Annotated in this window: 54 protein-coding genes and 1 pseudogene (1 of these 55 only partly in view); 17 read left to right on the top strand and 38 right to left on the bottom strand. The window is 43.7% G+C overall.

Features of this window, described 5'->3' with window-relative positions:
• Window positions 1-56: 56 nt before the first annotated feature.
• The 3 genes from F4V51_RS07215 (at window position 57) to F4V51_RS07205 (ending at window position 3,060) form a co-directional block, all read left to right on the top strand.
• Window positions 57-398 (top strand): antibiotic biosynthesis monooxygenase, encoded by a 342-nt coding sequence (locus tag F4V51_RS07215; RefSeq protein ID WP_153977442.1) that lies wholly within the window; start codon window positions 57-59, stop codon window positions 396-398.
• Between the two features lie 247 nt (window positions 399-645).
• Window positions 646-1,518, top strand: coding sequence for an SDR family oxidoreductase (locus tag F4V51_RS07210; RefSeq protein WP_153977441.1), 873 nt, complete (start codon window positions 646-648; stop codon window positions 1,516-1,518).
• A 345-nt stretch (window positions 1,519-1,863) separates the two neighbouring features.
• A complete protein-coding gene (locus F4V51_RS07205; protein ID WP_153977440.1) occupies window positions 1,864-3,060 on the top strand; it encodes an MFS transporter in 1,197 nt (398 codons plus the stop codon).
• Window positions 3,061-3,252: 192 nt separating this feature from the next.
• Here the strand turns inward: F4V51_RS07205 and F4V51_RS07200 are convergent.
• The 4 genes and pseudogenes from F4V51_RS07200 to F4V51_RS07185 form a co-directional block, all read right to left on the bottom strand.
• Window positions 3,253-3,988: pseudogene (locus tag F4V51_RS07200) on the bottom strand (zinc-binding dehydrogenase).
• Between the two features lie 104 nt (window positions 3,989-4,092).
• Window positions 4,093-4,830, bottom strand: a complete 738-nt coding sequence (gene pyrH, locus F4V51_RS07195; protein WP_153977439.1) for a UMP kinase — start codon at window positions 4,828-4,830, stop codon at window positions 4,093-4,095.
• A 346-nt stretch (window positions 4,831-5,176) separates the two neighbouring features.
• Window positions 5,177-5,845, bottom strand: a complete 669-nt coding sequence (locus F4V51_RS07190; protein ID WP_153977438.1) for a Type 1 glutamine amidotransferase-like domain-containing protein — start codon at window positions 5,843-5,845, stop codon at window positions 5,177-5,179.
• Window positions 5,846-5,960: 115 nt separating this feature from the next.
• Entirely contained in the window at window positions 5,961-6,878 is a 918-nt protein-coding gene (locus F4V51_RS07185) for a ketopantoate reductase family protein (protein WP_153977437.1), read from the bottom strand.
• Window positions 6,879-7,027: 149 nt separating this feature from the next.
• On the opposite strand from F4V51_RS07185, the gene F4V51_RS07180 reads away from it, so the two are divergent.
• Window positions 7,028-7,579: a TetR/AcrR family transcriptional regulator gene (locus F4V51_RS07180; RefSeq protein WP_153977436.1), complete on the top strand. Its 552-nt coding sequence runs from the start codon at window positions 7,028-7,030 to the stop codon at window positions 7,577-7,579.
• A gap of 215 nt (window positions 7,580-7,794) precedes the next feature.
• On the opposite strand, the gene F4V51_RS07175 is transcribed toward F4V51_RS07180, so the two are convergent.
• The 7 genes from F4V51_RS07175 to F4V51_RS07145 form a co-directional block, all read right to left on the bottom strand.
• Entirely contained in the window at window positions 7,795-9,258 is a 1,464-nt protein-coding gene (locus F4V51_RS07175; RefSeq protein WP_153977435.1) for an MDR family MFS transporter, read from the bottom strand.
• Between the two features lie 105 nt (window positions 9,259-9,363).
• Window positions 9,364-9,936 carry a TetR/AcrR family transcriptional regulator gene (locus F4V51_RS07170; RefSeq protein WP_153977434.1) on the bottom strand — a complete coding sequence of 191 codons (573 nt, stop codon included), beginning with the start codon at window positions 9,934-9,936 and terminating at the stop codon, window positions 9,364-9,366.
• Between the two features lie 335 nt (window positions 9,937-10,271).
• Complete coding sequence (locus F4V51_RS07165; RefSeq protein ID WP_153977433.1) at window positions 10,272-11,051, bottom strand: alpha/beta hydrolase; 780 nt, start codon at window positions 11,049-11,051, stop codon at window positions 10,272-10,274.
• Between the two features lie 344 nt (window positions 11,052-11,395).
• Window positions 11,396-12,286 carry an AraC family transcriptional regulator gene (locus tag F4V51_RS07160; protein WP_153977432.1) on the bottom strand — a complete coding sequence of 297 codons (891 nt, stop codon included), beginning with the start codon at window positions 12,284-12,286 and terminating at the stop codon, window positions 11,396-11,398.
• 277 nt (window positions 12,287-12,563) lie between these two features.
• Window positions 12,564-13,556, bottom strand: coding sequence for a phosphotransferase enzyme family protein (locus tag F4V51_RS07155; RefSeq protein ID WP_153977431.1), 993 nt, complete (start codon window positions 13,554-13,556; stop codon window positions 12,564-12,566).
• A 214-nt stretch (window positions 13,557-13,770) separates the two neighbouring features.
• Complete coding sequence (locus F4V51_RS07150) at window positions 13,771-14,244, bottom strand: hypothetical protein (protein WP_153977430.1); 474 nt, start codon at window positions 14,242-14,244, stop codon at window positions 13,771-13,773.
• Window positions 14,245-14,712: 468 nt separating this feature from the next.
• Window positions 14,713-15,414, bottom strand: coding sequence for a CPBP family intramembrane glutamic endopeptidase (locus tag F4V51_RS07145; RefSeq protein WP_153977429.1), 702 nt, complete (start codon window positions 15,412-15,414; stop codon window positions 14,713-14,715).
• A 92-nt stretch (window positions 15,415-15,506) separates the two neighbouring features.
• Here F4V51_RS07145 and F4V51_RS07140 point away from each other — a divergent pair, with 92 nt between their 5' ends.
• Window positions 15,507-16,250, top strand: coding sequence for a MerR family transcriptional regulator (locus F4V51_RS07140; protein WP_153977428.1), 744 nt, complete (start codon window positions 15,507-15,509; stop codon window positions 16,248-16,250).
• Window positions 16,251-16,460: 210 nt separating this feature from the next.
• Here the strand turns inward: F4V51_RS07140 and F4V51_RS07135 are convergent, their stop codons facing one another.
• From F4V51_RS07135 to F4V51_RS07115, 5 genes are all read right to left on the bottom strand, one after another.
• Window positions 16,461-16,934, bottom strand: a complete 474-nt coding sequence (locus tag F4V51_RS07135; protein WP_153977427.1) for a DinB family protein — start codon at window positions 16,932-16,934, stop codon at window positions 16,461-16,463.
• Window positions 16,935-17,198: 264 nt separating this feature from the next.
• On the bottom strand, window positions 17,199-17,786 hold the full coding sequence (locus F4V51_RS07130) for a GNAT family N-acetyltransferase (RefSeq protein WP_153977426.1): 588 nt from the start codon (window positions 17,784-17,786) through the stop codon (window positions 17,199-17,201).
• A 416-nt stretch (window positions 17,787-18,202) separates the two neighbouring features.
• Window positions 18,203-18,742 carry a hypothetical protein gene (locus tag F4V51_RS07125; RefSeq protein ID WP_153977425.1) on the bottom strand — a complete coding sequence of 180 codons (540 nt, stop codon included), beginning with the start codon at window positions 18,740-18,742 and terminating at the stop codon, window positions 18,203-18,205.
• Window positions 18,743-19,026: 284 nt separating this feature from the next.
• Window positions 19,027-20,109, bottom strand: a complete 1,083-nt coding sequence (locus tag F4V51_RS07120) for a nucleotidyltransferase domain-containing protein (protein ID WP_153977424.1) — start codon at window positions 20,107-20,109, stop codon at window positions 19,027-19,029.
• A gap of 157 nt (window positions 20,110-20,266) precedes the next feature.
• Window positions 20,267-20,533, bottom strand: coding sequence for a CD3324 family protein (locus F4V51_RS07115; protein ID WP_153977423.1), 267 nt, complete (start codon window positions 20,531-20,533; stop codon window positions 20,267-20,269).
• A gap of 960 nt (window positions 20,534-21,493) precedes the next feature.
• Between F4V51_RS07115 and F4V51_RS07110 the strand changes: the two genes are divergently transcribed.
• Entirely contained in the window at window positions 21,494-21,877 is a 384-nt protein-coding gene (locus F4V51_RS07110) for a RidA family protein (RefSeq protein ID WP_153977422.1), read from the top strand.
• A gap of 259 nt (window positions 21,878-22,136) precedes the next feature.
• Here the strand turns inward: F4V51_RS07110 and F4V51_RS07105 are convergent, their stop codons facing one another.
• The 11 genes from F4V51_RS07105 to F4V51_RS07060 form a co-directional block, all read right to left on the bottom strand.
• Window positions 22,137-22,358 (bottom strand): hypothetical protein, encoded by a 222-nt coding sequence (locus tag F4V51_RS07105; RefSeq protein WP_153977421.1) that lies wholly within the window; start codon window positions 22,356-22,358, stop codon window positions 22,137-22,139.
• Between the two features lie 245 nt (window positions 22,359-22,603).
• Complete coding sequence (locus tag F4V51_RS07100) at window positions 22,604-22,966, bottom strand: hypothetical protein (protein WP_153977420.1); 363 nt, start codon at window positions 22,964-22,966, stop codon at window positions 22,604-22,606.
• A gap of 194 nt (window positions 22,967-23,160) precedes the next feature.
• Window positions 23,161-23,289 (bottom strand): hypothetical protein, encoded by a 129-nt coding sequence (locus F4V51_RS29015; protein WP_227779572.1) that lies wholly within the window; start codon window positions 23,287-23,289, stop codon window positions 23,161-23,163.
• A gap of 50 nt (window positions 23,290-23,339) precedes the next feature.
• Window positions 23,340-23,624 (bottom strand): GNAT family N-acetyltransferase, encoded by a 285-nt coding sequence (locus F4V51_RS29010; protein ID WP_236146710.1) that lies wholly within the window; start codon window positions 23,622-23,624, stop codon window positions 23,340-23,342.
• 97 nt (window positions 23,625-23,721) lie between these two features.
• Window positions 23,722-24,426: a DUF1361 domain-containing protein gene (locus F4V51_RS07090; protein WP_162009910.1), complete on the bottom strand. Its 705-nt coding sequence runs from the start codon at window positions 24,424-24,426 to the stop codon at window positions 23,722-23,724.
• A 342-nt stretch (window positions 24,427-24,768) separates the two neighbouring features.
• Window positions 24,769-28,437 carry a GH32 C-terminal domain-containing protein gene (locus tag F4V51_RS07085; protein WP_153977418.1) on the bottom strand — a complete coding sequence of 1,223 codons (3,669 nt, stop codon included), beginning with the start codon at window positions 28,435-28,437 and terminating at the stop codon, window positions 24,769-24,771.
• Between the two features lie 294 nt (window positions 28,438-28,731).
• A complete protein-coding gene (locus F4V51_RS07080; protein ID WP_153977417.1) occupies window positions 28,732-29,634 on the bottom strand; it encodes an ROK family protein in 903 nt (300 codons plus the stop codon).
• 19 nt (window positions 29,635-29,653) lie between these two features.
• A complete protein-coding gene (locus tag F4V51_RS07075; RefSeq protein WP_153977416.1) occupies window positions 29,654-31,129 on the bottom strand; it encodes a glycoside hydrolase family 32 protein in 1,476 nt (491 codons plus the stop codon).
• Between the two features lie 33 nt (window positions 31,130-31,162).
• A complete protein-coding gene (locus F4V51_RS07070; protein WP_095360564.1) occupies window positions 31,163-32,770 on the bottom strand; it encodes an ABC transporter substrate-binding protein in 1,608 nt (535 codons plus the stop codon).
• A gap of 56 nt (window positions 32,771-32,826) precedes the next feature.
• On the bottom strand, window positions 32,827-33,708 hold the full coding sequence (locus tag F4V51_RS07065) for a carbohydrate ABC transporter permease (RefSeq protein WP_095289251.1): 882 nt from the start codon (window positions 33,706-33,708) through the stop codon (window positions 32,827-32,829).
• Between the two features lie 15 nt (window positions 33,709-33,723).
• Window positions 33,724-34,659, bottom strand: a complete 936-nt coding sequence (locus tag F4V51_RS07060; protein ID WP_170948148.1) for an ABC transporter permease — start codon at window positions 34,657-34,659, stop codon at window positions 33,724-33,726.
• A gap of 467 nt (window positions 34,660-35,126) precedes the next feature.
• Here F4V51_RS07060 and F4V51_RS07055 point away from each other — a divergent pair, with 467 nt between their 5' ends.
• Window positions 35,127-36,194, top strand: coding sequence for a LacI family DNA-binding transcriptional regulator (locus F4V51_RS07055; RefSeq protein ID WP_153977415.1), 1,068 nt, complete (start codon window positions 35,127-35,129; stop codon window positions 36,192-36,194).
• A gap of 217 nt (window positions 36,195-36,411) precedes the next feature.
• Here F4V51_RS07055 and F4V51_RS07050 read toward each other — a convergent pair whose 3' ends face one another.
• A complete protein-coding gene (locus F4V51_RS07050) occupies window positions 36,412-36,858 on the bottom strand; it encodes a DUF1569 domain-containing protein (RefSeq protein WP_153977414.1) in 447 nt (148 codons plus the stop codon).
• Between the two features lie 760 nt (window positions 36,859-37,618).
• On the bottom strand, window positions 37,619-38,335 hold the full coding sequence (locus F4V51_RS07045; protein ID WP_153977413.1) for a class I SAM-dependent methyltransferase: 717 nt from the start codon (window positions 38,333-38,335) through the stop codon (window positions 37,619-37,621).
• Between the two features lie 317 nt (window positions 38,336-38,652).
• Between F4V51_RS07045 and F4V51_RS07040 the strand changes: the two genes are divergently transcribed.
• Window positions 38,653-38,895 carry a (4Fe-4S)-binding protein gene (locus tag F4V51_RS07040; protein WP_095289244.1) on the top strand — a complete coding sequence of 81 codons (243 nt, stop codon included), beginning with the start codon at window positions 38,653-38,655 and terminating at the stop codon, window positions 38,893-38,895.
• Window positions 38,896-38,897: 2 nt separating this feature from the next.
• Complete coding sequence (locus F4V51_RS07035) at window positions 38,898-39,176, top strand: GNAT family N-acetyltransferase (protein ID WP_153977412.1); 279 nt, start codon at window positions 38,898-38,900, stop codon at window positions 39,174-39,176.
• Window positions 39,177-39,501: 325 nt separating this feature from the next.
• On the opposite strand, the gene F4V51_RS07030 is transcribed toward F4V51_RS07035, so the two are convergent.
• The gene (locus F4V51_RS07030; protein WP_153977411.1) at window positions 39,502-40,131 is read right to left on the bottom strand and encodes a sugar O-acetyltransferase; all 630 of its coding nucleotides are present in this window, start codon (window positions 40,129-40,131) and stop codon (window positions 39,502-39,504) included.
• Window positions 40,132-40,202: 71 nt separating this feature from the next.
• Window positions 40,203-41,579 (bottom strand): MATE family efflux transporter, encoded by a 1,377-nt coding sequence (locus F4V51_RS07025; protein ID WP_236146708.1) that lies wholly within the window; start codon window positions 41,577-41,579, stop codon window positions 40,203-40,205.
• A gap of 120 nt (window positions 41,580-41,699) precedes the next feature.
• On the opposite strand from F4V51_RS07025, the gene F4V51_RS07020 reads away from it, so the two are divergent.
• Window positions 41,700-42,578: an AraC family transcriptional regulator gene (locus F4V51_RS07020; RefSeq protein WP_153977410.1), complete on the top strand. Its 879-nt coding sequence runs from the start codon at window positions 41,700-41,702 to the stop codon at window positions 42,576-42,578.
• A 143-nt stretch (window positions 42,579-42,721) separates the two neighbouring features.
• Here the strand turns inward: F4V51_RS07020 and F4V51_RS07015 are convergent, their stop codons facing one another.
• The gene (locus F4V51_RS07015; RefSeq protein ID WP_153977409.1) at window positions 42,722-43,195 is read right to left on the bottom strand and encodes an HIT family protein; all 474 of its coding nucleotides are present in this window, start codon (window positions 43,193-43,195) and stop codon (window positions 42,722-42,724) included.
• A gap of 322 nt (window positions 43,196-43,517) precedes the next feature.
• Here F4V51_RS07015 and F4V51_RS07010 point away from each other — a divergent pair, with 322 nt between their 5' ends.
• A complete protein-coding gene (locus F4V51_RS07010) occupies window positions 43,518-43,775 on the top strand; it encodes a hypothetical protein (protein ID WP_153977408.1) in 258 nt (85 codons plus the stop codon).
• 360 nt (window positions 43,776-44,135) lie between these two features.
• On the opposite strand, the gene F4V51_RS07005 is transcribed toward F4V51_RS07010, so the two are convergent.
• Together F4V51_RS07005 and F4V51_RS07000 are read right to left on the bottom strand one after the other, a co-directional pair.
• A complete protein-coding gene (locus tag F4V51_RS07005; protein ID WP_153977407.1) occupies window positions 44,136-44,384 on the bottom strand; it encodes a hypothetical protein in 249 nt (82 codons plus the stop codon).
• 229 nt (window positions 44,385-44,613) lie between these two features.
• Window positions 44,614-45,756, bottom strand: a complete 1,143-nt coding sequence (locus F4V51_RS07000) for a M23 family metallopeptidase (RefSeq protein ID WP_153977406.1) — start codon at window positions 45,754-45,756, stop codon at window positions 44,614-44,616.
• A gap of 251 nt (window positions 45,757-46,007) precedes the next feature.
• On the opposite strand from F4V51_RS07000, the gene F4V51_RS06995 reads away from it, so the two are divergent.
• From F4V51_RS06995 to thrS, 3 genes are all read left to right on the top strand, one after another.
• Window positions 46,008-46,769, top strand: a complete 762-nt coding sequence (locus F4V51_RS06995; protein ID WP_153977405.1) for a response regulator transcription factor — start codon at window positions 46,008-46,010, stop codon at window positions 46,767-46,769.
• Window positions 46,766-48,532, top strand: coding sequence for a sensor histidine kinase (locus F4V51_RS06990; protein WP_153977404.1), 1,767 nt, complete (start codon window positions 46,766-46,768; stop codon window positions 48,530-48,532). Before F4V51_RS06995 ends, F4V51_RS06990 begins: the two co-directional genes overlap by 4 nt.
• A 473-nt stretch (window positions 48,533-49,005) precedes the next feature.
• Window positions 49,006-50,937 carry a threonine--tRNA ligase gene (thrS, locus tag F4V51_RS06985; RefSeq protein WP_153977403.1) on the top strand — a complete coding sequence of 644 codons (1,932 nt, stop codon included), beginning with the start codon at window positions 49,006-49,008 and terminating at the stop codon, window positions 50,935-50,937.
• Between the two features lie 112 nt (window positions 50,938-51,049).
• On the opposite strand, the gene F4V51_RS06980 is transcribed toward thrS, so the two are convergent.
• Window positions 51,050-51,913 (bottom strand): SDR family oxidoreductase, encoded by an 864-nt coding sequence (locus tag F4V51_RS06980; protein WP_153977402.1) that lies wholly within the window; start codon window positions 51,911-51,913, stop codon window positions 51,050-51,052.
• Window positions 51,914-52,050: 137 nt separating this feature from the next.
• On the opposite strand from F4V51_RS06980, the gene F4V51_RS06975 reads away from it, so the two are divergent.
• Entirely contained in the window at window positions 52,051-52,548 is a 498-nt protein-coding gene (locus F4V51_RS06975) for a hypothetical protein (RefSeq protein WP_153977401.1), read from the top strand.
• 54 nt (window positions 52,549-52,602) lie between these two features.
• Complete coding sequence (locus F4V51_RS06970; RefSeq protein ID WP_153977400.1) at window positions 52,603-53,334, top strand: MBL fold metallo-hydrolase; 732 nt, start codon at window positions 52,603-52,605, stop codon at window positions 53,332-53,334.
• Window positions 53,335-53,504: 170 nt separating this feature from the next.
• On the opposite strand, the gene F4V51_RS06965 is transcribed toward F4V51_RS06970, so the two are convergent.
• Window positions 53,505-54,713 carry a PQQ-dependent sugar dehydrogenase gene (locus F4V51_RS06965; RefSeq protein WP_323131802.1) on the bottom strand — a complete coding sequence of 403 codons (1,209 nt, stop codon included), beginning with the start codon at window positions 54,711-54,713 and terminating at the stop codon, window positions 53,505-53,507.
• A 326-nt stretch (window positions 54,714-55,039) separates the two neighbouring features.
• On the opposite strand from F4V51_RS06965, the gene F4V51_RS06960 reads away from it, so the two are divergent.
• The gene (locus F4V51_RS06960; protein WP_153977399.1) at window positions 55,040-56,128 is read left to right on the top strand and encodes a M24 family metallopeptidase; all 1,089 of its coding nucleotides are present in this window, start codon (window positions 55,040-55,042) and stop codon (window positions 56,126-56,128) included.
• A gap of 129 nt (window positions 56,129-56,257) precedes the next feature.
• Here F4V51_RS06960 and F4V51_RS06955 read toward each other — a convergent pair whose 3' ends face one another.
• A complete protein-coding gene (locus tag F4V51_RS06955; protein WP_127538252.1) occupies window positions 56,258-56,941 on the bottom strand; it encodes a queuosine precursor transporter in 684 nt (227 codons plus the stop codon).
• A gap of 225 nt (window positions 56,942-57,166) precedes the next feature.
• Window positions 57,167-57,671 carry the end of an L-cystine transporter gene (locus tag F4V51_RS06950; RefSeq protein ID WP_153977398.1) on the bottom strand. The gene runs 893 nt beyond the window's last position, so the window shows 505 of its 1,398 coding nt (coding positions 894-1,398); its start codon lies off the right edge, out of view; it ends in the stop codon at window positions 57,167-57,169.

Raw genomic sequence — 57,671 nt, 5'->3', positions numbered from 1 at the left:
AATGAGACTTGTGGCCATGAAGAAAATTAAAGAGTTAATAAAAGGAGTGTGTAGCGATGTCAACAAACAACAATCAAATCATTCTCAATATACGTTTTAAAATTAAGCCTGGTCAGAAAGAAGCTTTCCGTGAAAGTCTATTTGCAATGATTAGCAACTTCAAAAGTGAACCTGCCTTTGTAAACGCGATCGTCTCCGATGATCTTGATCATTCTGATGATCTTGTCATCTATGAGATTTGGCAGGGCACCAGAGAAAGTTGGATTCAACACGAACTTACTAAACCTTATCGTGCTGAGTATGAAGGTGCACTTACCAACCTTATTGATGATAGAATTGTAAGCTGGCTTGAACCAGTCGGTGAATGGGGAAGTACACTGACGAATGTTAGACAGTAATTTTTTTTTTAAGGTAAGTATTATTACTTGCACAGTAAGTTAATAACCTTTTTTTGATTATAATGTAACTGTGATTGTTACATTTAATGATGTCATATCTCATTTACCTTTATTGGAAAACAAGAATGTGAAACATAGGCTTTCAGTCAAGCCTATGATCTTAAAACTGGTGAACGATTCGGAAAGTTGTAATTGTTTTCTAGTTATACGATTAAAGCATTAATAAAAGTGCAAAGGGGTTATTCATATGGGTAAAATACTTATTACTGGAGCAACAGGTAATCTCGGCAGCAGGACACTAGAGCTTCTTCTTAAAAAAGTTCCGTCCAATCAGGTCGCTGTATTGGTACGTAATCCGGAATCCGAGAAAATCAAAAAGTTTGTTCAAGAAGGTATAGAAGCTCACCAGGGGGACTATTTTGATTATGACTCACTTCTGCGAGCTTTTAATGGGGTTGAAAAAGTTATGCTTATTTCCGCGCAAGCATTTACCGACCGCAATACGCAACATTTCAACGTCATCGCAGCTGCAAAACAGGCCGGTGTCAAACACGTGATTTTCACGTCGATCATACGAAAAGAAAATTCAAATCTTATTATTCCCGAAGTATCGATTTCAGACTTATTTGCTGAACAAACACTTAAAGCATCCGGATTAGCCTATACTATTCTTCGGAATCCACCGTATCTTGAAGTCATGCATTCGTATTTCGGAGATGAGCTTAAAGTCGGCGTACGAGTACCAGCGGGTTCCGGTAAAGTAGCCGCTGCATCTCTGGACGATTTGGCGGCAGCCAACGCAGCCGTTCTTACTCAAAACGGACACGAAGATAAGTCATATACTTTAAGTGGCAGCGAGGGAAGCTCTTTTGCAGACATCGCTGAAGCCCTCTCGGAGATTAATGAGATAAATATCCCTTATGAGGCAATTAGCGAAGAAGAATATATAGACACTATGGTAGCAAATGGCTTGCCTGTTTTTATGACTGATTTCTTATTAGGTTGGGTGAGAGGAATCAACACTGGAGAATTCTCGGAGACGTCTGGGGATCTTGAACATCTGATTGGTCGAAAACCAATGACATATAAGGAATTCTTTAAAATCAAATCTCCAAATTGAAGATTGAAAGCTGGAATGTTACTAACTTAATTCTATGAAAAGTTTAAATTCCTAGACTGCGCTTTTTATTGAGTAAAATTTCCCGTTAGCTCAATATGATATACGAAGAAATAGCCAACCATATAAATGATTGGCTATTTTCTATTCAGCGTTATTGCAACATACTTCTTCAATTCAGCAGTACTCTGATCAGCTGATCACTTGGTAATATTGTTAGACGCTCAACTAGTCATTGAATCGTTGAGATATTTTGATATAAAATGCGATTTACAAATCCTCCACCTGCATATTAAGATATTTACATCGTGTAAAGGTTGACACAATGTAAATAAAGGAGCTCATTTTATGTTACCAAAGTCTGTTCGCTTCCCACTCTTCATTCTCATGTTAAATCTATTTATAGCTTTATTGGGCCAAGGAATGCTTATTCCAATATTGCCTGATTATTTGAAGCTATTCCATGCAGGCGGAACTGTCGCAGGTTTTCTGGTCGCTGCATTTGGTGCAGCTCAATTCTTATTTTCACCTCTGGGAGGACAATTATCTGATCGATTTGGACGCAAAAAGTTAATCATGGCCGGCATGTTCCTTTCAGTCATTTCTGATGTCATATTTGCGCTTTCGACTTCATTGCCTCTGCTTTATGTCGCTCGCTTTATTGGCGGAATCAGCTTGGGTTTAATGATCCCATCGAACTTGGCCTATGTGGCCGATATTACGACCCACGAAACGCGAGCTAAGGGTATGGGGTATTTTGGAGCAGCCATGAATTTGGGCATGGTACTTGGACCCGGTCTTGGTGGCCTCATTGCCGAAATGGGCATACGTGTGCCTTATTTCTGTGCTGCTGGTCTTGGATTGCTCGCTACGCTGCTGACCCTCCTATTGCCTGAGACACTTGCACCTGAAAAAAGAACGCGCTCTTTACGCAATCCGGATGGAAATCACCTTGGAAAAAAAGTTTTGAGTTCCTTTAAAGTTCCCTATTTCAAGTACTTACTTCTACTTCTCGTTATGACCTTCGGTCTCATGAGTTATGAGACGGTATTTGCCCTTTTCGTAGAGAAAAAATACGGTTTTAATGCTGCAACCATCTCTATCATTATTACGCTGGGGGCCATAATCGGTATTGTTATTCAAGTTTGGCTGCTGGATTGGTTTGTGAAAAGGATGGGTGAGATCAGGTTAATTCGACTATCCTTAATTATCGCGCCTATCGCTTTAATGTTAATGCTGATCAAAGTTAACCTTGCTTTTCTTTTATTCGCTTCCGCGTTATTCTTTGCATTTAATTCTTTTTTGCGGCCTTCCGTCAGCACGCTAATATCCAAAAACGCAGGAGATCGACAAGGGTATGCATCTGGTCTGAATACCACATATTCCAGTCTTGGAACCATATTTGGTCCGCTTATTGCAGGTTCGTTATTTGACACAAACCTTAACCTTCCTTATATTTTTGGGGCAGTCATGCTTCTGGCTTCTCTGCCGCTTACCATGAATGTATTCCGCTCCAAGAAAGGAAAGTTATCTACAAGTGAATGAAAATTGGCATCAGCAATTAAAAAATAAACATCGTGATGAGCTGATTTCAGCAGGAACTGGAATATGAGCGGATGTTGCAACAGTGTCATGCAGTCGCAGCCCCCTTCACCGACAAGGTGGAGGGGCATTTTTCTTTGACCAGATACAAAAGAATAATCTGCCCTACTTGAGTCTTGGTAGATTCATCGATTTTTATGGTCTTAATAAAATTTTCCCCGTGCTTTTGCGGCTTTCTAGAAATTGATGTGCTTTGCTTCCATCTCGTAGTGCAAATACCGTAGGCTCGGATACCTTTATTCTCCCCTCTTCGATCCAGCGGAACAACTCGGCTGAACGGGTTGCCCGTTCCTCGCGGGAAGTAAGGAAATTCCAAAGATCGCCACCAGTCAACGTTTTTGACGTATCCATGAGCATCCTTGGGTCAACAGGAGCAGGGTCTCCCCCTGCCATTCCATAAAATACAACCGTCCCCCCAATGCGAGTGACTGCAAAACTATCCTCGAGCGTGGAGCCTACGGAGTCATAGACTATCTTTTGTTAAATAGTGGGCAGTCAACCCTTGCAGTAAAACAGAAGCCGCCTTATCCAATGAAATGGTATCTGGAAGAGGAATTACCTTTTCTATGGGAACAGCCACTTTTTCTGCGTTAGCATGGGGGACATCTGCAAATGCAACAGTGTCGCCAACGCTGATTCCTTGGACATTAGCTCCTGTTTTTTCAACGACTCCTGCCCCTTCATAACCTAAAATAAACGGGGAGTTCCCAGTAAGATGATAATTCCCTTTCCTTCTATAAATATCTGCAAAATTCAATCCGATGGCTTTCATCCTTACTAATATTTCGTCAGGCCCGATAACTGGATCCGAAATTTCAAGATATTCTAGGACTTCCGGTCCTCCGAATTTATTAAATACAAGTGCTTTCAATTGAGTGGCCTCCTCTTATCTATTTTTCAAGAGCTCTGAAAAGAAACGGGCTTGCTTTACGAAATCTAGAGAGCACAAAAGTGCTCCCTCGGACAGAAGTTCTGTTATTCCAATTCCAAAATTGATTCACCGCTAATAATAGTACCATTATTATGCCCTTCACAAATTTCTTTCATCGAGCCTGGTTTATCGAAATTAAACACATGCATGGGCAGATTGTAGTCTCTTGCTAAAATGAAAGCGGACTGGTCCATTACCTTTAAGTTGTGTTTTAAAACATCGTTGTAATGAAGTGAACGAAATTTCCTTGCATCTTTATCCAATTTAGGATCTGCATTAAGAACACCATCAACACCTTGCTTTGCAACGAATAAAGCGTCACAATGAACCTCGACGGCTCTTTGTACAGAAGGATAGTCTGTTGTCACGTAAGGTTGACCGTTCCCCCCTGCAAAAATTACGATATATCCTTTTTCTAGATGGTGGATTGCTCTTAGACGGAAGTATGGTTCTGCAACTGAAGTAATAGGTATTGCCGTCATTACTCGTACTTCCTTTTTGGTCTTGGCTTTAAGAACTCCACGAAGCATTAAACTATTTACTACAGTCGCAAGCGTCCCAATGTTATCTGCTTCTGCCCTTTCTATCCCCCAGCTTTCGGCCATATTACCTCTGAAAATGTTACCCCCACCTATAACTAACGATACTTCAACGCCTAAGTTTATTACTGACATAATTTCATCAGCAATATAGTCTAACCTTTCTGGCTCAAAACCAAATTCAGAGTTTCCTGCTACTGCTCCACCACTTAGCTTAATGAGAACCCTTTTGTACCTTGACAATGATTACACCCCCATAAAATAAAAAACACTAAAGCAATAATTGCTTTAGTGTCTAATGGAATGGAAATATGAAATTATGCAAGTAGACTGAATGTAAGTCCGTCGTGTACACCTCATACTCCCACCCCTTCATGTTTTTTCCATCAAGTGATTTTACATCACGTGAAGGTAAATTGCAATGGTGAGAATTGTCATGTTTTTGGAAGTGATCTTTTGACCCACCTGTTTAAATTCTATTACCCCAATTTTCTAATACACAGAAGGCTATGGAGTAAGTACTAGCTTCTGTTACCCTAGCTCAGATTGTAGGCAACACCGTATCCCGTTCCCTCAGCGGTGAGGAAACTTAGACCGTAAAATGCCTCCAATTCCCTTCGGAAACCACTTCTACTGCTCCATCAACTACCTTGATGGCGGTCTGATCATCAATTGCATAGGCCGGCCCTTGAATCTCTGCGGCCCATCTCTCAGCGGCAGCCATAGTGTTATTGGGCAGCATGACGTGATCAAGATGCGGAAAAATTGAAAAATCAACCAGTCCCAACGTTTCATCGCCACCGGTAGGTGAAGTCCACCCCACAAAGTATTCCCCGATCTTAGGTGCCATCACCATACTGTCTGCGCTCATTCCCACATAAACGGCCCTTAGTGAAGGCAAGAGTTCTGCGAGTCCGGATTGCCGCATCCAATGGTTTAGGAAGAGAGCATCGCCACCCGACACCAGTAAGACATCTGTCTCCCGGACCAAGGGCTCCCAGTGGTCTCTACTGATGCTTGGCAGTGCAGTGAGCTCCAGCACGCCTACAGACTTCCACCCGAGGTCTACCATGGGGTTCTCGGATTTCCCGCTGATAAACTCCCAGGTTTTCACGCCAGGGCCAACCCAGGGATGTCCGTACATCGCCGTGGGAATGCACAGGGCATTGGAGTCAGCGATCGGCTTGTCCAACATGCCAACTAATGCGTTGTGTATGCTTTGGTTATTAACGCCTGCAGATGTCAGTAATAATTTCATACCCTCACTCCCAGTCATTTGACCTTCATAATTTCCCTTATTATCTAGTGTTCGATAAAATGACTATCCTATCCTGTCCTGCCTGTAAGCGAAAAAGTTGTACTCTGATTTGTCGTTAAGCCATTTCCGATTTGATACCATTTTGACTTAAAAATTTTATTAAATCATTACGCAGCTGCACAATCTCATTGTTAGCATGATTCGCATAATCCGGCAACATCATATCTCTAACCATTTTAGTTCGTAGCCATGTCATAAAGAAAAGATCCAAAAATAAGTTTGGCAATTTTAGCACCATTTTTAGCATTGGTGGATCAATGGAAACGCCAGCCTTTTGTATTGCCTTTAGATGCGCTTTTAAAATAACTGTGATTTGGCGAGCCGCATTTCTGGTTTTGGCTGTTTCTTGGTCCATTATCTTATTCTCGGATTGCAAAACGCTCAACATGGCAATGTCTGATACGGCGTGTGTGATAAGATACGCTTGCATATCCTTTTTAATATCGTAGGGCAGCTTTGCTGTTTTAAATATTGTTGCGAGCTTTTCTATGCGTTCTGTCACTAGACCATTAATTTCTCCGAATGCAGTTGCCGCTATAATCTTTGGTAGAAATCGAGTATGCAATATTCCATCTTTAATCTGTCCACCGAAGCCCGGAAACGCGGGTAAAAGTCTATCACCTACGATATCCAGCCACGAAGAAAATCCCTTTGAATTACTAATCATCGTAACTATATTTTTGCTTTGATTATCTTTTAGCGTTAACAACGCTGATTCGGACCGATCATAACGAACGGTAACGAAAATATAATCGTATATATCGTCGTTTTCGAGTGTATCAATGACATTCACTCTTATCGATTTAACTTTACCTTTTTCCTTATACCGCAGGCCATGTTCTCTTAATGATATATATCTATTAGAACGTGCAAATAGGGTAACATCAAACCCTGCTTCTATAAGCTTCATTGCGTACATGCTCCCGATAACACCTGCACCAAATATTAAAATTCGGTCTTGTTTAATTGACATTAAAACCACTCCTACCGTTTACCATTTCTTATTCAATCATCCGACAACATGTTGTATGATGTGATTATAATTTTTCAATATTCATTGATCAACCATCAGTTTTTTATGATTTGTCGGATGATATTCTTAAACGCTAGTAGGAGGAAAACATGAAAAAACAGCCCCAAATAACAGAGAAAACAAGACAAACCTTTGTTGGCGTTTTTTGTGAGCTATATAGCCAAAAACCAATCGAGAAAATTTCAGTTCAGGAAATCACGAATAAATCAGGATATAACCGCAGCACCTTTTATCAATACTTTACTGATATTTACGAATTGTTAGATGCTCTTGAAAATGACTTATTGAACGACATAAAAGAAGAATTGTCGAAAAAAGAGCTATCGATGCATAGCGTTCAAGATGCGCTCCATTGTCTAGACAAAAAAGAACATCTCTTGGTTCTCAATGCCCTTTTAGGTGATTATGGAAGTCCCCGATTTCTAAAACGCTTAAAAAAAGAAATCACTCTCAGTCAGTTGGAGTTAAATGTTCCACAAGATCCTTCCTTAACGCCATACTTGATTGAGTTTTACCTGTCAACCTCCCTTTCCTTATTTCGTCTTTGGCTCCAGCGACAAAAGGATTTATCGTCAGAAGAGTTTTTCAAGTTAGTGGACAACCTCTATTCAAAGGGGGTTACGTCCTATTCTAAAGAATAGATCAAATCATCTAGATTAGATTAGATAACACTTTATCAGGTCATCTCCCATCATCTGTAATTTCATCCTTGTCTGTACAGAATGTTTATGATCATTTTTCCCGCTTTCTTTCCTGATCATATTAATAACAGAATTACAGAAATTTACTGGGGTACAGGCAGCCAATCAGATTGATTGGCTGCCTGATAAAAAAGATGAGTTCATTGATCAATGAACTAGTGTTGACGATTAATCGTTACTCTCTTGAGAAAGAAGGACAGGACCAGCCCGATAAGCGCAATAATCATTCCAAAAATGAAAGCATTATGCACGCCGGCAGTCATGGCAGCTGGTATAAGCGAGATGTCACTTGGATTTTCGGCATTTTTTATAAACTTCTCAGACCCATTGCTCATCACACTGACCGCGACAGCCGTACCGATCGCTCCGAACACTTGTTGGAATGTATTCATAATCGCCGTACCATGTGGGTACAGCTGTGGTGGAAGCTGATTGAGTCCATTCGTCTGTGATGGCATCATAATCATCGAAACACCGATCATCATTAGGATATGAACAGCGATGATGAAGGTAACCGTCGAACTCAGACTTACCGTGGAAAACATCCATAGTGCAATTGATACCAGAACAAGACCAGGTAAGACGATCCATTTCGGTCCGTATTTGTCAAACAATTTCCCCATAAACGGAGCTAGAATTCCGTTTAATGCGCTCGCTGGTAGCAGAATCAAACCTGCGCTAAGCGTAGAGAAAGCTAATGCGGTTTGCAAGTACATTGGAAGTACAAGCATGGAGGATAGAATGACCATGAAGCATAGGCCAACCAATAGTGACCCAATGGCAAACATCGGGTATTTAAAAGCACGCAAATCAAGTAGAGGTGTTGTCATTTTCAACTGACGGATCGTGAATATAATCAGCGCGACAAGACCGATGGCCAACGAAACGAGTACGGTTGGGCTTGTCCAACCACCTTCCCCTTCACCAGCACTACTAAAACCAAAAACAATTCCTCCGAATCCAACCGTCGATAACAACATAGAGAGCAAATCAATTCGGGGCTTACTTGTCGTGGAAACATTTTTCATTTTAAAGATCCCAATAAGAAGTGCCACGGCAAGGAAGACGAGCGAAATCCAGAAGATATAATGCCAGCTCAATGCTTCTACAAGCAAGCCAGCAATGGTAGGTCCAATCGCAGGAGCAAACATGATAACTAGACCAACAAGACCCATTGCAGCCCCACGTTTTTCAATGGGGAAAATAATTAAGATCGTGTTAAACATAAGTGGCAGCATTAAGGCCGTACCGACTGCCTGAACAATACGTGAAACCATTAAGACTCCAAAGCTTGGAGCTAAGGCTCCAATAAAGGCCCCAGTCATTGAAAAAATAAGTGAGGTAATGAAAAGCTGTCTAGTCGTGAAGCGCTGATTCAATAAGCCTGATAAAGGAACGAGAACCCCCATGGTTAACAAATACCCTGTAGTCAACCATTGAATTGTAGATGATCCCACATTAAATATTTGCATTAAGTCAGTCATCGCAACATTTAAGGCTGTTTCCCCAAATAAACCAATAAAACCACTAATTAAAAAGGCGAGTACCATGGGAAATATTTTATAATCCTTTTTTGTTGCTTCAAAATCCGTACCTGCTGTTGCTGCTGAAGCTTGCATCGTTCCACTCCTCTATTTCTCTTTATTATATATTATATAGACCGCCCTATATAATATGGACAGACAATGGTTACGAATCATTGTCTTGGATCTATCCACTCTCGACTATTCCCGGAAAATTGCTGGAACATGACCGGCTGCTCGGCGCATTGGTCTTGAACTGCGCTCGACTACCGACATAATAATAGCACCCTCAATTAAACATACAGAAACCTCTGCCATTTCAATTGCCCGATCCTCGGAAATCCCCGTTTCCACGAGTTTGTTGGATAAGGTATCCTTCCACTCCGCAAATGCAGCCTGACAAGCATCACGGAGCGAATCACTCACCGATGAAGTCTCCGCAGCAGCCAGGAATCCGAATGGAACGAATTTATCGGTTCCAAACTGATCTATAACATCAGCCATGTTAAGTACAAAAGCCTGCATAAAATCTTCTGGCTTGGGAAATTTCATTACTTGTTCCTGAAGTTTGCTTTGTAATCTAAATTGAGTTAATTTCACACATGCAATGGCTAACGCTTCTTTACTTGGAAAGTAATAATATAATGATCCCTTCGGTGATCCACTAGCTTCAATAATTTGATTTAAGGTGGTACCATGATAACCTTGCTTAGCAAATAATTGAGCGGCTACCTCCAAAATAACATCCCTCGTATTAGACTTCTTGGCATCCATTTATTTTACTCACTCCAATACATCAACTGGTTTAAGTATTTAATATATTCGAAGAGGTTTCCAATAATCAATACCACAAATCTCATGTTAATGTCTTAAACAATAAACCGACCGGCCGGTCTATTTATGATATCACCTGATTTTTAAATACACAACTTTTTATTTTTTCGCTTCATAACTCTTTCTTTCCCAGTAAAATTAAACAATCCTGCCCCGTTAGGTGAACAAAAAGCAGCCGATCACAATGAATCGACTGCTTTCTTAATGGTATAGAGCTAACGTTTCCCGTTAGTTCAATGATGATCATTTCTACTTTGGATAGGTCACAGTACATGTCATGCACGATCTAAAGGAAGCCATTTCAACACGTCTTGAATTGTTTTATCCCAGAAGGCCCAATCGTGTACACCTGGCTCTTCAGCGTAAGTATAATCCAGTGAAGAACGCTCAAACGCTTCCTTCAGATCAATATTTAGATCGTACAGGAAATCATTCGTACCGCAAGCTTGGTAAAACGCGGGTTTTGGTCCAGACGTGCGATCATTGGACTGAATCAGATGATAAAGATCGTTATCCGTTCCTGCATGTGGTCCGTCTCCGAATGCGAGACGCAGAAACGGAGGGAACTCGCCGTCCGGCCCCGGGCTCCAAAACGGGAAATTACCCGTCGAAAGTCCAGCCGCCGCAGCGAACATATCAGGCTTGCTTAGCGCCCATTTGAATGCGCCGTAACCACCCATCGATAACCCAGCGACGAAATTTTCCTCGCGAGCGTCTGATAGCGGAAACAAGGACCGGGCAATCTGAGGCAGTTCTTCCATCAGGAAGGTACCGTACTTTCCTCCATACGCCATATCCGTGTAGAAGCTTAATTGGACTTGAGGCATCACGACAGCAAGGCCCAGCTCGGAAACATAACGTTCAATCGATGTCCGTCTCATCCAAATCGTATCGTCATCAGAGCCGCCATGCAGCAGCCAGAGAACGGGATGCCGTTCCCGGGTAGCAACGCCTTTCATCCCGATTTGCCCCCTGGTTGCCTGAGGTACAATAACGGTCATTGACGTGCTGAGTCCTAACGTTTCTGAGAAAAAATTGCATCGAATCATGGCCATTGTACATTCTCCTCACATTCAAATTATTTAAACAACCACACACCTTTTCCGTTCGGTTAATGCAGTCTGTTATCGTTGCCATCTCGGCCCGATATATATGTTTGATTTCATTGTAAAGGAAACGCTTTCATATTTATATACAACAAATCCGACATATTTTCATTTCATAATTCGAGTTTTAAAGTATGTTTGAGGAAATACATAGGTACACTTCCCATTAATCTGCTGCTTTTTTTATATGAGTGAACTAAACGTTTCCCGCTAGCAGAATAGAGCAGTTGCGAAGTGCAAACTACTCTATCTGTTTTAACAAGTATATTCAAAGAAGAAGCTCTCTGAAACAATCACAACTCATTTATTTTTCTTACGGCAAACCATAGTTCAACGAAATTAAGCCCGTCTTTAGCTCCTGTAATTTCAAATTCCAACCCATCGACCTGTTCGTATCCAGCAGTAGGAAGCCATTCGGAGAAGAACCGTTTATATAATGTCTCAATGGTTTCATCAAATTTGTCCCAAGTGAACGGATCAGAGGAAAAAATTGCCCAGGTTTGAGCTGGTATGGTTACACTTGTGTACCCCTCAGTTTTACTTGAATCCCCTTTGAATGCGGACACCATATAAGGAAAATGATCCTCATCTGTTTTTTTATAGCTACAAACAGCATGTATTTTATGATAGTTCTGATTTAAACAGGTTGGTAGGTCTCCAGCATTGTCCGCCAGCCTTTCAACCTCGCCGTTAGCATGGCATTGCTTCCATAATTCTGCTGGAGTATCTGCTCCGTTTAATTGAAATACTTTTTCAATACCGAATACTTGAAAGGATTCTTTTGTCTCAATACGATAGTTCATCGCCTTTTCCCCTTTAATTGAAATAAGGAAGGAAAGCCGAGGAAAGGCTTTGAGGGAGGTCCCTTCTTCTCGGGCCATTGCTGGATTAACACCATGTAATAATTGAAAAGCCCTTGCGAATGAAACTGGAGATTCATAACCATACTTTATCGCAATATCAACTACTCTCAGATCACTATTCTGCAATTCAATTGCAGCGAGAGTAAGTCTTCTTCTCCTTATATATTCCGCAAGAGACACATCTGTAATGAATGAGAACATTCGCTGGAACTGATGTGAAGAACAACAAGCACATTTAGCAACTTCTTTCAATTCGATCTTTCCAGTTAGATTCAATTCAATGTAATCCAATGCTCGATTCATCCTCATCACCCAATCCATCTGATCCCTCCTCTTAATAAAAGTATAGTTTCGCTACATTTTCATATCGCAACTATTTGTGCACAATTAAGTTTCTTGGAGAACTCATGGCGATTCTAAAAATTAATTATATAGCGCAAAGAAGTACTTATTAAAGGTAATTCTGAACGTAGATAATGTTGTATGCTAGTCTGCCCGTTAACTTAACAAAAGCAGCCTATCAATGTGATCGGCTGCTTTCTTCTATTATTGAGCTATCGTTCCCCGTTAGCTTAATGAGTATCTTCCATCTAGTGGTTCAAAGCTCATCGATCAACGATATACCTTTAGTAATCCTCATTTTACTATCTTGCAAGAAATCGCGAGTCCAGTCATCTGGTTTGCTTAGATCCCAGCTTCGATACATGCCGACAACCACAATGATTTCGCGAAGTCTAAGGAAGAGTTTCATCATATCCTTCCAGTTGTCTGGCATTCGTCGGCCATCCTCTGTATAGCCTAGCTCGAAGTGCTTTATAAACAGATCATACTGGACCTTTCGTTCGAATTTCGAATCTTCACCGAATACATATAGCAAGTAATACAGCTGTATAGCAATATCCTCGACATACCAACTGTACTGGCACTCGTCGAAGTCAAAAAGAGTTAATCTCCCAGCTTCATCGATTGTGAAGTTTCCCACATTAATATCTCCGTGAATCAAACCAAAATTATCTGCATTAACAGGCAGACTCGCCAATTGTACTTTAAGTTCATCAAGGGCAATAAGGATCGGTTGAAGTTCTGACGGTAAATAATCCTTGGCTCGTAAGAGGTATTCATTTGACTTCCAAGTGTGCCTTTTGGCAATCGTAGGGTTGTAAAGCTTCGCTAATTCATGAAGTCGGCCCGTTACACGACCACACTCTTCATAAAGGTTAGAATTGCCCAGACATTCTGGATATCCGATTTTACGGCCTGGTGCATGTTTAAAGGAGGTTACGTAAAAATCTATTTTATTTCCTTGAATTAGTTCGCAATACTCTCCATTCATTGAAGAGATCGGTTCTGATACTGCTATACCACTCTCTGAAAGATAACGAATCCAATCTATTTCTGCTAGAAGTCCTTCCGATGTGCGAAGAGTACTCGGAGTGAAACGAAGAATATACTTTAATTCATCGCGATTATAGGAATAAATAAAGTTTTGAAAACCTCCAATATAAGTAAGTTCCTCTTGGCTGACCCCATAACGTGCGGCGCCTTCTGCAGGATGTTCTTCCAAGAACAATAACTTTATCTTCGGGTCCATTCGTTCTCCTTAGTTATAAAGATTAAATTATGACCTAACTCGCTGTTGCCTAAATTTAATAAAATGAATGCCCGGTGACATGTGAAATCCGTACTTTCAAGATTTTTCTATTCCATACTAATCCAACTTTATTACAGTTATCTTGACCTCTCTTAATATCCTCTTCTGACAATTTCAGAAGGTGTAACGTAAGGATTGTTGGGTTATTGGAACATTAAAGACCTAATTCCTCATACGTAGAAGCAATTCGGGTAGATGATGCACCTTTTAAAGTGCCCGTCGATGTGAAGTTAACATAAAACGTACCTGCCAAAGGCATCTTACCCCATAGATTATCAGATTCTCCAGGGGCAATAGTAAGAATTCCCCATACTTTTCCCTGAGGAGAGTCTTGTGTGATAGTAACTATCATTTTTGTTGTTCCTGAATTTTTCATTTGCACTTTAAGCCAAGGTATATCATCTGAAACTACAAGCATTTTTGAATCACTTGTTCTACTCCCATCAAAATTTATGGACCATAGCTTATCAGAAACGAAAGGAGCCCCTGTTTCATTACCAGGTTGCTTGATCAACACTGGTGATGGTGCTGGTAGAGATACTTCTTTAGCAAATGCGGAAGATGCCACACCAAAGATACTTGCAGCAGAAATTGAAGTAGCAAAAATACGTTTGATTGCTTTGTTCATCTAAACACCTCCATAATTGTATCGGAACGCCCACCTCTACTTTTGATTTTTTGGGATTTACAGGAGCGGATTGTTCGTTTTCTTCTACCGAGTTGTGCTTTTGAAACCATTATAACGTATCTACCTGCGGCTCAATTCTTACCGTTAGCCTATTTTCACCTCTGTTAATTCTCAATAGAGAACGCTATAAGTTGCTGTAAAGTTATGAGGATCATATAAAAGAATTTCACTCCGTTTAGGTATACCAAAAAGGATCGTTAGCACTTCTGCAACGATCCTATCATCATCCCCTAGATGTATACCGCAGTTGATCACGTTGATTCTTTTTTATTAAGCATAACGTTTCCCGTTAGCTGAATTACAGCCAGGCTTTGGTCAGTAACCAAGTCTTAATTACGCTGCGCTTCCGTCCAATTAATATAGAATCAGAACGGCCGCTCATCGTGTATACAAAGTATAATAATCATTTTAACTCATCGCAGTTAACAACACAGCAATTGTATTAAACACACCATGAACGATCATAGCAGGCAAGACAGATCCCGTACGCTCATAGGTCCATGCAAGCACAACTCCACTAATAAAATTCACGGGCATGGCATTCATAGTAGGAAAATGTGCAATAGTAAAGATTAGCGAACTAATCACAATCGCCCAGCTCATACTAACACGAGTGCGTAGCCAACGATAAATAAATCCACGGTAAAATATCTCCTCATAAATGGGTGACACGATCCCTGCCGATACAATACCTATAATTATAGTAAAAAGAGTGACGCTTTGCTTCAGACTCTCTGTTTTGCTATTGTCTACCGTATTCCCAAGAAAACTCGTGAGATAGAGAATCGCCACACTTAATACGATGAGAATGAGTGTCCACAGCGCAATCCTCCACCAATCTTTCACAGGGAATCCCTTTACTCCTACCTCTAGCCAGGATATTTTTTTCGGTCGTAAAGCAATAAAATATAATCCTAACAAAAGTACAATCGCGATGGTAAGCCCTGTAAGAGTCCCTGAGTATAGAGTATTCCCCAACCATTGCTCATACATGGACTGTACTGCATATTTGATAACGAATATTACGAATACAAATTCAAGCGCAAGCAATGCAATAAACTCACGCCAAGTCCATCGATCCATCTTTTTCCACATTTCTGTACTAGTCATCCTTAACTCCTCAATCCTCTGTGATATACTTTTATGATATTAGGTGACGTTACGTCACCTGCAAGCATTATTTTCGGGAGGAAAGAAGAAACATGAATAGATGGACAACAGGACAAGTATCCAAACAGCGGAACATTTCTGTTAGAACCCTGCGATATTATGATCAGATCGGTCTTCTTAAACCGAGTTATAAGGAAGATAACGGTCGCCGCTATTATTCAGAGGAAGATTTATTCACTCTTGAAAAGATAACATTGCTTAAATCACTATCACTACCGCTTGATGACATTCAAAATGTGATAGACAGCCTATCTTTTCGTCATATTCTAATTGCACACCATAATCATCTCCAAAAGCAGCTCGCTTCTATCCAGGGAAGTATTGCAAATACTACGTCTTTGATCAACATGATTGATCTGGAGGGTACACTCTCCTGGGATCTGGTTTCTCATCTGGTTAATAACGTACAACCTATTTCTAAACAATGGATCGATTACTTCAACGATGACGAAAGTGCATTTCTTCAAAATGCACTACCCAATCTCAACAGTAATGACAAGACCACTCAGCAATATGCCTCTTTGCTGCGCCGGATTGAGTGGTGCATACAGGAATCTGTTCTACCTGAATCCAATGAAGGTTATAACATTGCCTGCGAGCTAATGAAGCTATCACACGAAACATTTAATGGGGACGAGAAAATGATGGAGAAATTTTGGGAAGTGAGGAAGCTCCCTACATTAGAGTCAGGACTATACCCTGTATCCGACGCAGTGCTAAACTTTGTGGAGATTAGCATTGCTCATGCTCTAGAAAAAGAAGAAAAACAGAAATAAGGAATTATTCTTGAAATCTGCGTACAACCAAGCGTTAATGATTATATTTTCTTTAAATGAGCTGGCCTTCAAACGCTGCTCAAGAGTTAACATTAAACTAACCTGTCCGTTAGCTGAACTAAAAGCAGCTGATCGAGTTGATCAAGCTGCTTTTGGTTTTTTTGAGCTATCTTTCCTTGTAAGGGTAGTTCGTGCTTAGGAGCTACAAAGCTACAGGGATGTGGATTTGTAATCTTCCTTCAAACATTGTTTTGCGATGTAAAAAATCTGTCCCATGTGTTCGGAAAAGTGAGCAGCGCATTGATGCAACATATCTAGATTGGTTCTTTCTCGACTCCTCACTATTTGCTTTTGTTCTAGTGTCTCATCGGATATGTTTCTTATCGTATCGATAACGAATTGGAGTCTTTCTGCACAGATCTTTTCTAATTCAGACTTCTCAACAAAAACATGTGTCAGTTCTTCTTCTCGGTTTCTATGGATTTCTTGGTGTAATATTCCCTTCAAGATTCTTTCTTTAATATTCCCTTCTATATGCCTAATAAGTGTTGATATACTGTGGCTTGATTCATGGGGTCTCCAGTTGAGTTGTTCATCATCTAATTGACTAATTGCATTAAGAATTCTTCTCCGAATTTCTTCAAACTTTTTTATTAACCATTCTCTATTAAAGGCATGTTTCAAACCATAACCTCCGTTTCAACTGAAATATATTCAAGTTAATTCGATAGGTTTATTGTGTTATCCTGCCCGTTAGTTGAACAAAAGCAGCTGATCACTTTGACCGGCTGCTTTCTTAGTTCTATCACGCTAACGTTTTTCCGTTAGTTCAAATAGAAAGAGCAGGCTGTGGTTGCCTACTCAAAAATATGTGTAATCCACCCTTTAGTTCAACGAATATCGGATAAACTTGTTTATACCTAAACCTATGAATAAGGAACAACCTCTCTAATTACTCACTTTTTCAGAACTCGTGCTGAAGCGAAAGACTAGCTTTTCTCCATCTTCAGGATGATGACCAAGTTCTTCGGAGTATTTCCCGTTGGTACATGTGTTAAGTGTTTTTCGCCAGAAACGTTTCGCACGTTCGTTTCGTTCGGTGGAATTTGTTTGCAATTCCCATTGCCCTGGCATCTTTCCTATAATCTGTCGCACCGCTTCTTCTCCAACACCCTTTCCTCGATAATTACGTAATAGGAAGAACTCATTCATGTAATAATCGATATAGTGAGGACAGGATATGAAAGGTGAAGTAGCCACAAAAGCAAGCCCTGCAGGTATATCATCCACTGTGATCAGATAAGGGAATAATACGTTCGGGTGTTCCCACCAAATATCAAACACGCGATTCTGTTCCATCAAAGTTCGGGTATCATCATTCTCAAACACCCCATAACGATTGATTTTGTGTTCCCATACTTCAGACAAATCATGCAGATAAAGAGGATAAATATTATTGATAATGAACTTCTCCTCCATACCGCATAGTCTAGCAGTAACATTTAACTTATTTACTTCATGATTAACGCAATCCATTTTGCAACTCCTCCGATTCCTATACTCTCAATCAACGATATTACTGAAACCATAATTCTTTCCTAGCAACAGTATAGGGTGAATATCGTATCCTTTATAGGCAGAGTATTTATATAATCATTTTTTACATAACAAAAGGCCCGTGTTGGTTTTACCCAACATGAGCCTTTTGTTATACCTGCGTTTTATAAACAATCTTTTTCATGCTGTCATGGGATAGACAGTAGGAATTCGCGAGTTGATCTACATTCATACCTGCCTAAAAAGCTTCCAAATTATACCCAATGATCCTGAGGTGATTTTAATATTATGCCCTTGTTAATTCACCTAACCTGCCCGTTAGTTGAAGAAAAAGCCGATCACAATGATAGGCTTCTTCTTTGTTCTTATTGTGCCATTTCTTCCCTTCCGTTTGTTCAATTTTCATTTACGTAAGGTTTATAATATTGTTCGTACGACACTTTTGTTTCTTCAAACGTTGGAATCTCTATAAATTCAATATTTTCAGTATGCAAGCCTAAAAAATCTTTTGCAAGGATTCTCACACTTTTCTTTATCTCATCCAAGTCCCAAGAGTGAGATAATTTGGACCACATATCAATATAGATAGGTTTATACCCATCTATATTCGTCGGAGCAGAATGAGTAACTTGAGAAGATACATCTTCTAAATCTCTTGGGTATGTGTAACTATAATAAATATCCTCTTCACCGTTTATGAAACGGTTAATTTCATTACAATATTCTTTATCGTCACCAATAATATCTATATCATATTTCAAAAGATTAGTTAGAGCTATCGCAGTTGTAAGTTCAAAATAACCTAAAAAGTTATTTTGATCTTGATCTGAATAAAGCGTAATCTCATCATTTCGACTCTTGCTGCAGAATCCGTAAACCCCATACCAGAATAACGAATGTCGGACATGGACATATATTGTTTGAATATTATTCACCTACCTGTAAGTCTTTTACCTGAGATTAGACAGGCTTCTTTAGACGATAAATTTTTATAAGCTATTGCAATCACCTTAATAATTCGCTTTTGCAATTTATCCGTATTTGTAGACAAATCATTTGCCATCAAAGTGTAATCCATGTACCCATCATAGTGCAAACCTCCAAATAAAAAAGACCGTAAAGAAACTAATTCTTCAGGGCCCTTTAAGAAATTCTATTTTATCAGATAGATTGTCTACAATTCCGTTTCTAAGGACATCCTACGAACTGGGATCTAGGGTCAATGATTCATAAAATGGGTATATAGTTGCTCGAAGGTTTTAAAACATTCGACTCTTCTGCCGACTTTATCATACTCGTCTAGATATTCATCCATCACTTCAAGGAACTTCTCTTTCATCACTGATAAATCACTTGCATCAAAGTACTGCATAAGATCAAATTTCTTGGTTCCTTTGGCCACAGTCATCTCATCAAGATACCCTTGTGCTCCATAGGCCGAAATAAAGACGTAGGAGGCATCGTTCGTTATAACACTGTTCAAGATTTTATTGCGGTAGTTACACCACAATTCTTCGTATGTTCCTTTTAGATTATCAAAGGTTGGAGCAGGTTTAACCATGAAGTTATCACACATCGTGTGATGTAACCTCGTGACGCTATTCAGCATATTAAAAGATGCGATTCGAATATCTTCAATGGAATGAGCTTCGATGATGGACATGTATAAGGATTCGAGATCATTCGGTACATAGCGAAGCGAGCATATCTCTTCCAAATATCGCTTAATTCCTCGTTGGATGCACGTGTTATTCATGCTGACTAAGGCATTGACTAGATTGTATAGAACGTCGGCAGATGCATGTCGCACTGAACCGATATCTTCCCCCAGCATCGTATCGCTGTATGCCTGCTTAGCCAAGTCGATCCATTTTTTTGCTCGATTAAGACATGCTTCTCCTATCGGGTCCGCAAGTGCATCTAGAGCTTTTTGCCTAAAGTCGTTCATTTTTTCCAAATCCTCAGGCTTTGCATAGTAGAGTATTTTGAGTTCGGTTAGACTCGAAACATTGGGGCTCTCCAAGGTGGATTGCTCTTGTATTCTTGAATCCCATGGCGTGCAGTAGATGTCATATCCAACGTCATCCAAAATGAAACAATCGGATATTTCCCATCCCCGTTCTGTATTATTAATGATAACTAAATCAAGATCGCTCTTCTCATGAAAGTCTCCCGTGCTAAATGAGCCCGTAAGCCCAATAATTGCGATATCGTCTAGAAAATCTCTTTTTGCGCGTTCGATCACCATTTTAATCAGCAGTTCATTTTTGCTTAGCAGCTTCTCCTTTATGTTTTCATCCATTCGTTACACCGCCTTCGTATGATCCAGCCGTTCTTCATTCCAACAACCTTAACTTGAGTCTATCGATTTAGAGGTGCGGTAACTAGGTATAAGTTGATTTAATTCATCTTTGAACAAAATCCGCTAAACCGTCTATACGACGAGTTAGCGGATTTCGTTAGTTCTTTTTATAGACAATTTTCTTTATACTTTCGCAGGACAAGAAGTATCGTCCCGCCAATTCCTCTATGCTGATGCCATTGCAGAATAAGGATTTAATCTCCGCGTTTCGAGCAGAGACCCTATTCTTGCTTAGGGTTTTTTCGCCCCATTTTAAGTGTGCCTCTTTGGGTTTTGGGATATAAACCAATTCGCCTTGAACGTATTCTTGAATGACACGTAGCAATTCTTCCGGAAAAATAGATTCGGCTTTTGAATATTTCATGGACCTCACTCCTTATTAAATAGATCAATAAGGTGCAAAGCCAGTTAGTAGAATATTACGATTCGTCGTTGGCAATGTAATTGTTTCTAAGCTCTATGCAAAGCATTGCCATATTCTTCACTGGCTTTGCATAGAGAGATACATGTAAGAATCCTACCCCAATTGTTTTCAATAGCCTCACCTCCATATAAAACAGATAGTTGCTATCTGATATGATATCAAAGCTTGTTGTTCAAGTGTTTTACCATGTCTTTGGACTAACACGATTGTACGATTACAATGAATTACCAGCCGTTTTTTTTCTGTGAGAGAGGTGCTTGAACCGAGTCTTCAAGAACTTCAGATGAGTCGCCAGTTGTTGGACGGGTTCGGTGGAGTAACAGCGTTAAGATATACACTTGTAGACAGATACCTTTGATGACGTTTGGAACGAATTACTACTCTAATTATTCTCCAAAAAATTAAACTAACCTGCCCGTTAGTTGAATGGCCGGACTCTAAAGCTGACCCGTCACTATTACAAGCTAAAAGTTTCGTCGATAAACAATCAATCTGATAGAGAGAATTATTCACTTTGAATGGATAAAGATAATTTGCCAATCAGCACCCTTCTAAATGTCGGGCATCATTATTATAAGTGACCAAGTCTTATCTTCTTGTTTCAACCAGTGTGTTATAGATGTATGTTCAGTTTGAGATCCAACCTTCGGCATTTCAAATACGTTTAACCCCCAAAAAACTGGAACGAGCAATCGATTATACCACCGTGATTGTGAGGCTCACCTCTGGTAATCTTAGACTAACTTAAATTCACTCCAGATAAGATTTTCTCTTACTTTATCATCAGCCATAATCATATGTACACTATCTCTTTAGATAGTATCTATCAATAAAGTGCGTACTATATTTTTATTTAAGGTCATTTTATACTAACCTTACTTTGAATCGAGGAGAGAAAAAATGACTAATATTAAAACCTACAATCACGACCTTTGGGATCACGGTATCGCTCAGGCGTACAGCGTTAACGGCACGATCTATATTTCGGGACAATTTTCCCACGATACGGACGGAGCTTTCGTTGGCGGAAATGATATCGAGGCACAAACCCGGCAGACGCTGAAGAATCTCGATCGCGTGTTAGCAGAGTTTGGTATCACGAAGTCAAATCTTGCTTATGTTGAAATCTATCTGACAAATGCACAAGAGCATATCGAGCCATGCATACATCTCTTCAAGGAATACATGGGACAACACCGGCCGGCGGGCAGTTGTATCGGCGTGACATACCTAGCGTTTCCTGAGCAACTGATCGAAATCAGTGCCGTCGCCCACATAGATTAGATGAAGGTAATATATTTTTTATGTCACACGAAAACTAGCCGTAGATTAAGGGAACTGCAGCCGATCAATTGGTCGGCCGCAGTCTTATCTGAATTTAGCTATCGTTTCCCGTTAGCTTAACGGAGTTGATTATATTTCCATACGTATTACGTGTATTTCATTTTTATCTGCAATGACATCTAGTAATGGCAATTCACTTAAACCTACAAATTTTAAATGGATGAGTTGGTACACTCATTTTCATCGAAATCCAGCTTAACTAATCCCTCTTTTTCTTTTTCAAAAATTCTGAGTTTTCTAATATCAAGAACTCAGAAATTTCTCTACCTATTGAATCATATTCAATAAATTTAACGTAGCTGTTTATAGTAATCTTCAACGATTCCTGGTTCCATCTTTTTACTTCTATGACTAATGATTCTGAATTTAGTCCCAGATATTGAATCGCACCGTCTTCAAGGCGTAGTTCATTGATTTCCATTTTCTCACCTCAGTTATCAAAGATAAATCAACAAAGTATAATTGATACTGCATCTAAATGGCTTATTAACCCCTTTGTCTGTTATCATTAGAGTATCTTCTCTTATCTCAATCAAGTTATACCACAAATGTTATACGTTACACTAACCTGCCCGTTAGCTTAATGAAAAAACAGCCGATCATATGGATCAGCTGCTTTCTTAATTGTATTATAAACTAGTGTTTACCGTTAGCGTATCCGTGGTTCTAAAAATTAATCACACTAATATCATCTACCTTATAGCCATTAAGACCATCTCGTTTAAACGTCATTTGAACTGTCTCTGGCCACTCTCCTTTCATCACTGTCATTTCTAAAATAAAATCACCCTCTACATTATCCGAACCTTGGATTGGTAACAAGTGAACGTTCGCGTACAAAAAATTGTCACGGTACTTTTGACGAAGAGCTCTCATTATTTGAGGATTTAATTCATTGATCAACGTCTGCTGGATTATCGAGCATTGACTTATGTCTGTTACTGACTGAGTTTCTTCAGCTAAAGCTGTAGTTTGGCTAAGCAAAGTCAAACCGAACGCTAAAACCATTCTTTTAATGATCTTTATCAAAAGCAAGCACCCTCATATTTGGAATACTTTATTTTATCCAAAATGAGGAGTTGGATACGTTTTGAACGAATTATCCCATTACATGAACAAAAGCAGCCGATCACACTGGTCTGCAGCTTTCTTAATTGAGTCCACCTACCTCGTGACGCGTTAATTAATCCAATCTTCTGTCTCTACGAAGATCGACTTGCTGCTCAGTCCCAGTGCTTTTCTAGCGCTTCTTCACTCTGAGAAAAACCATTTCTTGAATAGAATTCAACGCTCTCGTTGCTTGGCCAAAGTATGAGAAACTCGACCTCATTCTCTTTTGACCAATTTTCCATAGCATTATGGATTTTTGACCCGATACCTAAGTTTCTGAAAGCTGGACGAGTTAAACATTGGTAACGTAACCGTAATAAGGATCTGAAGATTTTCCTGGACGCGGAACTTTATGTATTAGCTGCAAGTACATATGTGACACAAGACTTCCATCAAATTCTGCAATCCAAATATACCAGTCTCCGCTTTGGATTGCTTTTAGCAAAAACTCACTACATATCTGGATAAATTCCTCAAATGTAACGACATTATTAGCATGCTCCTCTTCTGAAAAATCCCAACGCATTTGTACAAGCTGAGGGATATCCTCCGACGTTGCCAAACGAACTAGCATCATTCATCCCCCTACTATTGTAAATATATTCAAATTCATCTTATCACACCTTCACGCTAACCAGCCCTGCCCGTTAGCTTAATGAATTAACGGGCAATATTCATTCTTTACTAGACCTTGCAGTCAACAAGGATACAATAACGTATGCAAATATTTGTATTAAAAATACAATGGCCACAAATTCAATAACCATGCTGTTCCTTGCAAAAAGATCTTGCATGATATCCATAACAATTTGCCAAGGCCTGGACAATACATCCCATGAATTCCACCGATTAAATCTCCCAATGTATACACCCAAACTACTCAACATTAAAATAACGCCAATAACCATCATGTTAATGTACTTACTGAATAGCTTGTTTAACACAACATGTATTTGAATGATTGAGCATGTCGAGAGAAGTAAGCCTAGTATGGCTACGGCAAACGTTAGGGTGAGGTTATACCAAAAATCAATATTAATCCAAAATTGTGTTCCTTCTTGAGCATTGAAATATCTGAATGAATGCAGGATTTCAGTAAAAAGGTATGCCGAATTAGGCAAAAAAAATAGCCAAACCGCACTCATCGGAATCATCCAGATCAGACTCATTTTCGTTAATTTCTTATTGAATATGTATCTAATGCATGATGAGATAATATATGGTACCCATGCCAGGAACATATCCCAGGTTAAGAATTGATACATATTCGTATCAGATTTGATACGTAAATACATCGCAACACCTAAACAACATAACGTAACCACTAGCAAGGTTAAAATAAATCGAAAATCTTGAACAGGATGTTTGTTATCTTTCATTTCGTTGCTTCCCATTCCCTTTCCCTGGGGATTAAAATGCATTGTTGCAGTCTTAAACATATGATTATCCAAATTATAACATGTATTTATTTAACCATCCTGCCATTAGCTTAATAAACTAGCAAGCGAACCGGATTAAATATACAAATAATCAGCATTCGGATCATGCTCTAGTCCTTCCTCTCCCAATTAGAACGGCTGTGAGTATAGAAAAATCAGTTAGAGGACTACACCTTACGTGCAGTCCTCTCCCACATGTTTTATTCAAATGTTGAAGGCGCAGATCAAGACCTACAAATCATTGATCCTGTTACCTTTAATTCTCCAGAACACCACCCACGGTTATTGCACTTTGTTTTCCAAAGTCCATTTTTGATATTCATCTTCAGCATGGAAGTCTTCCATCATCAGCTTGGTTCCATCTTCCGATACACGGAGTGCACTCCCATTGTGCACACTTGTAATGCTTACCGTCCCATCATCGTTATTGGAAATGTTCCAGCGTTGATTGGGATACCCGAGATATGGATAGAGTTGAATCCGATTCTGACCGACATCCCAATCCAGTGACACCCCGCTGACGGTACGGATGGAGTAAGAACCGGAATCATCACCGGTAGGCACAAGTATCCAAGCATAACTCGATGCTTCACCATCCTTTTCGTTGCCAGCTGTCACAACCTCGCCTGCTTGGGATTGCGTCGCTTGTAGGGCCACAGGAAGTTCTGCACTCCGAATGATCACGGTCTCCAGTGCTGCTTTTTTGATGTCATATGCATTCACATGCTGAAAAGACGCACTGCCTCCAAACGTATGAACACCGAAGTGTCCCTCGGCAAACGTGCCATCCTGAACATCCATGATCCGTTCACCGTCCAGATCCACCTGAATACGCGTTCCCTTCGCCTGAATCTGGATATGGTAAGTCTGGTTACTCCGAATGAATTTTGGAATGCGGGCAAGCACCTGCCGATTCTCGAACTTGCCGTCCACTTTATAAAACAGGCGAATCGCCTTCAGGTTGGGATCAACATTCAGATAATAACCACTTCGTCCATCCTCGCTTGCCCGAAACAGAATGGAACCTGCTCCTCCTTCAGCATCCAGCTGTAAGTCAGCCTCATATCGGAAGTCTCCCGCAGTCTCTCGGGCAACATACTGTGAATCACTGCGGTCAATGCCCTGTAAGCCATAGTCCGAAACAAACCACTGCGCAGACGGTCGATCCTTTTGCCAGCCGGATAAATTCGTGTGGAATACGCCATCCGTTACCGTAATCGGTATTTTGGCAGAAGCTTTACCGTTAGCCATGGAAGCCGTCACCCAAGCCTCCCCCTTGCCTACAGCACGAATCGCAGCATGTGTTTTGTCAGAATCAACGATTTTCACCACTTTAGGATTACTCACGGTCCATTTCAGCGGTTGGGCTCCTTTTCCTGGTCCGCCTTCAGCCGAAGCGTAGAGGGTTTCGGTATGACCCACATTCGCTACTCTTCTCTGCGTATCTGCAATAATCTTTGGAGCGGAGGACATGCCTTTTCTCCAGATATTATCCAAGGCATATACATTCAGTGAGACCACTTTTACATTTCCGCCCAGGCTGTAGAACGCCATCGACCTTCCAGCTGGATCCGGAAAAATCACATCCGAGAAAACCACTCTGCCCTCATTGCCAAACACTTCAACAGAAGCTTCATCGACAAATATTCGCAGCTTGATCCTCCCATTTTCAGGTTGTAGCGCAGCTTCGTGTACTTTGGTAAATAAGCCCGAGAAACTCACGTCTCCCGAAGCGGTGCGATCCACGAACATCGTCTCTTTCTCCGTCTTGTAGCCCACGGTCGTTTGTTGTCCTTCCCTTTGACGCAGGTGAAAACCAAACTCCGTAACGGGACTGTCTGCCGGAATTTCCACTTCTGCTTCAATCTCGTATGCACCTGCAGTCAGACCCTTGAGCACATTTTGCGATTGCGGACCGACCATTAACTGCTCCGCACTGTACAGGTTTTGCCGGAGTGTCTCAAGTTCGATAACAGGCTTTTGTACCAGACGCACACCCTCCTCTGTTGTTCGGAGAGAAACTTCTCTTGGAATAGTCAATTGCCCCTTCCAGGGATTCGTCGGGAAATCAAATGGATAATCCCAGTTTGTCATCCACGCAAGCATCACTTTCCGCTGATCCGGCATATTCGCAAATGACATCGACGCATAGAATTCCTTGCCGAAGTCCGTCTTCAGCACTTTCCCGGCAGGATGGTCGTTCAGGAATTTCCCCTCCGCCGTCAGCTCGCCAACAAAGTATTCCGCATCCGATCCTTGCGTCTTCGTATTGGCTCCGGTACTGATCATAAGCACCCACTTGCGCTCATCCGTCCCCTCTACTGGCAGCTGAATCAGGTCGGGACACTCCCATACCCCTCCGCGAATGTATTCCCCATATCCGAAGTTATCGGTTAATGTCCAATCAAGCAGATTCGTTGAGGTAAAAAACCGGATATGGTCCCCGCCAGATACAACCATAATCCAGCGGTTGTGCTCTTCATCCCGAACGACCTTCGGATCGCGAAAGTCCCAACTCCCCGGGTCTTCGCCATTTTGGCCAGGGTTCTCGATCACAATCGGACGGTCTTCAGCGTATTGCCAATTCCGGCCTTGATCCGTACTGTATGCGAGACCGATACGCTGATTGCCACCAGGCTTACCCGGATGGTACGACGTATAGTATGCGATCAGACCTTTGCCACCGGAATCCGAGAACAGGCCGGATGCGTTGTTCAGATCCGCAATCGCTGATCCTGACCATACATGACCCAGATCATTCCATGGCAGCGCAATGGGTAAACGCTTCCATTTTACAAGATCCGTACTGACTGCATGGGCCCATGTCCCTCCGTCCTGGTGAAATAAATGATACTCCCCCTCGTAATAAACCAATCCGTTCGGATCGCTTGCGGACCCCCGTATTGGAGAGTAATGATATTGAGGACGGTATTTTTCCGTATAATACATCGAATTTTCCTTGATATACGCATCTTGAAAATAGGCTATGCCCTGTTTCACTTCAAGTCCGGTATATCCCTCGGCATAACTAGAATCCATGACCTCCACAGCCGGTGCTGCATATCCATCCACATACACCTGAATCAGGCTACCGGAGGCAACCACTTCGATATGGTGCTTTGCTGTCGGATGACTCGGGTATGTACGATCCGAATTCGCAAGAATCGTTCCGTCCGCCTTTTGCAGCTGTACCCGTACCTCTTCCCCTTCTCTACGAAGTGCCGTTTGGTATCCCTTTGTCCCGTCTATATTCGACCTGAATAGTAGAGCTGCGAAGCTACTATCGGCCAAAGACATATCTCCCTCAAATACAAAATCCCCCGCTGTTTTCTCGTATATGATCTGTGTTTCCTCTTGCGCATTTCCTTTGCCTCGATATCCCCGTAGATCCGGCTGCCAATTTCCTTTACTGTAAACGGGGTTACCCAGATTTCCACGCATGGTACTGACATTTACATTTTGGAACAAGCTTGATCCGTCCCACACATGCAGCCCCAGCATCCCTGATACATACGCACTGTCTTTCACATCAATCACCGGGTCGTACCCGCCATCCCAATACACCTGCAGCCTCTCGTCAACCGCTTTTACTTTCAAATGATAAATGCCGCCAGACTCCACGGTTACCGAGTACTCTTCCAACAATGCACCTGGCTTGCCACTGGCATCTTTTAAACGAATCAGACCAGCCTGAGGAACCACTTGCAGCATATAGGAAGACCACCCCGTATCATTGGAACGGAAAACAAGACTGGCATCTGCCTTCATATCCTGGATTAACAGATCCGCTTCATAAATAAAATCTTCGGCCCGCGTGTCCGATAGGACGGTCACATTCTCCTTCTCTTCGGAAATTAAATGAAGTCCTTCATTTGTATCTTCAAAATTGCCTTTACCATGCAATGTCCAACCGGACAAATTCGTTGCTGCCCTGGATACGTCCATTTTCATCGGAACCGCCTCCGTATGTTGAGTTTGAGATTCTGGGCTCTTGGATGATGCCGTACTCTTCATACTCTGCTGCATCGTCAACTTATCCAGAGGGGAAGTTGTCGAATACGCTTCCACAGAAGTGGAACCAAGGACACAGGATAACAGGACGCAGCTAATGGACCTTAACATAAATCTCACGAATATCCCTCATTTCTCTGCGTGATAGAAAAACAAAGAAAGGACGGTGCATTCCCTTAAACAACTGAATCAGTCTTTTAAGCGATCTGCTCCGTCCTTCCTTGAACATGTGGATTACAATGATACCGCTGAATCAGCCTTGACTTGATTAAGTGCTTCGATGCCTAAGGCAAGCGCACCGTATAAACCCGCGTGCTGTCCCAATCCTGGCGGAACAATATATTGGTCGATGTGCTGCAGCAATTCAGGCACGTTCACATAACCATGGAGATTGTGTATAACCTGTTCCCGAATCATGGGAAACAGATGCATCTGCTGCATGACACCACCGCCCAAGATGATCATCTGCGGTGAATGCAGCAGGATGGACGTCGTAATGGATTCGGCAATATAATAGGACTCCATTTCCCATGCCAGGTGGTCGGTCGGCAGCTCGCTGCCGGGTGTCTGCCAACGGGCTTCGATGGCTGGCCCTGCAGCCAATCCCTCCAGGCAATCCCCATGATACTTGCATAATCCGGCAAAGTGATCCTGCGGATGCCGCCTCGTTCGGATGTGTCCACCCTCTGGATGCAGCAATCCGTGTATTCTTTTTCCTCCAGCAATAAGTCCAACGCCAACACCGGTGCCAATCGTATAATATACACAGTTATCCAAGCCCTGCGCAGCTCCCCATGTGACCTCCCCCAGAGCAGCAGCATTCACATCCGTATCCCACCCGAAGGGAACAGGGAATTCCCGCTTCAAGATTCCCACCACATTGCAGTTTTCCCATTCGGACTTCGGAGTTGTGGTAATGTATCCGTAAGTAGGGCTATCCAGCTTCAGATCAATCGGACCAAAGGAACCAATGCCGATAGCCTCTACCCCTTTATCTCTGAAATAGTCACTCACCTTGGCGAGTGTAATCTCGGGATGTTCCGTCGGAAAGCTGCACCATTCTTCCATATGTCCTTGTTCGCTGCCTATTCCGCATACAAACTTCGTTCCGCCCGCTTCGATGGCACCTATACGCATCTACCTGCCCTCCTTCTCTTTAGTTCTCATGGGTTTCCACCTTAACGGGAGACAATTCGTAGATATGAAGAGCGGAGAAGACCATGTTTTCCTGATCGGCATCCACCGTAATTCGTGCAGCATCTACATCCGGATAGATCAGGTCCGTAATAACGGCCTGACCGTTACTCGCAAATACCTCAACCGAAGAAGAATCCACATAGATACGCAAGTGTTGACCCCCGCCCTGAACCCTTGCGGTGTGACGTCCCAGGAAATGCTCATGGAAATCAACGATGCCTGATTGGCTGCGATCAACGTATACCTCACGCTGATCCGCGTCTACACCAACGAGCGTTTGATGACTGGCGCTGCTTCTCAAGGTAAATTGAAGAGATTGCTCCGATTCCCATTGCGCATCGACTTCATAGCTCACCAGCTGCAGCGTGCCAAGATGTTTCCTCGCCTCTTGGACAGAAACGTTGTGCAGGGTCAATATCGGTTTCCGGGCTTGCTCCATTTCACGGGCCGGACGCTGAACCAATGTGACTGTACCGTCTATCGTTTCCAAAGTAAGCTCCCGAGCAATCGTCATCGCGCCGCGATAACCTTCGGTTGGCGTCTGGTTGGCATACATCCAGTTGCTCATCCAGCCCATAAACAGGCGTCTGCCGTCTTCAGCCGGAATGTCGGACCAACTGACTCCTGCGTAGTTGTCCCGCCCATGGTCAACCCAGCGAACCGTGCGGGAAGCTTCATCCGGAACAAACGTCGACCCATCAAAATCTCCGATAAAGTACTGTGTTCGCGAGCCTTCCTTGAACGCAGGATCTGCACCAATACTGACAAGCATGACCCATTTTTCATGCCCATGGTCCCCATCCACCGCCAGCGGGAAGAGATCAGGACATTCCCACACGCCGTCATGTGAACCGATGCCTGCGCCGAATTCACTGCTGAGTGTCCAATCTTTCAGATTCGGAGAGCGGTACAAGCATACCGTCTGACCACAGGCAATGATCATCACCCATTCCTTGCTCTGCTCGTGCCAGAACACCTTGGGATCACGGAAATCGACAAAAGACTCATGCTCCAGTACCGGATTGCCCTCATATTTGTTCCATGTGCGGCCATTATCCTTGCTGTATGCAATGCTCTGCCGCTGAATCGGTTGATCGTTCGGCACTTCCAGATGATGCGTGAATATTGCTACCAGTCCTGGTTCCTCATCAAAGAAACCGGAAGTATTATTCCAATCCACCACAGCACTACCCGAAAAGATCATGCCGTGTTCATCCGGCGCCATAGCCACAGGAAGCTCTTCCCAGGTGAACAGATCCTTGGTCACGGCATGCCCCCAATGCATCGGTCCCCATGTGGTACCAAATGGATGATGTTGATAGAACAGGTGATACTCGCCTTTGAAAAACACCATCCCATTGGGATCATTCATCCACTTCTCGTTCGGTGAGAAATGATAAGCACCTCGGTAATCGGTTGTTGAAATGGTAGACATGTAGGTTCTCTCCTTTGAAATACACCGTTTTTTTTATTTTGTATTGCGGTCATATCCCGCTTGTTTAATCTGAAGCCATTCCTGCAGTCCAAGACGGTCCAGCTCTTTCAAATAGGCATCCCATTCCTGCTCGATTTTCCCGTTTTGGTACCATTCTGTGCGCATGCGCAGTACATAAGCGAACAGGTCGGTTTCAATGGTAGACAGGCGGTCGAGTTCATCAATGGAGAAAAATACGCTTGGATAAACGTTCTCTGCTTTCATATGTGGAACCATCACCCGATCCAGAAGCTCCATGCGCCATGCAGCATCTTCCGGTTTGGTCGTGTATTTGTCGTAGTAACTGTCGAGAATCGCCAGTGGTCCGGCAATGCTCGTTTTTTGTCTAAGTTCGACAGGCGCAGCCCCTTCCAGCGGAAGATGCTTCAGCATACCCTTGGCTTCATCGAATTCAAAAATATTTTGCTGCGTTTCATCCCCGTACGTTCCCCAGTTGTTTTGGATCGATTGGAGCGGATCGTACAGCTGGTCTACCCACTTCGCTGTGGATTCCAGATTTTTATTGCTGCTCGTGATAACCATACGTCCTCTGTCGAGTCCGATCCCATTGGTTCTCGTAACATTTCTCTCTCCGTCCGGACCGGCAAGTGGAGGCAAAACATCATACGTGTCATTCATTCCCGTAATGTTGGCCTTATCCCATGTGAAATACATGCCGTACTTATGGTCCTTGCCTTTGGCCAGATACGTATTCCAATCCTGCTGATAGGCTTCCACATCCACTAGGCCTTCCTGGACAAGCTCATGGATATATTTCACAGCTTCCTTATACCCTTCATCCGCTGCCGTAAAGACGACCTTCCCCTCGTTCGTTACCACGGTATGGTCCCAGTTCTCCCCAAGTCCGAATGCGGCAAAGAGAAATGTCAGATCTTCTCCGCCCGGCTTGTTGATGAACGACAACGGAATTTCATCCGCTTTTCCATTTCCATTGGGATCTTGCGTTTTGAAGGCGATTAGCACTTCCTTCAATTCCTCGGTCGTCGTAGGCATCTTCAGTCCGAGTTTATTCAGCCATTCCACATTGATCCAAGGCAGATTATCCACCGCTTGTATCCGCTGCTTGCCGCTTCCCAGCTCCTCAATCCATGGGAAAGAGTAGATATGTCCATCCGGCGCTGTAATCATGCTCTTGTATTCGGGAGCTTCCTCCAGCACCTTTTGCAGATTGGGCATGTATTGTTCGATCAAGTCTTCGAGCGGAATGATGGCTCCGTCCTTGGCCAGTTTCAGGAGATCATAATCTCCGTAACCTGCGTCAAAGATGGCATCGGGCAGCTCCCCGCTGGCTACCGCCAGATTTCTCTTTTCGGCAAACACATCACTCGTATAGTTCTTCCAGTTGATATGCACATTGGTCTTTTCCTCGAGTCGCTTGTTAATCAGTTTCTCGTTCGGATCGGCCGGAGCCAGCGGCGAGCTCTGCGTGATAAAATTCAGTGTCACTTTCCCGTCGGGAGACTGGGCTTCACTGGCTGCGCCGCCCCCTCCTCCACCACAGGCCGTGAGCAGAAGTACAGCAGACAACATGGAAAGGGATACCGATGTAATGCCTCTTTTGGACTTTTTCACTTTTTTCATGACGTGACCTCCACTTTATATTGTTGGATCTGACTTAAGATATCTCAGGCTGTTCACTATTTGAGTGAACCTACCATGACACCCTTTTCGAAATACTTCTGGAAGAACGGATACATGATGATCAGCGGCAGACTCGAAATGACAATCGCAGAATACTTAATCATCTCGGATAGCCGTTTGAGCTCCGCCATGGCAAGCTGATCACTGATCATGCCCGGGGCAGCCTGATTCTGGATCAGAATGGAACGCAGAACGAGCTGTAAGGGATGAAGATTGGGATTATCCAAATAAATCATGGCATCAAAATAGGAATTCCACTGCCCGACGAATGCGTACAGCGCAAGGACAAAAATGATCGGTTTGGATAGCGGAATGACAATCTGAAAGAAAATCTTCATATCGGAAGCACCGTCCACGTTCGCAGCTTCTTTCAGCTCCCTGGGTACACCTTTGAAAAAAGTTCTGGAGAGAATGATGTTCCATACGTTAACCGCTCCCGGAATGATGATCGCCCATATGGTATCCAGCATGCCGAGATTGCGCACCAGAAGGTAGGTTGGAATGAGGCCGCCACCGAAGAACATCGTAATGATAAACAGAACCATGAAAAATCCTCTTCCCGCCAGCCTTTCCTCAGACAAGGCATAACCTGCACAGATCGAAACCGCCACGGTCACGAAGGCAAACGAAACCGAGTACAGCACCGCATTTGCGAAGCCTCGAATCATCGCCGGATTGGACAGAATCATCTGATAACCATCCAGACTCCAGTCGGATACATTGAAGGACAGGCCCTGATTAAGCAGCACGGTTGGATCCATAAAGGAAGCGATAACAATATAAATGAGAGGAACGACCACAACCAGTACAGCACAGGTGAGAAAGATCGCGTTCAGTGCAAGGATCAGACGATCCAGCCCCGTCGGTTTGATAGTCATGAGTGATACTCCTTTCTAGTAAAGGCCTTCGCCTTCGTTTAATTTCTTCACGATCAGATTCACGGTGACAAGCAGGATGACGTTAATGATGGAGTTAAACAACCCTACGGCCGCAGAATAGGCGTAATCACCGGACTGTAATCCGACCTTGTACACATAGGTGGCAATAATTTCGGATGACGGCAGGTTCATGGATGTCTGCATCAGGTATGCCTTCTCGAATCCGATCGACATAATTCCGCCAGCTGCAAGGATAAACACAATAGCCATAATCGGGCGGATGGTCGGAAGGTCAATGTGGCGAATACGTTGAAGAAGATTGGCTCCATCCAGATTGGCTGCATTGTGAAGCTCTGGATCGACATTGGCCAAAGCCGCAACGTATATAATTGAAGCCCAGCCTGCCCCCGTCCAGATATCGGACAAGATGTAGATCCAGCGGAAATATTCGGGTTCGGACATAAACATGATTGGCTGACCTGTAATCCATGTGGTCAATTGATTAATGGGACCTGTCGGCGATAAGAAGATGAAGAGCATGCCCACAACTACGACAACGGATATAAAATTCGGTGCATACAGAAACAATTGAATGTTCTTCTTCACTGCAGCTTGTCGCACCTGATTCAGCATGAGAGCCAGCAAAATAGGCACCGGGAAGCTGAAAATCAATCCCAAAAAGCTGAGCTTAAGCGTATTCATAAAAATGACATCAAAATTGGGTGAAGCCAAAAACTTCTCGAAATGTTTCAGGCCCACCCACTCACTGCCCATAATCCCCTTGATCGGACTGAAGTCCTTAAATGCGATGATGGCTCCATACATCGGAATGTATTTGAAGATCAGTGTCAGGATTAGAGCTGGCGCAAGCAATACATACAGGAAATAATTCTTTTTGAGCTGCTGTAACGGATGAAAAATGGAACTCCTCTCTTTGAGGCTCTTCCCCATCTTCTTATTGGTGTTTACTGTGTTATCCAACATACGACCCCCGTTCATCATTAAAGTTTACAATTGCTCATAGTAAGGGCTTTCAATATTTACAATTGATTATTTGATATTTTACAATTTATCAGGATATGTATCGTTTAGTCAATACAAAATGTGAAAAAATAATTGTGCATTCGCTTCACTTTTTTATGCATAACTCTGTTCTATTTCTATGAAATGCGGAATCAATACCCAAAAAAAAGCCTATTATATAACGTATTTCATCCTGTAACAAAGGCTTCTACCTCAGCAGTATACGATGTAAAACTAAATGACGAATAAATAAAGAATGTGAAATATAAAATTGACAAAAACAATTATAAATTGTGTATTTGTAAATTTACAATTGCTATTTGCTTCGATATATTATACATTTGATTTAGAAAACACTTGAGACGATCAATTGACCAATAGAGGTGAGGCACGACATGGCAAAAGAGAAAGTTACGATACAGGATATCGCAGATGCTCTGGGCATCTCCCGAAATACGGCTTCCAAAGCCCTGAATGATAGCGGAAACATCCCGGAAGAAACACGAAGTCGTGTGATTAAGAAAGCCATTGAATTAAGATATAAACAATTTGCTTATATGGAAAGTGAGCATGTCCTGAGTAAAACGCCGGGCAATATCGCCCTCTTAACAGAGAACCTGCCGAATACGTCTCATTTTGGATCGCTGCTCATTAGCGGTTTGGAGAAAAGAATTAGTGCCGAGGGCTATAACCTGTCCATTCATATCGTTCGTGAAGTTGATGAAGAAGCCCTTACCCTACCTAACAATTTTGACATTTCCAAAGTGGACGGCATCATCTGCATCGAGTTATTCAACCTGGAATATACCCGCCTCATCACAGAGCTCGGAATTCCGACGGTCTTTATCGATTGTGCAGCCAACATCTGCTATCCGGATTTCCATGCGGATCTTCTTCTTATGGAGAATGAACATAGCACGTATCAGTTAACCAAAAAATTAATTGATAGCGGCTACAAAAGTATCGGATTCGCTGGAGACTACAATCACTGTAAAAGCTTCAACGAACGATGGACTGGATATCACCGGGCGATGTTGGAATCGGGATTGCAGGTCGATCCAGCCCACTGCATTACAGACAATGATAAACTGTACTTCTCCAAACCTGGTTGGATAAGGGAGCGAGTAGCTGCACTGGAGTCGTTCCCTTCCGCATATGTGTGTGCCAATGACTTCATTGCGGTGGATCTAATCAGAGCTTTCAAATTAAGAGAGGTCACGGTTCCGCAGGATATTGTGGTATGTGGATTCGATAACGCACCTGAATCCAGAATTATTGAACCTCCGTTAACGACGGTCCATATTTATAGTAACGAGATGGGGATTAAGGCAGCCGAAATGCTGTTATCCCGAATCGACAACCCCGAACAGCCTTATCAGGTCTCGCATATTGTGACTGCACCCATTATCAGAGAGTCGACACCTGGAATTATGCCAGCCGAGCCTACTCTTGTCAGAAAGTAAGATGGAGAAGAATGTATCTTAATCATGCTGAAATATGTCGCTATTGGCGTTCTCTGAGCAAGTAGTTGAATACAAAAAGAAGTGGATACCCATCTGATGGGTCCACTTCTTTATATTTTCTAATTTACCTCTTCTAGCTTGCCTCAGTTCTTCCTATGCCATATCTCATCCCTAGTTGGCTCTTCTAAATACTAGCACTCAGCACTTTCCCTACTTCTCAAACGCCAAATTGCTTCAGATGATGGTCCAAGTGCTTGTAGATTCCTTTACCCCATTCCTCGGAAGTCAGTCTTCCAAAAAAAGGATGGGGAACTGCACCATTTTTGAGACCTTCACGTTGTAGCGTCAATATATTTTGTTCGAGCTTTTCTTTTTCTACTTCAAACTCTCTTGTATCCATGATCACCATGCTTGGAATCGTAGACATATTACGGGGAAGCGGCTTGTCATTATAAAAAATGGGTTTTGCAAACTTTCCAACCAGTATGCCTAGCAAGCTTCTTGAGGAATGGGTTTTTCCCGTTGCTATGTCTTGGAACGAAGAGCAATGAGCAAGCATCTGAGCAGCATTCATGCGCCCCCACTCAGGTTGAACATCTTGCTTTAATTGATCGATCCGTCCCAAGATTTCTTTTGCAGCCGATAGATCAAAAATCGTTTTCACTAAGACATAGCCCTCCTAACCTTTGCAAGAAAAGAATCCACAATAAAAATATTACCATATTATTCAAGTGGAATGTGGATTACAACAGCATACTCCTTAATGATTAAAACAGCCAATCACAATGATCGGCTGCTTTCTTGTTGTTATTGAGTTTAGAATCTATCCGACATATTTAAGAATGAGCTGGTATATGGCTATGGCGAACCCCAAAATGCTTGCTTTCACTTTAGCTGGATGATTTCTTCTTTTACCGCCAAATAAATAAAGGAGCATGATTATAAATCCTATAGGAATCCATAGCTGAAAGTAACCCTTTGATGTGTAACTAGTGTAAATCGGAGTAATGGTAGTACTGAATAAAAAGTAAAAAAATACCGTAAAACGTCTTGTTTCTAATTGTTTGCTCCACCTTACTAATAAGAAAATAATAACTACTAAGATAATCGTGATGTGTAAAGGGGGAATAAGTATCGTAACGTTTCCAAATGTTAAATCCATTTTTGCGTTGCCCTCCTTTTTTCACCTACGCATGCTCATCTTTCATTGCTTTCAGCATCTAAATCATGAAGCATCCATTATATCAGAATAAGAACCATTTATTGTATAATATTAGGAAATAAATATTCATATCACCATTAAATTATAATTAAAGCATACATGGTAAAAATGACAAAGCAGCCGATCTTGTTGATCTGCTGCTTTGTCATGTAAAAGGCGCTATCCTTTTTTGCGATCACTATTATTGCGCTTTTCAATAACTCTATTTTACGCAATGAAAAATAAAAGATCGACTTTCAGAATTTGCGTATTTAAATTCCCAATCCCCAAATGTTTCAATTTTTGAAAAACCGGCTTGTTTCAGTGACTCATCCAATTCTTCTTGCTTTCGAAATCGTATCTGCATTTTTTCATGAACCAGGACTTCATTTGTTTTTGTATTTTTCACAGTTTCATAGAACGTATAAACATCTCGCTCAACCCCCTCATATTCTGTATAGATTTCAAGCGGGTCTCCACTTAGCCTGTCTTTGGCTGTATCAGGACTCATATCCTTCTCCCACTCTTCCCACACTTTTACCAGGGGATTTCTTGTATCAAAAATAAAGTGACCGCCAGCTTTAAGGGATTGGAATACGTCTGAGATCATTTGTTTCCAACTATCATCTGTAAGAAATACCTGTGCAACATTGGCTGTCATAATAACCGCTTCATACGTATTGGTTTGTAAATTGGAGCTGTCTCCTACAATCCAGTTCACATGGCCTGAATCATCCTTACTTCTCGCCAGTTCGATCGCTTCTTCATGGGGATCAATAGCTGTGATTGTATATCCATTTTGAGCAAGATGTGTAGTCCACCTTCCTGTTCCACAGCCTAAGTCAGCTATAGACTTCACGTTCAAGCTCTTTAGCAATGCAAGGAAAAATTCATCATCTTTTCCCCAAAGGTTAATCTGGTCATATACTAATGGAATCATAAATGTTGTTTCCCCACTTTCTATATCGTTTTTGCGATGAATCTGATATGACATAAGTATAAACGAATATTCCTGATAGAGTTCATTTATCTGCCCGTTAGATGAATTAAAGCAACCCATAACCACGAATGCACCCAAACATATAGGAGAATCGTCTCGTTGACTAATCCCGATTTCCTCATTATAATTCGGACATCGAGAGCCATGCCAAAAATTGCTGGCCACGGTTGCCAATGCTATGTCGGTTCAGAAGGTTCCCTTTCGAAGGTTGAATCATGTCTATAAACAAACTCAAAAGTGAAAGATGTGAATGAACGATGAGTAAACAGAAGTTGTACTACGGTAAAGATATCGAAGTCATGTTTGATTCTGAGGTATGCATTCATTCCGGTATTTGCGTAAAGGGCCTCCCTGCTGTGTTTGATTTGAGCAAACGTCCTTGGGTGAATCCCGATGGCGATACTTCAGAGGCCATTGCCCGGCATATTGACACATGTCCAAGCGGAGCACTCACGTATAAACGTCTGGACGATGAATATTCAACAAGGAAAGAGGGATGAACATGCATCATGTAGAACACGAACCTGCTAATAAAAGATTTATTATTCAGGATAAAGGCGACATTGCTGCGGTCATGACGTATGTAATCTCAAGTCCGGAGCTGTACATAATTGACCACACATTGGTTGAAAATGCTTACCGGGGACAAGGGCTTGGCGACAAGCTGCTCAAAGCTATGGTGGAATACGCGCGGGAAAACGGTATTAAGATTTTACCTTTGTGCCCGTTTGCCAAGGGACGTTTCGACCACATCCCTGAATATGCCGATGTTCTCAATTAATAACCATTGATGACCATATTAAGAGAAAAGAGCCAGAGAGTACGAGATCTCTTCGTCCCCTCTGGCTCTTTTGCATTAACTGCTCCTGTCATTTTGGTGGGCATCTTCATGAAAGTAATGTTCAAATTGTTTTTTCATTCTATTTGCTATCACGTGGGTGGAACGCGAATGCACAATGGCTGATATGACAAAATACAGAGAGACTATTGTAATAATAAAATAAATGATAACCAACGGAAAACTCCTCTCTAATAGATGGATGTTCGAAAATCCTCTGGTTCTATATGGCTTTTACATAAACCGTAATCTAAACGTGTCCGCTCTTTTACCATTCAACTTGATCAAAACGCATATCTTTATAGTAGAACTCTTTATCATGATCCGTAATCTTACGAAGAACTTTGCATGGATTCCCAACAGCAATTACATTCGCAGGAATATCCTTGGTTACTACACTCCCAGCACCGATGACACTCCCTTTACCAATCGTGACTCCTGGTACAATAATCGCTCCGCTCCCGACCCACACCCCATCCTCAATGACCACGGGTAATGCAAACATCCCGCCTTCTTTGCGCTTTTCCGGGTGTACAGGATGATTCGTTACAGCAATCGTAACATTCGGGCCAAACATGACATCATTACCAATCGTAACTTTGTAGTCATCAACCACCGTTAGATTGAAGTTAATATACACATTATTTCCTACAGTCGTATTGGAACCGTATGACATGCGAATGGGAGGCTCCAACCATACATGTTCTCCGATATTTCCAAAAAGTTGTTTCATTAGAATTTTGCGCTTTTCAACATCATCCGGATGCAACTTATTAATCTCATAGCATATCGCCTTACCACGCTGGCGTGCTTTTGCCAACTCTTCAGCCTCTTTCGGATAATTAGCATCATCATCGGTGAATAATTGTTTGCTAGCCATTCGTTCTTGAATATTCATACTACATTCTCCTTTATATTTGCGTTAGATTTATTAAAGTAACCTTGCGAACCCCTCCGTTTTGATCAGGTTTAGGCAAAGTTTCTGGTTAGATTATTCAGCCACTTATACTGTCGGTATCGCATTAAAGCAATGGGTAGTTTAATGATCTCGTCTAAGCTGATGACGGTATACAATAGAATCGGCGGTACATGCCACACAAATGCACTTAGGTAACTAAGCGGCAGAATGATGAACCACATGACAACGGTGTCACACCAAAATCCAAATTTGGAATCACCACCAGCCGTGAATATACCCGCTATCGTTGTAGAGTTTATCGATTTGGCTATACAATAATACGCACTAATGTACAGCATGCCATCTAGGTAACTCTGAGCAGTTGCATTCAAATTTGCAACGGAATATACGAACGGTTTAATGAGCAGAATCATGCAGCCGGCAATCACTCCAAACCATAAAGCATAAAAACACATTTTGTTGCCCGCATATTTTGCTTTCTCCAATTCACCTTGTCCCAAATACTTCCCAACAAGTACAGAGCCCCCAGTAGCGATGCCTCCACAGAGAACCACTGCCAGATTTTTAACGACAGACGCTATTGAATTTGCGGCTACCAGATCGGAGTTCACATGGCCTATTATTGCAGCAGTAGCGGTAAGTGCCCCTCCCCAGACCATATAATTCCCCTGCACAGGTAGCGTATACTTCAAGAAATCCTTTAATAGATTACGTTGAATGCTGTCCCGTACGGGTAATCGAAAACGAATGGGTCCTTTGATGATGGAGTGAAGTATGCAGCAGGTTAGTTCAACACCCCTCGCTAATACAGTGGCAAGCGCTACCGCAGATATGGCCACTTCGGGCCTGGATGGGAATAATACAAAAATGCAAATGGCATTGAGCAAAATGTTTAAAATCAAACCTAAGGAACTAATCCACGCACTAAGTTTTGCATTCTCCATACTTCGAATCACACTGAGATACATCTGTGATATTCCCATCACAAGATAAGAAAAGGAATTCATTTGTAGAAACCTTGAGCCGTATTGAATCAGTTCTGCATCATTGGTGAATAAACGCATAAGTGTATCTGGCAGAAAGAAGGAAGATAAGAAAAACAAAATGGAGACACCAAAGGAAAACATACAGGCGATGCTCAAAATGCGCTGTATGGTCGAAGTATCTTTCTTACCCCAGTATTGCGCAGTGAGGATACTAGCTCCCGCTGACATCCCCATATAAAACAAGGATAATGCAAAAGTAATTTGCCCTGCGAGTGATACAGCTGACATAGCAGATTGACTAATCATCCCCAGCATAAGTACATCAACAGATATTACGGTTGCTGATATTAAATTTTGTAACGCAATGGGAATGACAAGCGTCATTAACTCCCGATTAAAATTACGATTGCCAGATCCCAGATGTTGAATGCGGTTTCTCACCTATATCCTGTCCTCTCGGCTAATTTCACAATATAAGGATAGGATATTATCGTTGTTGTATCCATCAATATTGGCTATAATTTTATAAAAATCGTATATTTTCAAAGGACGGTCTCTTTGATGACAAATTTAGAGGTGTTTTCTGATTTATCCGAACGTTTGGATTATAACCTTCCTGATTTACCGCTCTATGTCCGGAAGGGAAGCCTACATCAATTTAACAATTATGCAGCAGTAGCGCACTGGCATGTAGACATCGAGTTTATCTATGTATTGCATGGATCAATGGATTTCTCTGTTAATGGAACTATTACTCGATTGCATCAAGGTGATGGACTTTTTGTGAATAGCCAGCGTTTGCATTACGGTTATTCTCTTGCAGACCAAAACGATTGTTTATTTCTTGTCGTCGTCATTCATCCCTCTATCCTTGGCGAGAAGACTTCATATATTCAATCCTACTGGGGAGAAAAATTTGGTTTAACGATGGCTGATTTTCTAGTTCTTACAGATCAGGTAGATTGGCAACGAAACATATTACGGTCCATTCAAGAAATCTATCAGGAAATGCATAAGAAACACACTCCTCTCAATCCGCTTCGTCTGGCCTCGCAAGCTTTATCTTTGTGTGCAACGATAGGGGATTATTTACAACCTAACACCGGGCAACCTGGAGTTTTGATGCATGTCCAAGAAATGACGCGTTTCATCCATCAAAACTATGATCAAAAAATAACGCTTGAGGAGATCGCATCTGCAGGAGCCGTTTGCAGAAGTCGGTGCTGTACATTGTTTAACAAGTATGTAGGCCAGACACCCAATAATTATGTCACTCAATATCGCCTTCAAAAAAGTTGCGAAATGCTAAAAGAGACACAACGATCTATAAGTGAAATTGCACTTGCCTGCGGTTTTCAAAGTGCTAGTTATTTTTCATCGATTTTCCGCAAACAGATGGGGGTAGTTCCGCAACATTATCGAAAACAAGCTAATGAATAACCACCCCAACGTGAATCAGGTAAATAAAAAACACCTCAAAATGATACGAATGTAATGACGGGATCGAAGATACACAGAAACAGCACCGTATCCTCCGTTTAAGAAGAACATGGTGCTGTGTAACCGCATGAAGAGTCATGACCTTAGATGTTTTCCTTGATCCAAGAACGCAGCTTGTCAGCATAGAAAGAGCGCTCTTCTGGATCGGACTGTGAACCCTTCGACAGATAAAGTTGATCATTCCTATATCTAGGGTAAACATGGAGATGATAATGCCACACGTCTTGATTGCCAGCTGGTTCATTATGCTGCCTTGTAGAAATCCCTTCACATCCATATGTACTTCTCATAGCAAATGCTGTAAGCTGCGCAGCGCGGTGAATCTCAGCAGCGTAATCCGCAGGCAGCTCATAGATGTTCTCGAAATGTTGATTGGGCACCACAAGAACATGTCCTTTATTGTTTGGCCACCACTTGCCCGCTATAAATGCTGTTACCTTTTCATTCTGATAGATAATATCCCTTTGTTTTGTTCCTTGGTCAGGTCTTTCGATGCCCCAAATACAGCAAAATGGACATTCGTATCCTTCGGGCTTGTGCGAAAATACTGCTGTCATCTCTATTTCCCAACCCCTCTCATATGTTTCCTATTGTTTATTAGACGCAGGCAACTTCAGGCTCGACCACTTTCCATTGATCCAATTCCGGGAGGATATATCCATCGGAAATGTCTTGATATGCAAGCTTGGAAAACTTCATGTACGTCTCATCAAAATGCAGGTTTTCAAAAAAACAAACCTACATTTACTCCTAAACTCAAAATATAGTAATATACCTATATCATGATAGATATAAGGAGTGGAAACTATAGTAAAAAGTAAGTCTGTAAGCATATTTACTATTGTTTGTTTTGTCCTCATCATGGGAGGTTGTAGCTTCATGTCTGATTCTCGAGAAGAAGCTCAAGCCATTAACAAGGCTATGAATGCAGGGAAAATGTATTTTAAAGAAGAATATGACCTTAACGTTGAATTTACACGTCACAAGTTTAATCCGCCCGATCTTGGCACGGACATTGGGCTTTATGGATATTTGAAAGGAGATAAGGATACCGAGGTGTTTCTCCTTATTAACTATGAGACGCTCGAAGTCGTCACTGTGGGAGTTCCCGAAGAACTAATAAAAGATAGGAGATAACTGAGCCTTGTTCTTGAGGCTCTTTCTTATATTTAGCCAAGAGGACCCCCTTCTTTTTTTCCAAAGAAGTCAAATATCCAAAAACAAAAGTATAGTCATGCTAAGCTACTCTGCCTGTTAGCTGAACAAAAGCAGCTAATCACACCTGTCAGCTGCTTTCAATGTCGTATTAAGCTAACTTTACCCAATACTTTAATCCTCGATTGTTGAAATCAAGCTAATCATCCTACTTTCGATGTTGAATGATGTATTCATTTCCATTCCATTATATGTTGTTAGTTCAATATGAGACGGCAGCTGAGCTTAAGTCAACTACCGTTGTGCTGATTGAACATTCGTTACCCGTTAACATAGTCGGCACTATTTTTTTATATCTTCATTAATCTTTTGTTTGTATAAAATTATGGCAAGAGGCAGATTAATTATTCCAAGAATGAAAGAAGACACCATAGATATCCATTGAGGTATTGTAAGATTATAATTCGGTTTTCCGTCTCCTACAGGTCCCACTTTGGGTTGGTAGCTATCCCACCATTCATATAAGAAACCAACAACAGGTGCTAATATGCAAACTACACTTGCAGCGATATGTAACACATACCTGTTCAACCCTAATCCCTCCGCTTCTTGTCTAGAACCCTCTTTACATTATATGTAATCTAAAAGTTGGAAGTCACACTAACCTGTACGTTTGATTAACATAAAGACAGCCGACCCATTAGCCGGCTGCCTGCATGAATTATATGTTTCAAGCTAAGATTACGATTCCATAAGCTCATTCTTTTAATCAGAGATAACCCTACCGCTATCCACTTCTACTACAGGCAAATACACCTAGCTATTCAGGAAGGCCCTGGAACGTGTTCCCGCGTGTCAGCACTTGGCTCTGATCTGCCCAGCGGATCTGAACTGAACGGGAAGTGAACAGATCAGATCCGTCTGAGACTTGAAAATGCAGATGCGCTTCACTGGAGTTACCGGAATTACCAAGCTGCCCGATGAGATCTCCCTGCTTGACTTTATCCCCTGTTTTTACGGCTGCACTTCCTTCCTTGAGATGTGCCGTGATGCTGTATTCCCCATTTCCATGATCGATAACGACAACATTCCCTGCCGGCTCTTCAGCATTCATCACGCCTGGCGTGTTATCCGGAATGTCATTTTTGACTTCAACAACCGTCCCATCTGCAGCTGCATAGAGCGGCTCGCCAAAAGCATAATAGTTTTCATTCACAGCGGCCTCCCCTTGATAACTTAAATCTTCCTTCGTGCGAATAATGTCCAGTGCGTAACGCTGCGTTTCATGCGCATAATGATAATTGGACATCACATCATTTCCTCCCCAGAACACGAACCATTCCCCCTTCATAGGAAACTGAAATTCGGTCTTGGTAAATGTCTTGTCCGTCTCCTCATGCGTTTCAAGTGGCTGGATCAACAGCCCGTCAATCTGATGGTCCTCGGCAAAATAGGCTTGTATTCCTTTGGTCCCCGTCTGATCCTTCCAGGAATGCTCCATCAGGTTGTTCATTTTGACTTTTGTAACCTGTTCCCAGGAAGTGACCCCCTCTATGAAGCTGTCCACAGACGTCTTAAACTCTTCCAGCGATATCGTTTCCTTGAGTTCCGGGCTCATTTGATTATAAATGTCCTCCTTCGAACCATTCATCAATGTATCTATGAAATGTTCAGGTGTAATCATCACATCCTCCTCTGCTGAGTTCATCTCTTCTTTATTGGTGTTTTCTGCGGCTGGCGACGCACTTGATGTCTGTTCTGCTGATGGCTGTTCCCTCTGGTCAGATGATTCTGTAGTGCCGCAGGCAGACAAGAGCACACACGCACCAAGTGCTGCGGCAAGCATTAACCAACTCCTCTGGCTTCTCCTTGAATCTTTTTGCAGAGCATATTCTGCTCTCATCCGATTTTTTTCAATGAACATTTTGGACCGCTGCCTGCTTTCCTTATGATTTCTATTCACTTCCCTGCACCCCTTCTGTAGAACGATTTCTTTCCAATCCAGTGTACTAAACCAATCTTATCCTCCGTCTAACCTCCTCTTACGTCTATCATAACTTTGAGGTATGCTGCTGCTTCATAATTAAGATTCTGTTAAGGTTACAAGTACGCTCCACGACTCCTCAGAATGGTATGATAGATTAGATAGACCAACGCAGAAGATCATAGCCGACAACGAATGTAATCATAAAAATCAGGAGGATCTCTTACGTCATGGATAACGTTTCAATTCTGCTTGTTGATGATGAACAGGCGATTTTACATATGTTAAAAACGGTTCTGCTCAAGGAGCAATTCGTAGATATTGACACAGTCACCACAGGTGAAGATGCGATTGCCGCATGTGAAAAGAAAACCTATCACTGTATCGTGCTGGACGTCATGCTGCCAGGCAGAAGCGGGCTGGAAATTTGTCCTTTTCTGCGCCAATTGACCGATGCACCGATTCTCTTTTTAACCGCCAAAACAACCGATTATGACAAGTTGACCGGCTTCGCAGTTGGGGGAGACGATTATGTTGTTAAACCGTTTAATCCACTTGAAGTGGTCGCACGGATGAAATCACTGCTGAAGCGGTATTTGCCCAGACAGGGAGAATTTGGGAGGTTGCTTCCAAATTATGACGCAAATCCGTCATCCCCTTCCCCGCAGGAGGGGATCTATGATTACGGACGCTTTCAGTTGAACGAGCACGCGGGTGAACTCAGGGTCCATGGTCAGCTGGTAGGCTGTCCTGCTCTGGTGTATCAGCTGCTGCTCTTTTTCTGCAAACATCCCAATCGCATCTTCACCAAATCCGAATTGTACGAGCGGGTATGGGAATCGGAGGCCATCCGTGACGACAATACGGTCATGGTTCATATTCACCGAATCCGTGAGCGTATTGAAGCCGATCCCTCCAGGCCTGAACTGCTGGTGAATGTCCGTGGTTTGGGATATAAGCTCGTCCTGCCCGAGGCGGAGCTCCGAAGATGAGCATACGTCGCAGATTGATGACACGGTTCATTGGCCTGCTTGCGGGTGCTGTAATTCTGATTCTGGTTCTCGGTGGAAGCATCGCATATTGGGTCATCCAACAGTTGAATGAAGCCAGCCTTGTTGATGATTTTGCCTCTGTCGGGCTCGAACAGCTGATCAGCACCGCAGAGATTTTGCCGGACGGTTCCGTTCAGTATGATCCCGCGCTGCTAGAGCGTGTGGAGGAGAACAACGGCTGGCTTCAGGTTCTCGATGAGCAAGGCCGTGTGGTGGATGCCTTTCACACCCCTTCCGATGTCCCGAATCACTATAAACCCGGAGAACTTCTATCCTATTGGGAGGGAAGAAAGCCCTTTCCCTACCAGCTTTATTTACTCATAAGGGAAAGAAAGGGGATCAACTTCACCCTGCTGTACGGGGAGAGCAATCAGGCAGTAACGATTTTGGATCAAGTCTACACCGATGGAAGTTATGCCGACGGTAAGCTTGTACTGCCCACCGGGCAGCAGGATATCCTTCGCGCGGCGGACGCCTATCTTGAGATTTTGGATGAGCAGGGACATGTGCTTGCTTCTTTCAATAAGCCTGCAATGGGCACACCGGACAGCTACAGCATTCAGGACCTGATTCTGCGCTCACGATACCCCACCAGGTACGGAATGACCACAGTAACCCTTTATGATGAACAGGATCAATCGACCTGGATGCTGAGTGTTCCTCTTCCCAGCAGTCAAGCAGGCGTGAACGAAAATCCCTTCGGTTTTATTTTTGGTCCTGCCCTGGCTGCACTTCTGGTATCCATCATCATCCTGCTTGTGCTGCTTGCATTCTGGTATGCCAATCGCTTCGGTTATCCCATGCTGCATATGCTTCAATGGCTGCAGCGGCTCGAACGTGGACACTATGAAGAGCCGGCTGGCACCCGGGGCAAGCCACGCAGCCAGAAGCGTAACGGAAAATGGCGTCAAAAATATCGGGTATATGCGGAAGTGCTGCACTCTATCCAGTCGTTGTCGAGTACACTTAAACGTGATGAAGAACTCCGCAGACAGACCGACTCTCTGCGCGAGGAGTGGATTGCCGGGATAACTCATGATCTGAAGACACCCCTGTCCTCCATCCAGGGATATGCACACATGCTGGAAGCTGAGAAATACAACTGGACATCCGAAGAAATACGGGAATTTGCGGGCATCATGCTGGATAAATCCATGTACATGGACCGGCTGGTAAACGACCTGTCCATGACATACCGTCTGCGCAGCGGTGGATACCAGCCTCCTGTCGAGAAAACTGACGTAAATGCGCTACTTCAGGATCTAGTACATCGTGCCGAGCGTAACCCGGCTTATGGAGAAGGCCGTATTACATTCGAACCTGCCACACTCGCAGTGCATGGTTATGTCCATATCCCGTCCTTCGAACGAATTGTCGATAATCTCACCGCCAACGCCCTGCTGCACAATCCACCAGAGACGAAGCTGACCGTTCGTGTTGAGCCAGGTGAGCAGGACGGCAATTTCATCATTCAATTTGCCGATGATGGCCGCGGCATGGATCAGGAGACGGTATGGAGGCTGTTCGAACGATACTATCGCGGCACGGATACGGCGACATCCGATGTCGGATCAGGCCTTGGCATGGCGGTAACCAAAGGGCTGATTGAGGCGATGAAAGGCCGAATCGAGGTTCAATCCCATCCGGACCAGGGAACCACCATACGTTTGATTTTTGATCGCCATTCGGATAAAGCTAAATAAAACTCCGCTTGACCTTTTGATTTTCAGTCTATATAATCGACACTCAATAACACCTGTTCCAATATATTGATATGGATCTCAAGTTCTTTTCACTTCAAATGAACTGACAATAACTTTGCATATTGGCGATGACCAGAGACATGATTTCGTTTGCGTGCTGCCCAGAGAGAGAAGGGATTGGTGAAACCTTCTTCAGCGAACGGAACGGAATTACCCCTCTGCAGCCGTGGCCTCGAACCTCAGCTTGGCGGACTTTCGATGAAAGTTTCGTCCGGTTGTCAGTAGAGTTCACCGCCTGATCCCCGATAACGGATCCCAATGAGGGTTATGATGTTTCCTGTTTTGCGGCGGCTGGCCGATACAGGGGATATTCATAACCAAATTAGGGTGGAACCACGAGCTGAGCGCACTCGTCCCTTTTCCGGGACGGGTGTTTTTTGCGCTTCCATTTCAAACATTGGAGAGTGGTTTGCATGAGTAATCAACAAGGTAACCCTATTGAGATTCGCCTTCAAGGTGGAGCAGTTCGTTCGTACGAGGCAGGCATAAGTATCGGAGAAGTCGCTTCGTCCATCAGTACTAGCTTGGGTAAACAGGCCATCGGAGGCATTGTGGATGGTGTAAACGTCGATCTGGACATGAGGCTTGAACAGGACTGCGAACTCGTCATCGTTACACTGGACAGCGAGGAAGGATTGTATCGTTATCGTCATAGTACTGCGCATGTCCTCGCCCAGGCCCTCAAGCGGATCTACGGTGCGGAACAAGTCAAACTCGGGATTGGCCCCGTCACCCAAGATGGCTTTTATTACGATGTGGATCTGGAGCATGCCTTGTCCATCAGTGATCTGGCTGCCATTGAGCGGGAAATGAACAAGATTGTACAAGAGAATGTGAAGATCAACCGCCGGGTGGTTAGCCGTGAGGAAGCCCTTCGCTTGTTCGAAGAGATTCAGGAACCGTATAAACTTGAACTGATCCATGATTTGCCGCAGGATGCGGAGCTTTCGATCTATGATCAAGGGGAGTTTTTTGATCTGTGCCGTGGCCCACATCTTCCGTCCACTGGCCGGATCAAAGCCTTCAAGCTGCTGAATGTGGCAGGGGCTTACTGGCGGGGCGATTCGAACAACAAAATGCTGCAGCGAATCTACGGCACTGCCTTTCCAAGCAAAGCCCAGCTGGACGACCACCTGCACATGCTGGAGGAAGCCAAGAAGCGGGATCATCGCAAGCTCGGCAAAGAGCTGGGGCTGTTCATGTTCTCTGAGGAAGCACCAGGGATGCCCTTCTATCTCCCGAAAGGCATGACAATCCGTACAGAGCTGGAGCAATTCTCACGCGAGCTGCAGCTGCAGGAAGGGTATCAGGAGGTTCGAACTCCGCTGATGATGAACAATCGTCTGTGGGAGCAATCCGGTCATTGGGAGCACTATAAGGACAATATGTATTTCTCAGAAGTGGATGACGCCACGTTTGCACTGAAGCCGATGAACTGCCCGGGGCATATGCTGATTTTCAAAAATGCACTTCATTCCTATCGCGAGCTTCCCATTCGCATGATGGAATTCGGCCAGGTTCACCGTCATGAATTCTCGGGTGCGCTGAATGGCATGATGCGAGTACGGACATTTTGTCAGGATGATGCCCATCTCTATGTGATGCCGGAACAGATTGAGGAAGAGATCAACCAGGCAATATCCCTGATCGGACGTATGTACGATATTTTTGGTTTTGAATACACAATTGAGCTATCCACTCGTCCCGAAGACTCCATGGGGTCGGAAGAGCTATGGGATCAGGCAGAACGCGCACTGCAAAATGTACTGGATCGGCGCGGCGTGAAATACCGCATCAATGAAGGAGACGGAGCCTTTTATGGGCCGAAGATTGACTTCCATATTCTCGATGCACTGAAACGCAGCTGGCAGTGTGGAACAATCCAGCTTGATTTTCAAATGCCGGAGAAATTCGACCTCACTTATGTTGGCGAGGACAGCCTGAAACACCGTCCGGTCGTGATCCATCGCGCCATCTACGGCTCCATTGATCGCTTCATTGGCATTCTGACTGAGCATTACGCGGGTGCGTTTCCACTATGGCTCGCTCCGGTTCAGGTGAAGCTGCTCCCGGTATCCGATCACTATGCAGATTATGCGCTGCAGGTACAGAGTCAATTGCGAGCAGCAGGCATTCGAGTTGAAACGGATCTGCGCAGCGAGAAGCTGGGGTATAAGATTCGTGAAGCTCAGATGGAAAAGGTGCCTTACTCGCTCGTACTCGGGGAAAATGAGAAAAACGCCCTGTCTGCCTCTGTCCGCGCATACGGTCAGGGAGATCAAGGCGTTCAGAGCATTGAAGCATTTATCCAGGAAGTACAGCAAGCTGTGCAAGCAAAAGCCTAAAATGTCTATCCTAGCGAGTTAACGCAGATGATATAAGTAGATGAGTGTACTATGATCACCTTTGATTATTTACTGGGATGCAGAACCGGTCCTTCACCTCAGCTTGGACTCATCACAACTTCTCATCAGGCTTCAGCCCGACCTGCTGTTCGCTCCATGTCCAGAAACGTTCAGTCACCGCATCATCGACGGCATGTGCTTTGAGCTTCTGCTCTTTCTTTTGATAAAAGTAACGTCCTGTAATTTCTGCTACTTCCGGGCTGGTGGCCAAATAAATCGCTGTTTGGGCCCCTTCCTCGGGAGACAGGAAAAAAGGAAGCTTGCCAATAAAGGCCATGATGCGTGTACCAAAACCAGTATTTCGATCCACGCCAATACTTGTTCCAACTGCACCCGGATGCAGACAATTCACCGTAACTCGGCTATTCGCCACTTTGCGGGACAGCGCACGGGTGAACAGTACGTTGGCCAGCTTGGACTGGGCATAGCTTTTAATCGGGTTATAACCCTTCTTGAGATGCGGGTCGTCGAAGTGAATCTTGCCTGCTTTGTACGCACCGGATGAAACATTCACAACTCTTCCCTGCTCCGCAGCCTGCAAAGGCTGGATCAAGAGCAATGTGAGCAGAAAATGTCCCAGATGGTTAATGCCGATGCTCTGCTCAAAACCATCCGAGGTCTCCTGTCTTTTCAGCATGACCACGCCGGCGTTATTCACCAAAACGTCAAGCGTACTGTAGCGTTCGCGGAAGGAGCGGGCAAAATGGCGGACGCTCTGGGTAGAACCCAGATCACACAGCATTAGCTCAATCGCAGTAGAGCCTGACTCACGCAGGGCCTCTTGCAGAGCCTGCTGTCCGCGCTTCTCGCTGCGGCAGGCCATAATCACCCTATAGCCTTGCCTTGCAAGTTGAATGGTGGTTGCGAGCCCCATGCCGGAATTTGCTCCGGTTACAATGGCTGTTTTCATGGACATCGGATACTTCCCTTCTGAACCTAGGTTCAATTATTGGATGAACGGTCAGAATCCTGCCTCCAATGGAAAAGAGGCACTCCGAGTAACAATATGAGATAATGAAGTTATCACATCTTGGTTTCCATGGGAGGACAGGTATGCTGACCAAAGACGATTTTAAAAAAATCAAAAAAGAAGCAAAGCTTGAAATCGCAGTTCTGGAACAAGAGTATCATCATATGGGACAGGAACTTGATTCACCGCAATGGGATCAACGCAAACATCGAAGATATGCATCCCTTGTCATTGAATGCTGCTCCATTCTTGAACACATGTTAAAACAGCTGTATCAGAGCATTTATCAAAAAAAGTTTAATTCGACCGAGCTGATGAAAACTCCTGCTTACCGTGCACGGTCCAATATGGAGATCCTACAGGCCGAATTAAATAAACAACAGATCGCCCTGAAACCAGGGAAAGAAAACATGGAACATGCTCTTAGTCAGGTCTTCCAGGCGAGGAACAAGCTCATTCTTGAGAACTTCTCCTTTGACTCCATCGTCAAGGAAGGCATGCAGGCTGAGGAAACCTTTGAAGCGATGCTGGATACCATCCAGAAGTACAGAAAACACTTAAAATATCTTCGTCCAGAATAAACACAAGCCATATCATCCAAAAAAGGAGGTGGACCGGATTCGATCCGGAAACCTATGACTAATCCGACAACAGATTTTACTGTGCTGCATCTCAATATCCCTACACCTTCAGGAAACAGCCCAATCTACCCTGTCATGCTGCGCGATGAGGACGGCATCACTCTCGTGGACACAGGCATGATCGGCCAATTCGCAGGTTTGGAGTCTGCACTGGAGCAGGAAGGCGTACAGTTGGCTGATATTAAACGCATCATTTTGACACATCAGGACATTGACCATATCGGTAATCTGGGCGCCCTTCTGGATGCGATACCCGGACTTGAGGTCTGGGCACATGCAGATGAGATTCCCTATATTAAAGGTGAAAAGCCATTGATCAAGTTCACGCCTGAACGTAGAGCCATGCTTCCCGCACCCGTGCTTGCCCAGGCTGATCAGCTTCTCTCCCAGCTGCCTGAGATCGGGATCAGCAGAGTATTGGAAGATGGGGACATGCTGCCGCTTCAAGGCGGAATTCAGGTCATCCATACCCCTGGACATACCCCGGGACATATCTGCCTGTACTTCCGTGAATCGGAATTCCTGCTGGCTGCCGACGAACTGCGTGTCGTGGATGATGAACTGGTGGGACCTGCACCGCCAGCAACACCGGACATGCCTGAAGCGCTAAGAAGTTTGAAAAGACTGACCGGCCTGAAACTGAACAAAGTGCTCTGTTACCATGGCGGCGAATACACAAATGAACCAAGCGCGCATATCGCCAAACTTGCAGAAAGCGCAGATTAACTAGCAGTATCTATCTGCTATGTGCTTCCATATATAAAGCAATCAAGGGGCTGTCCCAAAGTCATGAACTTCGCGGGACGCCCCTTTTTCTTATTTCACGAACAGCATCCGAGTTCTAATAGATACATGCTTGAGCTCCAATATTAGTAATGGAACCCGGATGCATCAGCTCAACTCTCCGGTGTGAGCACAATGATGTGGTCATCCCCCTCCCTCGGAGTTCCTCTTCCGTCCCGATTGTTCGTCAGGATATATAACTTCCCGTCCTCTCCTGCAGTCACGTTACGAATGCGGCCCCACTCATCTTCAAAAATGGGCTCCACCTTCTCCACTTGTGTACCATCCTCGGACAGGGTAATATGCAGCAGCTGTTCGCCTCTCAGGTTAGCCGCAAGCAGCGAACCCGCCCAAGGTCCTTCCTCTATAAAAGCCATGCCTGATGGTGCCCATGTATCTTCACCACTATGAGCAAGCGGAGCCAGGTAGGTACCCTTGTCATGCTCGTCACCTTCCACTTCAGGCCAGCCATAGTTCTCCCCGGCTTCAATCCGGTTAATCTCATCGTAGTTACGCTGACCATGCTCGGTAGCATAGAGGTACTTATTATCCGGATTCCATGCAAGACCCTGGGCATTCCGGTGTCCCATGCTGTATACAGGGGAATTCGGCCACGGGTTATCTGAAGGGATCGATCCATCGAGACCAATCCGCAATATTTTGCCACCCAAGCTGTCCTTGTCCTGTGCCAGTTCCGGTTCATAACGTTCACCAGTTGTAATGTAGAGCAGGTTGTCCGGACCAATCTTGATGCGACCTCCGTTATGATTCGTTCCGCCAGGGATGTTACCCAGCAGTTCCTTGTCGATCACGGCTTGACCCCCATTCACCTTCAAGCGCAATACCCGATTCGCGATCTCGTCCCCTTCAAGGTAGGAATGGTAGGCGTAGAGATAACCGTTATTCTCAAAGTCCGCATCTGCAGCCAGACCGAGTAAGCCCCCTTCTCCCTCTTCATTGAACGGAGCCTCAAACGCAATGAGTGGTTCGGATTGCAATTCTCCATCCTTAATCACCCGTATGGTTCCCGGACGCTCCGTAACAAACATCCGTCCGTCTGGTACGTTCACGAGTTCCCAAGGTGCGTTCAGTCCAGTGGCCAGAACCGAAGCCTGATACGGGATAACCGGATTCTCCTGTGTTCCTTCTTCCCCGGTACTCACCTTGTCATTGCCTCCATTTGCTGTCTCTCCCTGACCTGTGCCTTGACCTTGAGACACCTGCTGCGATTCTGTGGAAGGATCGCCTGAAGCACAGGCCGTCAGCAGTGCCATACTTAACAGCGAAGCGTATAGTGGAACACTTACTCGGTTATTCATCATCTCATCTCCTTCTATTGAATAGAGTGTAGTTCGATTTTGCCAAATGCTGCTGCGATCTGTTCAAGGATATTTATTCTAAGTATCTGTCCTCTATCGGTATCTCTACCGGTTATCTGTATTTGTATTTGGTTCTGGGTCGTTATTTGTACCGTTATCAGTCAACCATCCTCAACGTCGTTTCGCCCTGTATTTACCCCTCTCTCTGTTCGCCTAAACGGAAAATTAACCATATTAAATAAGGCCCTTCAGGCACTCCCCTTTGGCATTTTTCAATATTCTTCTATAATAGAAGGATAGAAAGAACTGAAAGGTGGAGCTATACACATATGAACCAAAGCCCTTTATCCCGTCTGGAAGCTGATCTGTCTGCACAAGGATTGGACGCCATGCTGATTACAGATCCGAAACATATCTACTATTTAACTGGTTTTGCAAGCAACCCGCATGAACGTTTTCTCGGTCTTGTTCTCGCCCGTGGCGAGGAACCTTTACTGATTGTGCCTGCCCTGGACGCTGAAGCTGCTGCAGCCGCCTCTTCGGTAACCCATATCGCGACTCATACCGATACCGATAATCCCTATGCATTATTCGAACGTTATCAGGGACGCCTCGGCCGGATGGGCCTTGAAAAAGAATACGTCACCGTTGCGCGTTACGAGCAGCTGACCGCTGCCCTTGGTGCAGTCAACTTCGAGGATGTCGGTCCTCTGCTCCGCACACTGCGCGTCAAGAAGACACCTGACGAAGTAGCCCGCATCCGCCATGCCATTCATCTTATTGAAGAAACGCTGCGCCTGGGACTGTCTCATGTACGCACAGGCGTTACCGAGATTGAACTGGTAGCTGAGATGGAATATCAGATGAAGAAACTGGGTGCAGATGGTCCTTCCTTCGATACCATGGTGCTTACCGGACCCAAGACAGGTCTGCCGCATGGTACACCGGGTGAACGCAAGCTGCAGCATGGCGACTTGTTGATGTTTGATATGGGCGTATACGCTGCAGGGTATGCATCTGATATTACGCGTACCTTTGCTTTTGGTGACATTTCTCCTGAACTGAAAACCATCTACAATACCGTGCTTGCCGCTAATGAAGCTGCCATTCGCGCAGTTAAGCCCGGCGTGGCCTGTGCCGATATCGACGGCGCTGCACGTCAGGTGACGGAAGATGCCGGATACGGCAAACGGTTCATGCACCGTGTTGGACACGGTCTGGGAATCGATGTGCACGAGTATCCTTCCCTGCATGGACAGAATATGGATCTTCTGCAGGAAGGCACCGTATTCACGATTGAACCAGGCATCTATACCCCTGCAGGCGGAGTACGAATTGAGGACGATGTTCTTGTCACAGATACCGGAGTTGAAGTGCTGACTTCCTATCCAAAAGAACTGCAGATCCTGGCAGACTAACCTCTAAGATATGCAATAAAAATAACCCGCGAAACCATATCCATATGGCTTGCGGGTTATTCTCGTTATAAGACTTGTTGCGTTGCTAACAACCATACTCGAATGAATACGGATGTAGACGAGATCGGATTAGACTTCATCCTTGATTTTAAAATTACGCGCTGCGTATATAAACGGCGTACCCACCGCGGTCAACACGAATTTGATAATGTACGTTGTCAGGAAGATCTCGAGCCAGACATCCCATGGATAGATAAACGCAAATGCAATCGTGCAAAATACCAGCGTATCCACAAAGGAACTGACGATCGAGCTGCCGTTGGTACGAATCCACAACTGATTGCGTCCAGGCGCCACCTTGCGCAGCATACTGAACAGCCGCACGTCCAGGAACTGGCTGATGAAATACGCTGTCAGACTTCCGAGTGCCAGACGCGGCAGCAGACCGAACAAGGTTTCCATCGACTCTTGCGCAAAGTCCGTCGGTGCCGGTTCGAAGAAGATGACCATCTGCATCAGTACCGTCGTCATGATTAGCGTGAAGAATCCGAACCATACAGCCTTCCGCGCTTCACCCGATCCATACTTCTCATTGAGAAGGTCACTGGTCAGGTACATGCTGACATACATCGTATTACCAAGCGTCAGTACAATTCCCATAATATCTATCGTTTTGGTCACCTGAATATTGGCTATAACCGTAGCCACACCAATCCAGGCATACAGACCCTTTTTACCGAACAGACGGTAACACAATAGGAAAAAACCATACGTTACGAGAACAAAAAGTGCTCCCCAACCCAAATTAAACATAAATACATACACTGCCTTCCTAGTTTTGATTACGCGGGATGGTTACGAACCGCGGTCTGGCCTGGGGCCAAAACATGAATACTCTATCACATTTCCCATCCATTGAACAGCACTAAATAACGACAATCTGCGATTATGTAAAAAAAGCCGCCCTACGGGTAACCCGTAGAACGGCTGATTTTGGCTTTTTGCTGTGCATAAGCCATCCAAGTTATGGAGTCCGGATTATACTTGAACAGCGGAATCCAGATCACGGCTTTGATCATTGAATGTATCCTGATCATTCTCTTTCAGAATTTTACTGGATACGAGACCAGCGGTCATCGAATCGTTCACGTTCAGAGCCGTACGACCCATGTCGATCAGCGGCTCAACCGAGATCAGCAAGCCTGCGAGTGCAACTGGCAGGTTCATCGTGGACAATACGATCAGGGAAGCGAAGGTTGCCCCGCCGCCTACACCGGCTACGCCGAATGAACTGATCACGACAACCAGGATCAGGGTAATGATGAAGTCCCAGCTCATCGGGTCGATACCGACCGTAGGAGCAATCATCACCGCCAGCATGGCCGGATAGATCCCGGCGCAGCCGTTTTGACCAATGGTCGCCCCGAAGCTTGCCGAGAGATTCGCAATACCTTCGGATACGCCCAGTTTCTTCGTCTGTGTCTCCACGTTAAGCGGGATTGCAGCCGCACTTGAACGGGATGTGAAGGCAAATACCAGGGTA

This window comes from Paenibacillus xylanilyticus (assembly GCF_009664365.1).
GTDB classification, from domain to species: domain Bacteria; phylum Bacillota; class Bacilli; order Paenibacillales; family Paenibacillaceae; genus Paenibacillus; species Paenibacillus xylanilyticus_A.
The sequence above is the reverse complement of the archived record's forward strand: the minus strand, read 5'-3'. Positions and strand labels throughout refer to the sequence as shown.

Excerpts from the sequence above, each read along its gene's own strand:
- F4V51_RS07215 (WP_153977442.1), top strand. The coding sequence starts at position 57 with ATGTCAACAAACAACAATCAAATCATTCTCAATATACGTTTTAAAATT.
- F4V51_RS07210 (WP_153977441.1), top strand. The coding sequence starts at position 646 with ATGGGTAAAATACTTATTACTGGAGCAACAGGTAATCTCGGCAGCAGG.
- F4V51_RS07205 (WP_153977440.1), top strand. The coding sequence starts at position 1,864 with ATGTTACCAAAGTCTGTTCGCTTCCCACTCTTCATTCTCATGTTAAAT.
- F4V51_RS07190 (WP_153977438.1), bottom strand. The coding sequence starts at position 5,845 with ATGAAATTATTACTGACATCTGCAGGCGTTAATAACCAAAGCATACAC.
- F4V51_RS07185 (WP_153977437.1), bottom strand. The coding sequence starts at position 6,878 with ATGTCAATTAAACAAGACCGAATTTTAATATTTGGTGCAGGTGTTATC.
- F4V51_RS07180 (WP_153977436.1), top strand. The coding sequence starts at position 7,028 with ATGAAAAAACAGCCCCAAATAACAGAGAAAACAAGACAAACCTTTGTT.
- F4V51_RS07175 (WP_153977435.1), bottom strand. The coding sequence starts at position 9,258 with ATGCAAGCTTCAGCAGCAACAGCAGGTACGGATTTTGAAGCAACAAAA.
- F4V51_RS07170 (WP_153977434.1), bottom strand. The coding sequence starts at position 9,936 with ATGGATGCCAAGAAGTCTAATACGAGGGATGTTATTTTGGAGGTAGCC.
- F4V51_RS07165 (WP_153977433.1), bottom strand. The coding sequence starts at position 11,051 with ATGGCCATGATTCGATGCAATTTTTTCTCAGAAACGTTAGGACTCAGC.
- F4V51_RS07160 (WP_153977432.1), bottom strand. The coding sequence starts at position 12,286 with ATGGATTGGGTGATGAGGATGAATCGAGCATTGGATTACATTGAATTG.
- F4V51_RS07155 (WP_153977431.1), bottom strand. The coding sequence starts at position 13,556 with ATGGACCCGAAGATAAAGTTATTGTTCTTGGAAGAACATCCTGCAGAA.
- F4V51_RS07150 (WP_153977430.1), bottom strand. The coding sequence starts at position 14,244 with ATGAACAAAGCAATCAAACGTATTTTTGCTACTTCAATTTCTGCTGCA.
- F4V51_RS07145 (WP_153977429.1), bottom strand. The coding sequence starts at position 15,414 with ATGACTAGTACAGAAATGTGGAAAAAGATGGATCGATGGACTTGGCGT.
- F4V51_RS07140 (WP_153977428.1), top strand. The coding sequence starts at position 15,507 with ATGAATAGATGGACAACAGGACAAGTATCCAAACAGCGGAACATTTCT.
- F4V51_RS07130 (WP_153977426.1), bottom strand. The coding sequence starts at position 17,786 with ATGGATTGCGTTAATCATGAAGTAAATAAGTTAAATGTTACTGCTAGA.
- F4V51_RS07120 (WP_153977424.1), bottom strand. The coding sequence starts at position 20,109 with ATGGATGAAAACATAAAGGAGAAGCTGCTAAGCAAAAATGAACTGCTG.
- F4V51_RS07115 (WP_153977423.1), bottom strand. The coding sequence starts at position 20,533 with ATGAAATATTCAAAAGCCGAATCTATTTTTCCGGAAGAATTGCTACGT.
- F4V51_RS07110 (WP_153977422.1), top strand. The coding sequence starts at position 21,494 with ATGACTAATATTAAAACCTACAATCACGACCTTTGGGATCACGGTATC.
- F4V51_RS07105 (WP_153977421.1), bottom strand. The coding sequence starts at position 22,358 with ATGGAAATCAATGAACTACGCCTTGAAGACGGTGCGATTCAATATCTG.
- F4V51_RS29015 (WP_227779572.1), bottom strand. The coding sequence starts at position 23,289 with ATGGAAAATTGGTCAAAAGAGAATGAGGTCGAGTTTCTCATACTTTGG.
- F4V51_RS29010 (WP_236146710.1), bottom strand. The coding sequence starts at position 23,624 with ATGATGCTAGTTCGTTTGGCAACGTCGGAGGATATCCCTCAGCTTGTA.
- F4V51_RS07090 (WP_162009910.1), bottom strand. The coding sequence starts at position 24,426 with ATGAAAGATAACAAACATCCTGTTCAAGATTTTCGATTTATTTTAACC.
- F4V51_RS07085 (WP_153977418.1), bottom strand. The coding sequence starts at position 28,437 with ATGAAAATGGACGTATCCAGGGCAGCAACGAATTTGTCCGGTTGGACA.
- F4V51_RS07080 (WP_153977417.1), bottom strand. The coding sequence starts at position 29,634 with ATGCGTATAGGTGCCATCGAAGCGGGCGGAACGAAGTTTGTATGCGGA.
- F4V51_RS07075 (WP_153977416.1), bottom strand. The coding sequence starts at position 31,129 with ATGTCTACCATTTCAACAACCGATTACCGAGGTGCTTATCATTTCTCA.
- F4V51_RS07070 (WP_095360564.1), bottom strand. The coding sequence starts at position 32,770 with ATGAAAAAAGTGAAAAAGTCCAAAAGAGGCATTACATCGGTATCCCTT.
- F4V51_RS07065 (WP_095289251.1), bottom strand. The coding sequence starts at position 33,708 with ATGACTATCAAACCGACGGGGCTGGATCGTCTGATCCTTGCACTGAAC.
- F4V51_RS07060 (WP_170948148.1), bottom strand. The coding sequence starts at position 34,659 with ATGGGGAAGAGCCTCAAAGAGAGGAGTTCCATTTTTCATCCGTTACAG.
- F4V51_RS07055 (WP_153977415.1), top strand. The coding sequence starts at position 35,127 with ATGGCAAAAGAGAAAGTTACGATACAGGATATCGCAGATGCTCTGGGC.
- F4V51_RS07045 (WP_153977413.1), bottom strand. The coding sequence starts at position 38,335 with ATGATTCCATTAGTATATGACCAGATTAACCTTTGGGGAAAAGATGAT.
- F4V51_RS07040 (WP_095289244.1), top strand. The coding sequence starts at position 38,653 with ATGAGTAAACAGAAGTTGTACTACGGTAAAGATATCGAAGTCATGTTT.
- F4V51_RS07035 (WP_153977412.1), top strand. The coding sequence starts at position 38,898 with ATGCATCATGTAGAACACGAACCTGCTAATAAAAGATTTATTATTCAG.
- F4V51_RS07030 (WP_153977411.1), bottom strand. The coding sequence starts at position 40,131 with ATGAATATTCAAGAACGAATGGCTAGCAAACAATTATTCACCGATGAT.
- F4V51_RS07020 (WP_153977410.1), top strand. The coding sequence starts at position 41,700 with ATGACAAATTTAGAGGTGTTTTCTGATTTATCCGAACGTTTGGATTAT.
- F4V51_RS07015 (WP_153977409.1), bottom strand. The coding sequence starts at position 43,195 with ATGACAGCAGTATTTTCGCACAAGCCCGAAGGATACGAATGTCCATTT.
- F4V51_RS07010 (WP_153977408.1), top strand. The coding sequence starts at position 43,518 with ATGTCTGATTCTCGAGAAGAAGCTCAAGCCATTAACAAGGCTATGAAT.
- F4V51_RS06995 (WP_153977405.1), top strand. The coding sequence starts at position 46,008 with ATGGATAACGTTTCAATTCTGCTTGTTGATGATGAACAGGCGATTTTA.
- F4V51_RS06990 (WP_153977404.1), top strand. The coding sequence starts at position 46,766 with ATGAGCATACGTCGCAGATTGATGACACGGTTCATTGGCCTGCTTGCG.
- thrS (WP_153977403.1), top strand. The coding sequence starts at position 49,006 with ATGAGTAATCAACAAGGTAACCCTATTGAGATTCGCCTTCAAGGTGGA.
- F4V51_RS06980 (WP_153977402.1), bottom strand. The coding sequence starts at position 51,913 with ATGTCCATGAAAACAGCCATTGTAACCGGAGCAAATTCCGGCATGGGG.
- F4V51_RS06975 (WP_153977401.1), top strand. The coding sequence starts at position 52,051 with ATGCTGACCAAAGACGATTTTAAAAAAATCAAAAAAGAAGCAAAGCTT.
- F4V51_RS06970 (WP_153977400.1), top strand. The coding sequence starts at position 52,603 with ATGACTAATCCGACAACAGATTTTACTGTGCTGCATCTCAATATCCCT.
- F4V51_RS06965 (WP_323131802.1), bottom strand. The coding sequence starts at position 54,713 with ATGATGAATAACCGAGTAAGTGTTCCACTATACGCTTCGCTGTTAAGT.
- F4V51_RS06960 (WP_153977399.1), top strand. The coding sequence starts at position 55,040 with ATGAACCAAAGCCCTTTATCCCGTCTGGAAGCTGATCTGTCTGCACAA.
- F4V51_RS06955 (WP_127538252.1), bottom strand. The coding sequence starts at position 56,941 with ATGTTTAATTTGGGTTGGGGAGCACTTTTTGTTCTCGTAACGTATGGT.